Origin of the sequence: Acinetobacter sp. ANC 3781 (genome assembly GCF_004331285.1) — a bacterium.
GTDB lineage: Bacteria > Pseudomonadota > Gammaproteobacteria > Pseudomonadales > Moraxellaceae > Acinetobacter.
Genome location: NZ_SJOH01000023.1, coordinates 1 through 48,756, shown reverse-complemented (window position 1 = coordinate 48,756; position 48,756 = coordinate 1). Strand labels below are relative to the sequence as shown.

Here is a 48,756-nt window from a genome sequence, read left to right as displayed (position 1 = left end):
GGCCCAGTTCCAGCGCCACCAGAATTTCTTCTTCCATGGTGATGCCGAGACCGCCATATTCCTCGGGAATGGTCAGGCCAAACAGACCCAGCGCTTTCATCTGGCTGACGATATGTTCAGGAATGGCGTTGCTTTCCTCCACCTCGTGTTCTAAAGGCAGCAGTTCATTTTTGACAAAATTTCGGATGGTGTCTAAAAGCTGTTCCAGCATTTCCGGATCACGGATCATGGTTTACTCCCTTTGTTCATTTTTACGGTAAATTCCTTTACCTTTTTTAATTTCGCAATACGAAATAAATAACCACAAAAGAATAAAAACAGCAAGAGGAAATACAAAATAAATATTTTTGTATAAAAGATATTGAGTTTAGGTAGGAATAGGATTAGTTTAAATGAAAATAAAATTTCGTATTACGAAATCAACGGAGTGATAATGAAAAAATCTGTGACATTGGAGTATATCGAAGATCATATTGCGATCGTTCAAATTAACCGTCCTGAAGCGAAAAATGCACTCAATACTGAAGTTCGCAGGCATCTAGCAGAAACTTTCTCTGAACTGGCTTTAAATGATGATATTCGTGTCTTGATACTTACTGGTGGCGATTCGGTATTTGCAGCAGGTGCAGATTTAAAAGAATTGGCTTCAGCACAAACCACAGAAATGTATTTGCGTCATACAGAACGTTATTGGCAAGCCATTGCACATTATCCAAAACCGGTAATTGCCGCGGTAAATGGCTATGCACTTGGTGGCGGCTGTGAGCTGGCGATGCATGCCGACATTATTATTGCCGGAGAATCTGCGCAGTTTGGTCAACCAGAAGTAAAAGTTGGCGTGATGCCCGGTGCTGGCGGTACACAACGCTTATTCCGTGCAGTTGGAAAATTTCACGCCATGCGTATGATTCTGACGGGTTGTCTGGTTTCTGCACAGGAAGCATATCAAATTGGTTTGGCGTCACAGGTTGTACCAGATAGTGAAACGATCAGTACTGCCATCAAAATGGCAAAAACCATTGCACGTCTACCGCCTATTGCCCTTGAGCAAATTAAGGAAGTGGCGTTAATGTCTGAAGATGTACCGTTGAATGCCGGTTTAAGCTTGGAACGAAAATCCTTCCAGTTGCTGTTCGATACCCAAGATCAAAAAGAAGGTATGCAAGCCTTTATTGAAAAACGTCATCCGCAATATCAAGGCAAATAAATTATTTAGGGAAAGCTTTTATGTCCATTCAAATTGCCACGATTGGCATTATCGGTTCCGGCATCATGGGTACAGGAATTACCCAAATTGTCCTGCAGTCCAATCATCACGTGTATTTATATGATGCCAAAGCAGGTGCTGCCCAAACAGCAGCTGAAAAGCTACAGGAAACTTTAAATAAACTGGTGGAAAAAAATAAAATTACTGCGGAATCTGCTCAGCAAGCACTGGCCAATTTAGTGATCGCACAAAGTTTAGATGAACTTAAAAATTGTGATCTTGTTATTGAAGCAATTGTTGAAAATCTTTCAGTTAAGCAAGAACTGATCAAGCAGCTAGAAGCATTGGTCCCGGAAAATACCATTATTGCTTCGAACACTTCGTCACTTTCCATTACTGCAATTGCATCGCAAAGCCAACATCCTGAACGTATCGCAGGTTATCACTTCTTTAATCCAGTACCTCTCATGAAAGTAGTGGAAGTGATTCCCGGCATCCGTACTCAACCCGAGATTGTCAGTACCTTAGTCGATTTGTCTTATAAAATGGGACATCGACCTGTGGTTGCAAAAGATACACCCGGATTTATTATCAATCATGCCGGTCGTGCTTACGGCACCGAATCTTTAAAAATTCTTAATGAAAATGTCGCCAGCATTCACGAAATTGATCGAATTTTAAAACAAAATCTTGGCTTTAAAATGGGACCTTTCGAGCTGCTCGATTTAACCGGTTTGGATGTATCTCATCCAGTGATGGAATCGGTTTATGAGCAATATTATCAAGAACCGCGCTACCGTCCCAATGTACTCACTAAACAAATGCTGATTGCCAATCAACTGGGGCGTAAAACGGGTCAAGGTTTTTACCGTTATCCAGCGGGACAAAAACTAGATGAACAGCCGGCAATTCGAGTTGAAAAATTGGCTGAATACCCTGCCGTCTGGATTGCGGCAGATTTTGAAGCAGACCGTCAGGCATTAACCGACTATCTAAATACGCATCAAATTAAAATGGATACGCAAGATTATCCGGCAGCGGACAGTCTGATTTTAGTGGCAAGTTATGGTGAAGATACCAGCTCAAGCATCCAGCGCCTAAACCTCGATCCTACACGTACTGTCGCTATCGACTTAATTAACGGTTTAAATGCTCATCGTACCTTAATGCCAAGTCTGATTACCCAACAAAAATTGAGCCAGACAGCACATTCCATTTTCAATCTGGATGGTAATAGCGTCACCGTAATTCAGGAAAGTGTCGGTTTTGTTGCACAGCGCGTGATTGCGATGGTGATTAATTTAGCCTGTGATATTGCCCAGCAAGGGGTTGCCACAGTCGATGACATTAATGCTGCGGTACGCTTAGGGCTAGGCTATCCACATGGTCCAATTAGCTGGGGAGATGTGCTCGGCCCTGCAAAAATTCTGCTTATTTTGGAGCGCATGACTCAAATTACCGCAGACCCGCGTTATCGCCCAAGTCCTTGGTTGCAACGTCGTGTCAAGCTTAACCAATCTTTAACTTTTACCGCTTAAAACTTTAATATCAAAATTCTTCAAGGAAAAAAAAATGTTAAACGCTTATATTTATGATGGATTACGTACTCCTTTTGGTCGTCATGCAGGTAGCTTAGCTACAATTCGCCCGGATGATTTAGCCGGTTTAGTGATTCGCCGTCTGGTTGAAAAAACAGGCATTCCAGGTGCAGATGTAGAAGATGTGATTTTTGGCAGCACCAATCAGGCCGGTGAAGACAGCCGTAATGTGGCACGTCATGCAGCTCTTTTGGCAGGATTACCGGTCACTGTTCCGGGTCAAACCGTTAACCGCTTATGTGCTTCAGGCTTGGGCGCTATCATTGATTCTGCTCGCGCCATTACTTGTGGTGAAGGTGATTTGTATATTGCCGGTGGTGTCGAGTCAATGACACGCGCGCCTTTCGTGATGGCAAAAGCTGAATCTGCTTATAGCCGCGAAGCAAAAATTTATGACACCACCATTGGTTCACGCTTCCCTAACCCACAGATTGTCAAGCAATTTGGCGGTCATAGCATGCCGGAAACAGGTGATAATGTTGCGGTAGAGTTTGGTATCAGCCGTGAACAGGCAGATGCATTTGCTGCAGCGTCACAAGCCAAATATGAAGCTGCGAAACAGGGCGGTTTTTTTGAAGATGAAATTACCGCAGTGGAAGTTTCTCAAGGACGTAAATTACCGCCAAAATCAGTAGTTGAAGATGAGCACCCTCGTCCAAGTTCAAATTTCGAAGCATTGCAAAAACTGAAACCACTTTTTGAAGGTGGTGTGGTTACTGCAGGAAATGCTTCCGGCATTAATGATGGTGCAGCTGCAGTACTGATTGGTAGCGAAGCGGTACAGCAAAAATATGGCCTAAAGCCAATGGCTAGAATTTTGTCTGCAGCAGCAGCAGGTATTGAACCGCGTATTATGGGCGCAGGTCCAATTGAAGCCATTAAAAAAGCGGTTGCACGTGCCGGTTTGACTTTAGATGATTTGGATATCATTGAAATTAATGAAGCTTTCGCATCTCAAGTGCTGTCTTGTTTAAAAGGCTTAGGGATTGAGTCGGATGATCCACGTGTCAATCCAAATGGGGGTGCCATTGCACTCGGCCATCCATTAGGTGCTTCAGGTGCACGTCTTGCATTAACCACTGCACGCCAATTACAGCGTATAGGAAAAAAATATGCTGTAGTCAGCTTATGCATTGGCGTTGGCCAAGGCTTGGCCATGGTGATTGAAAACGTAGGCTGAGTATTCTTTTCAGTAAGCCTTGAACTCTTGTTAAGCGGCTGTGGTTATTCAGCCGCTTAATTTTATGTAACATTCATTTCATAAAAGATATTAAAAAATGGATGGTCATTCATCTTAATAAAACTAGATAATTAGACATTTATTTTGTATCGTGAAATTTAGTTGTTATTATATTTTATAGTTATCTATTTGATTGTACCTCAACATGACATTAAAAAATAAATCAGGTGAAAGTTCCAACTTTGATGAAATACGTTTAGACCCCATTTCTCATATTCATCGCGAAAACAATCCACAATTTATTGCTTCAATTGCACGTGGGCTAGAAATCCTACGTTGTTTTTCATCAACCAATCAATTGCTAGGCAATCAGGAAATTGCACATCTGACCAATCTTCCTAAACCGACCGTGGCACGTATTACCAGTACCTTGGTTTCTTTGGGCTATTTAAAGCAATTACCCAATACCACCAAATATTTACTCGATGTTGGTGTATTGGCATTAGGCTATTCAGCACTGTCCAATATCTCTGCACGCACTCAGGCACAACCTTTTATGGAGGAAATGTCTAAATATGCACAGGCACCAGTAGCGATGGCGACACGCGACCGATTAAACATGATCTATCTGAATGTAGTGCATACAGATTCTACACTCACCATGCGTCGTCCGATTGGCTCAACTTTACCTATTCATAGTAGTGCGATGGGCCGGGCATGTTTGGCTGCTATGGTTGAGAAAGAGCGCCATTATTTATTTGATGCGATTAAAAAAAGAAATGAAGACAGTTGGCCGAGTATTAAGCGTAATTTAGAACGTGCAGTTCGCGATTATCAAGATTATGGTTATTGTCTGTCTATTGGTGACTGGGCCAAAGATGTCAATTCGGTGGCGGTACCGCTGATTCATCCGCAACATGGCATTTTGGTGTTTAACTGTGGCGCGCCAAGTTATTTGCTGGATCAGGAAAAGCTGGAAAATGAGATCGGGCCACGCTTAATTCATATGGTCAATAATATTTCCAGTACCTTAAATAACAACTAAAAAATTTCAGATAAATAAGAAGCGCCTAAATGGCGCTTCTTTTATGCAATTTGATTAATTTATTAATCAAATTTAAATGCTTCAGGGTCTAATCTGAACACGACCTCACCGCCTTCTAAAATATTAGCGGCATGCGTTTTAGTGCGGTTTAACAATTTACTGTAATAAAATTGCGCAGTCGCCAGTTTTGCTTGATAAAACTCATCTGTTGAGCCTGCTGTAATTTGACTTTGTGCAACCTGTGCCGCTTTAGCCCATACATAAGCCAGTGTCACATAGCCAGAGAAATACAGATAATCGACAGAGGCTGCACCTGTTTCGTCAGGGTTGGTTTTGGCTTTTTTCGCAATAAAATCAGTCAGATTTTTCCATTCTGTCAATAATTCAGACAACTTGTTTAACAAGGATTGAATACCCGTCTGGTTTTGATGTTTCGCGATAAAATGTTCAATCATATCGGTGAAATTATTTAAAAGAACACCCTCTGATTTCAAGATTTTACGACCGAGCAAGTCAATCGCCTGAATTTCGGTAGTGCCCTCATATAGACAGGCAATACGCATATCACGCGCCAACTGTTCCATCCCATGTTCAGAAATATAACCATGACCGCCAAACACTTGCATACCATGTTTAGAACATTCCACGCCCATTTCCGTTAAGAAAGCTTTGGCAATTGGAGTTAATAAAGCGAGCAGATCTTCAATTTTTTTCTTTTCAGCCGCATCCTGAGTTACCCCTGCTACATCGACCCAATGTGCAATTAAATACGTTAATATACGGCCTCCTTCGGCAAAGGCTTTTTGGGTCAGCAACATACTGCGTACTGCAGGATGGACAATAATCGGATCGGCTGCTTTTTCAGGGAATTTTGCACCACCAAGCGCACGTAAAGCCAGGCGATCTTTGGCATAAGACAAAGCACCTTGATAACTTGCTTCAGAAATGGCTAAACCTTGGGTTGCGGTACTTAAACGCGCTGCGTTCATAAAAGTAAACATACACAGTAAACCTTTATGCTCCGGACCAATCAAATAGCCACGTGCAGCATCAAAATTTAGAACACAGGTCGCGTTACCATGAATGCCCATTTTATGTTCAAGCGAACTGCATACCACATTATTACGATCAGCTTTATTACCCTCTGCATCCACATTAAATTTTGGAACAATAAATAGAGAAATACCGCGTGTACCCTCAGGTGCATTTGGCAAGCGAGCCAGTACAATATGCACAATATTTTCTGCCAAATCATGATCGCCTGCAGAAATAAAGATTTTTTCACCGCTAATCGCATAGCTGCCATCTTCATTTGGTACAGCCTTGGTACGAACTTGCCCCAAGTCTGAACCTGCTTGTGCTTCTGTTAAGCACATGGTTCCTGTCCATTGCCCGCTAATTAATTTCGGCAGATAAATTTGTTTTTGTTGTTCTGTCCCATGGTGATTAATCGTGCGCATAGCACCATGCGATAAACTTGGGTACATGCCCCATGCCCAGTTACACGCCGTAGTCATTTCCTGAATTGCGGTACGAAGTAAGTTTGGTAAACCTTGACCACCAAATTCTTCACGTGCAGTTAAGGATGGGAAACCTAATTCAACATATTTATTATAAGCTGCTTTAAAACCGTCTGGTGTAGTCACAATCCCATCTTTTAAAGTACAACCTTGACGGTCGCCTACTGCATTTAAGGGCAGAATTTCATTTTGGCAAAAATCTGCTGCGACATCTAAATATTGATTAAATAATTCAGCCGACACTTTGTCTTGGTAATATTCAAAACCAGAATAAGTTTCTTCAATGTTGAGCACTTCATTTAAGACAAAGTTCATATCTCGACGCGGTGCAATATAATCTGGCATTGTTTAATCCTTCCTTTTATATTCCCTGCTAAAATTTTTAAATATTTGGCAGAGTAGTTCCAATGTTCTTGTGATCTTTAAAATGAATATTTCACATTTATAACGGCGTGATTTTTTCACATCATAGAAATAATTTCGCATAACGAAATAATATTCCATATATTTACTATTTACTACAAAAAGCACATCAATCCGTTTTTTTTGATTAAATTTTATACATTTCTATCTAAACAGAGTCATTTAATCTTTGAGAATCTGCCATATTTTCTCGTTTAATTAATGATGAATAAAAATATCTGAATAAAATCATTTTTATCTTTCTCATTTTTCTATAAAAAACAGCGAAAAACTCATATAAGAATTAAATATTTTGCAATACAAAATTTTATTTTATAAATTTCCAGATTATGTTATTTTTCAATAAATCGAAAAAGACAGGACAAGGAATAAAGGAATGCTGACTGACCAATATTCAGGAATTGAAGCACTTAATGCACTTAAAAATGGTGAAATTCCACATGCACCGATGGCCAAGACCATTCCTATGAAACTAGTGGATGTGCAAGAAGGATATGTTGTGTATGAAGTTACACCGGGTGAAGAACATATTAATTTACAAGGTGGCGTGCATGGTGGATTCTGTGCCACTGTTCTAGACAGCGTAACGGGCGGTGTTGCCCACTCCATTATGGAAAAAGGCAATCGCTTTGCGACTGTAGACTTGAATATTAAAATGATTCGCCCCATGCAAGTCGGAAAAACCTATCGAGGCATTGGGCACTTGATTAATGCTGGACGGACAATTGTCAGTACTGAAGGCAAAATTATTGATGAAAATGATAAAATTTATGCGCATGCTACCGCAACCCTAATGATTATTCGAAAATAAACAAAAAGAGCGGTATCTTTTGAATAGATACTGCTCTTTATGTGATTATTTAAGTAATAGGTATAGCGTCTTAATATCCACTAGCCAAAATCTGTACGAATATTATTTACCATATGTACTAAACGCGGAGCGATTTCATCTTCCAGCTTTTCACGGCTTAAAATAAAGCTTGGCCCACCACAGTTAAATACCAGTAATCCATGTTGATCGTGATAATAAGGTACAGCCACTGAATTCACATCTTTATGCCAGTCACCGACCGAGAAGCAATATCCAAAATCTTGATAATCTTTAAAAGCCTTATCTAACTCACGATTTATTTTTATCCAGTCTTCTTTGTGTTTGGCACGAATGGCATTGAGTAAAAATTCACGCTCATCTTCTGGCATAGCTGCCAAACATGCACGACCAACAGAACTTAAATGAATGGGTAAATAGGTACCGACTTGGCGTCGCATAGTAACACTACCCTTGCCTTGCACGACATCTAAGTAAATCATGTTTAAGCGGTCACGAGTTGCCATTGCAACTGCTGCACCTGCATAATCTGCTAATTCTTTCATGTATGGATGAGCAATCGAACGGATTGAAAGATTCGACAACATCGAATAACCAAATGAGAGCACGCCAACAGACAGTTGAAATTTACTTGAGTTTGATACTTGTTTTAAATAACCCAAACGTGACAGTGTATGAGTTAAACGGGTAATGGTCGGTTTCGGCAAACCTGTCATTTGAGAGAGTTCTTGATTACCTAAATGTTGATGTTTTGGGGTAAAACAACGTAACAGTTCCAAACCACGGGCGAGAGCGGTAATATATTGACGATCATTTTCATCCTGCATATCCTCAATAGGATCCAGGAGTTCATGTCGTAAAGGAGCTAATAGCTTCTCCGCTTGTTCCGATTCTGTCACTTCAGTCATTTAAATGGCCTAATTTCTTTAATTCTGTTTCGCATTGCGAAAATTATAATATAAATATCCTATTAATAGCAAAGAAGCGACTTGTAAAAGTTGCTTCTTTATTCATTTTAATAAAGCTTTTAAGATGGATTAACCAATAATACCTTTGCTTCGCAGTTCTGCTAATTTTTCAACATCCGCTACCCGCGCCAAAATTTCATTAGTATGTTCACCCAGCATTGGCGGTGCCTTCTTGTATTCCACTGGAGTACGAGAAAGTTTGATTGGGGAACCAATTACTTTCAGCTTATCTTTTAAAGGATGCTGCATTTCAACCAGCATATCTCGGGCTTTCACTTGCGGTTCTTCAAAAGCTTGTTCAAGGTTATTAATCAATCCAACCGGTACTTTCACCGCATGAATCACTTCAACCCAATGTTTTGCATTATCGCCAAGGAAATGCGCAGATAATAACTCGCCAATTTCACTGCGGTGTTTAATCCGTAGTGCGTTAGTGGTAAAGCGTGAATCGTTAGGTAAATCAGGCAAACCAATCGCATTGCTTAATGCCACAAATTGTTTGTCATTGCCGCAAGCAATAATAAAGTCTTGGTCTGCTGCTTTAAACACTTGGTAAGGCACAATATTGGCATGCGCATTACCATAGCGCCCTGGCACTTTGCCTGACGCTAAATAGTTCATGCCTTGATTGGCAAGCGTTGCCACTTGTACATCAAGCAATGCCATATCAACGTGTTGACCTAAGCCAGTAATGGTACGATTTAACAACGCTGCTTGAATGGCAATGGTTGAATACAGACCCGTGGTTAGATCAGCAAAGGCCACACCTACTTTTTGTGGACCACCGCCTGGCAAGTCATCTTTTTCACCAGTCACAGACATTAACCCGCCCATACCTTGGATGATAAAGTCATAACCCGGTTCCGGTGCACGTGGTCCGGTTTGACCAAAACCGGTAATTGAGCAATAGACCAGTTTTGGGTTAATGGCACTTAAACTATCGTAATCCAGTCCGTACTTTTTCAGCGAGCCGGCTTTATAATTTTCAATCACTACATCAGAGTCTGCAGCTAAAGCGCGGACTAGTTCCTGACCTTCAGCGGTCGAAATATCAATCGCAACGGAAAGTTTATTTCGGTTCGTAGATTGGTAATAAGCCGCTTCACGTGTGTCCTCACCTTGATTATTCTTCATCCAAGGTGGACCCCATAAACGAGTGTCATCACCCGTTTTTGGACGTTCAACTTTAATCACTTCTGCGCCTAAATCCGCCAAGATTTGACCACACCAAGGACCTGCAAGTACGCGGCTTAAATCCAGTACGCGAATACCCTCTAATGCACCCATGTGTCTTTCCCTTTATACACGTTCAATAACCATTGCGAGACCTTGTCCCACACCAATACATAGACTGATCACAGCATATTTTTTGCCGCTGCGTTGTAGTTCACGTGCCGTTGATAAAGCCAGGCGAGCGCCCGATGCCCCCAATGGATGACCGACTGCAATCGCCCCACCATTTGGATTGACACGTGGATCGTCCAAAGCAACGTCTAAACCTTGAAGACATGCCAACACTTGAGAGGCAAAAGCTTCATTGATCTCGATGATGTCCATATCAGCCAAAGTCAGGTTAGCACGTTTAAGGGCCAGCTTGATGGCATCAACCGGACCTGCACCCATAATACGTGGTTCAATCCCGGCTGCACCCGATGCCAAAATCTTGGCAATCGGCTTAAAGCCCAAGGTTTGCTCAGCCTGCTGTGAACCAATCAACAATACTGCTGCACCATCGTTCACGCCTGAAGCATTCCCGGCAGTAACTACGCCGCCCTCAAACAATGGTTTCAGTTTTTGCAAAGCTTCCATATTAGACGATGGGCGTGGATGCTCATCAATTGCGACTAATTTAGGCGCTAATTCGCGGCCTTGTGGCACTTCGATGCCGACAATTTCACCATCAAAGAAACCGGCCTGTTTGGCTGCTTCATATTTGGTTTGCGATGCTGCCGCGAATGTATCCGCATCTTCACGCGTGATGCCGTATTCAACCGCCACGTTGTCACCAGTTTTTGGCATGGTGTCATCACCAAACTGCTTTTCAATCGCAGGGTTCGGGAAACGCGCACCGATTGCTGAATCAAAGACTTTAAAATCACGACCAAAGGCTTTTTCGGACTTGGCAAAGACAAAAGGTGCGCGTGACATGGATTCAACACCACCGGTGATAAAAATGTCGCCTTCGCCACAACTAATGGCACGTGCTGCATCAATTACAGATGCCAAACCTGATGCACAGAGACGGTTTACGGTTTGCGCCGGGGTTTTGACATCCAAACCTGCAAGCAATGCAGCATGACGCGCGATGTTACGGCTGTCTTCACCAGCCTGATTGGTGTTGCCCAAAATCACATCATCATAAATATTGTTGGGTAAATTATGCTTTTCAAGCAAAGCCTTAATCACATGTGCAGCCAGATTGTCCGGACGAATCGTGGCAAGCTGACCGGCATGACGACCAAATGCAGTACGTACGCCATCATAAATATAGGCATTTAACATAGGAGATTCCTTTTGACTCGCTTAAACAGCTGCGCTATGAAGTAAAGATGAATTCAATTGTGCACGACGTTTCAGCCATGGGCTTGGACGGTAGCGCTGATCACCAGTATTGGCATAGATTCGCTCTAGAATCAGAAGGATGCGATCGCTACCCAATACATCGCCCCATGAAATTGGACCATGGGGATAACCCAGACCCAGTTTCACTGCTTTATCGATATCAGAAGCCGTGGCAATTTGCTGCTGTGCAATATCACACGCCAGGTTCACTACCATTGCCAAGACACGCTGTGCAACGAAGCCGACACTTTCTGCAATCACGGTCACGCTCTGTCCATCTTTAGCAAATATCGCATGCGCCTGATCGATGTAATTTTTCGCAGTCACAATGGATGGCATGAGCGTGCGGTGCTTGTCAAAATCAGTCAGCAGATCAATCGACACCACACGCACTGCATCTACGCCCAAACGTAAAGCAGCCGTAGTGCTGTCTTCACCATAAGTAGCAAGTATAATGAGGCTGTCTGCCGCAGGTTGTTCTGCACTGTCCAACACCAAGCCTTGCGCGCGGATGTAATCACGTAAAACGCTGACATCTTGTTCACGATCTGCCGCAATCCACACCGCATTAAAGTGGTTGACTGCCGGAACAACTTGTAACGGTGCTTCGTTGGTTTTCTTGCCATCAATATATTTATAGAAACCTTCACCGACTTTACGACCGACTTTTTTACCGGCCAACATTTGACGGGTTAAAGGGTGGGGACGATAACGGTCTTCTTGATAGTACTGGTTAAAGATCGATTCCATTACCGGATGCGATACATCAAGCGCAGTTAAGTCAAATAACTCAAGCGGCCCCATACGGAAACCCATACCGTCACGTAAAATACGGTCGATGTCTGAAACTGATGCAACCCCTTCACCGAGTGCTTTTAGTGCTTCTGTACCGTATGCACGACCGGCATGGTTGACGATGAATCCCGGTGTGTCTTTGGTGCGTACACCGAAATGGCCCATACGCTGTGCCAGTTCAAGCAATTCGGCAATCACCTGTTCATCGGTGGCCAAGCCGGCAATCACTTCGACAATTTTCATCAAAGGCACAGGATTAAAAAAGTGGAAACCCGCCATACGCCCTTGATGCTCAAGATTTGATGCAATCGCGGTTACAGACAGTGAAGATGTATTGGTGGCTAAAATCGTGCTAGGCGCAACAATGGCTTCAATCTGTTTAAACAAGCTTTGCTTGATCTCAATGTTTTCAATGATGGCTTCAACCACCATGTCCACACCTGCAATTTGTTCAATGCTGTCTAAAATTTTAAAACGTGCCAAGGTTTCATTCAGCACTTGTTCAGTGAATTTGCCTTTGGCCTGAAGTTTTTCCAATGTGCCTTGGAGTTTGGCTAAACCCGCCTCGGCAGCACCGGCTTTGGCATCAAATAAACGAACTTCCACGCCGGCTTGTGCAGCTATTTGCGCAATGCCCATACCCATTACACCAGTACCGATCAACGCCATAGATTGAATGGTCATGTCTTATTCTCCCGTGTACTGTGCAGGACGTTTTTCAAAAAATGCATTCACGCCTTCTTTTTGATCTTTGGTGTCAAATAGAATCTGGAAGGCTTTACGTTCTAAAGTCAGCGCGCCTTGCAAAGACAAGTCCTGACCCAAATTGGTCACTTCTTTAATTTGCTGAACTGCAATTGGAGAGAAACCTGCGATGGTTTTTGCAATCTCAAGTGCATGAGAAATCGTGTTTTCATCTTCCACCACTTCAGATACCAAGCCCATTTGACTAGCTTCTTCAGCACTTATAAATTTACCCGACAACACCAGCAGCATGGTTTTAAATTTACCAATGGCACGCAGCAGACGTTGCGTACCGCCCGCGCCCGGCATCAGGCCGAGTTTCACTTCAGGCTGACCGAATTTGGCCGACTGGCCGGCAATGATGATATCGGCATGCATCGCCAATTCACAGCCGCCCCCCAAGGCATAGCCATTCACCGCCGCAATAATCGGTTTGGTGCAATCAACCAAGCTTTGCCAGTACTGTTCGGTATGGCGTAAATACATTTGCGCTGTGGTTGCAGTGGTGAAGTCTTTAATGTCAGCGCCGGCCGCGAAGACCTTTTCACCGCCAGTAATCACAATAACGCGTACTGCAGGATTGTGGTTCAGTATTTGAAAAGTTTCTGAAAGTGCCTGACGTAGTTCCAGATTCAGTGCATTCCTTGCTTCAGGTCGATGTATTTCTACAAGCGCTACGCCATCTTCTGGAAGGGTAAGTTTTAATATTTGGGTGCTTTCCATAATCTTTAAATTTCGCACAGCGGTATATTAACTACAATATACATAACTTTAACCCAATTTTAAATTAAATTTTTTCATATGAAAAATAATTAATAATAATGATAAATGCATATTTTTTATAAAAAACAAATATTTAAATCTTAAATATTAATAAATAATAAATACCGCTATGCGAAATATACTTTCGTATATATTGTGCATACGATATTTTTTGATTAGTATCCGGATAAATTTAGCTTAGTGACTACATCTTGTTCGATTTTATTAATTAAAAAAACAAGCTGTTAATCCTAAAAACGGAGTTAGGACATGATTCGCGATCAGGAAACCTTAGACCAATTAGTCGATATGATTCGTCAATTTGTTGAAGGTGTATTAATCCCAAATGAAGAACTCGTTGCTGAAACAGACGAAATCCCTACAGAAATCGTTCAGCAAATGAAAGAGTTAGGATTGTTTGGTTTAACAATTCCTGAAGAATATGAAGGCCTTGGCCTAACTATGGAAGAAGAGGTTTATATTGCCTTTGAATTAGGCCGTACCTCTCCTGCTTTCCGTTCGCTTATTGGTACCAACAATGGTATCGGTGCTTCAGGTCTGATCATTGATGGTACAGAAGAACAAAAACAATATTTCCTGCCTCGCTTAGCCAGTGGTGAAATTATTGGTTCATTCTGCTTAACCGAACCGGATTCTGGTTCTGATGCTGCATCTTTAAAAACAACTGCAGTAAAAGATGGCAATGAATACATCTTGAATGGTACCAAACGCTTTATTACTAATGCCCCACATGCAGGTGCTTTCACGGTAATGGCACGTACCAATCTTGAGTTGAAGGGTTCAGCTGCTATTTCTGCATTTATTGTCGACAGCAAAACGCCTGGTATTTCTCTTGGTAAACGTGACAAGAAAATGGGCCAAAAAGGCGCACATACCTGTGACGTGATTTTTGAAAACTGCCGTATTCCAGCATCTGCTTTAATTGGTGGTGTGGAAGGCGTTGGTTTTAAAACTGCAATGAAAGTGCTTGATAAAGGCCGTATTCATATCGCAGCACTGAGCGTTGGCGCAGCAACACGCATGCTAGATGATTCGCTTCAATATGCGGTTGAACGTAAGCAATTTGGTCAAGCAATTGCTAATTTCCAGTTGATTCAGGGCATGTTGGCCGATTCAAAAGCTGAAATTTATGCAGCTAAATGCATGGTGCTTGATGCGGCGCGTCTACGTGATGCAGGCAAAAATGTCAGCACTGAAGCGTCATGCGCAAAAATGTTTGCTACAGAAATGTGTGGCCGTGTGGCAGATCGTGGTGTGCAGATCCATGGTGGCGCAGGTTACATCAGCGAATATGCGATTGAACGTTTCTACCGTGATGTCCGTTTATTCCGTTTGTACGAAGGTACCACTCAAATTCAACAAGTAATTATTGCGCGTAACATGATTAAAGAAGCTACGCGTTAACAGTTTGGCTGGGTCACTCTCCTTGCGACTCAGCCTTTTTTATAAGGTAATGGATTATGGCTGTTAATACTTTATCCAAAATTAATCCAAATACATGGAAAATTGCATTTGTATTTGCGTTCTTGGCCTTATTGGTTGATGGCGCTGACTTAATGCTTTTATCTTATAGCTTAAGCAGTATTAAAGCTGAGTTCGGATTAACATCGGTCGAAGCTGGGATGCTTGGAAGCTTTACCCTGGCAGGTATGGCGATTGGCGGTATTTTTGGTGGATGGGCATGTGACAAATTCGGACGCGTCCGTACTGTTGTTATTTCTATTTTATTATTTTCTGTGTTGACTTGCGGTCTTGGTTTTACGCAATCATTTGTCGAATTTGGTACTTTGCGTTTCTTCGCTTCATTAGGTTTGGGCTCTTTATATATTGCCTCTAATACCCTCATGGCCGAGTATGTTCCGACAAAATACCGTACAACAGTATTGGGTACACTCCAAGCAGGCTGGACGGTCGGTTATATTGTCGCAACTTTACTTGCAGGCTGGTTAATTCCAGACCATGGCTGGCGCATGTTGTTTTATGTGGCTGCAATCCCGGTTGGTTTGGCGATTCTGATGCATTTTATGGTACCAGAACCTGCTGCATGGCAAGAGAATCGTTTCAAGAAGGTTGAATTAACAGACAAACCTGCCGAATCGACTTGGAAAATGATTTTTCAAGACAAGAAAAATCGTAACATGTTCATTCTTTGGGCGTTAACAGCTGGTTTCCTACAATTTGGTTACTATGGTGTAAACAACTGGATGCCGACATACCTCGAAAGCGAATTGGGTATGAAGTTTAAAGAAATGACGGCTTATATGGTAGGTACCTATACCGCAATGATCTTGGGTAAAGTCCTTGCTGGATATATGGCAGACAAAGTTGGGCGACGTTTCACTTATGCATTCGGTGCTGTAGGTACAGCCATCTTCCTACCTTTAATCGTGTTTTATAATTCGCCAGAAAATATTCTTTATCTATTGGTTATCTTCGGTTTCTTATACGGTATTCCATACGGTGTAAATGCAACTTACATGACTGAAAGTTTCCCGACAGCCGTACGCGGTACAGCCATTGGCGGTGCTTACAATGTGGGTCGCTTAGGTGCCGCAATTGCACCAGCAATTATTGGTTACCTTGCAAGTGGTGGGTCTATTGGCCTTGGCTTCCTGGTGATGGGTGCTGCATACTTTATTTGTGGTGTAATTCCTGCGCTGTTCATCAAAGAAAAGCAATACGACCCTCAAAAATCTTAATGCTTTAAATATCTGAAAAAGCCTCTTATGAGGCTTTTTTATACAGATTTAAAAGCCGGATGAGCTTTTAAAATGAACCACTATTTGCTAAAATACCGCTAAGCGAAATAGGATTTTATATAATGGAAGATATTATCAGAGAATCGATGGGGTTTGACGTCGTTATCGTAGGCGCAGGCCCTGCGGGTCTTTCTGCAGCGATCAAAATTCGCCAACTTGCAATTGAAAACAATCTAAACGATCTGTCCGTTTGTGTCGTGGAAAAGGGCTCTGAAGTCGGTGCACATATTCTGTCGGGTGCAGTACTTGAACCGCGCGCCATGAATGAGTTGTTCCCTGACTGGAAAGAACAAGGCGCACCGCTTAATGTGCCTGTAACAGAAGACAAAACTTTCTTCCTGCTGTCAGATGAAAAATCACAGGAAGCACCGCACTGGATGGTGCCAAAAACCATGCACAATGATGGCAACTATGTCATCTCGCTCGGTAACGTGGTGCGCTGGTTAGGCACCAAAGCCGAAGAGCTGGAAGTGTCCATTTTCCCGGGCTTTGCTGCGTCTGAAATTCTGTACCATGCGGATGGAACGGTAAAAGGCATTCAAACTGGTGACATGGGCATTGGCAAAGATGGCGAACCGACGCATAACTTTACTCCGGGTTATGAACTGCATGCCAAATACACCCTTTTTGCTGAAGGCTGCCGGGGTCATTTAGGTAAACGCCTGATTGCAAAATATAACCTGGATAAAGATGCCGATCCACAGCACTACGGGATCGGGATTAAAGAGCTTTGGGAAATTGATCCGGCCAAACACAAACCGGGTCTGGTGATGCACGGTGCAGGCTGGCCTCTTGCTGAAACCGGTTCTTCAGGCGGCTGGTGGTTATACCACGCTGAAAATAATCAGGTGACTTTGGGCATGATCGTGGATCTGTCCTACACCAACCCGCACATGTATCCATTCATGGAAATGCAGCGCTGGAAAACCCATCCTTTAATCAAGCAGTATCTAGAGGGTGGCAAGCGGATTTCTTATGGCGCACGTGCCGTAACCAAAGGCGGCTTTAACTCGCTACCGAAGTTTACTTTCCCGGGCGGCTCTTTAATTGGTGATGATGCAGGCTTCCTGAACTTTGCCAAGATCAAGGGTTCACATACCGCGATGAAATCCGGCATGTTATGTGGTGAAGCGGTGTTTGAAGCGATTGCGGCTGGCGTAGAAAAAGGCGGTGATCTCGCTGTTGCACGTGTGAGCGAGGGTGAAGACTTCTTTGCCAAAGAACTTACTGCGTATACAGACAAGTTTAACAACAGCTGGCTGAAAGAAGAGCTGTATAACTCGCGCAACTTTGGCCCGGCGATGCACAAGTTTGGCCAATGGATGGGGGGTGCATTTAACTTTATCGATCAGAACGTGTTTAAAGTGCCATTTACCTTGCATGATCTGGTACAGGATTTCGGTGCATTGAAAACCGTCGATGCGGCGAACTTTAAGCCGAATTATCCAAAACCGGATGGCAAGCTGACCTTTGACCGTCTGTCTTCGGTGTTTGTATCAAACACGGTACATGAAGAAAACCAGCCGGCGCATTTGAAGCTAACCGATGCTTCAATTCCAGTCAACGTCAACCTGCCGAAATGGGATGAGCCTGCTCAGCGCTATTGCCCGGCGGGGGTTTATGAAATCATGGAAAACAATGACGGCTCGAAACGTTTTCAGATCAATGCAGCCAACTGTGTACACTGCAAGACCTGTGACATCAAGGATCCCTCTCAGAACATCACCTGGGTAACGCCGGAAGGCGGTGGTGGACCAAACTATCCGAATATGTAATTTGGGGATGGTTGGAAAAACAATGTTTGGCATCCTATAAAAATGCATGAATATTGTTTTACTCACAATGTAGACGTTCGAATAACGCCTTCATTTATTTTTTTAGGTAATCTGAGCCTTCTAGGAGGCTCAGATTAAAAATAGCTTTCCAGTGTTTTTGGATAATTTAGAAATAAAAATTTACGAGCTCTATAAAACTTTTTAATTAAACCTGACAAAAAACTTTGAACCTACACTATTTTTCGATGTTTATTACCAAACTTCTTTCTAGGTAATGCTATTCAATTTGAATCTATAATCTATTCTATAAAATTGATATAAAATAAATTTTTATTCAATATGAAAGTGAATCGATGATTGAGAATTTAACACTCTATTCATTTGGTGATCAGTTTTAAATTGAAAATAAGAAAAACACAAATATATGAAAAATCCATAATAAATACTATTTTATTTATCATAATGCTGACAGAACATAGTACTTCAATACATGTTTTCCGAATAGAAGCTCTGTATGTATAATCTATAACTTCTATTAGTTTTAAAGAAAAACTTACTCAAATCAGTTGAGGTCTAATGATGATAAAAACAACTCTAAGCGTATTAGGACTATCTCTAGTCTCTAGCCTAGCTCTAGCTTCCGATCCCTTACATGGTACCAAATGGAAAACCATTGATGATGTGACTAAAAAGCCATTATCGGTTGTGCAATTTACTGAAACGTCTAACGGTGTGCTCTCTGCAAAAATTGTGGATGTACTGGAAGCGAGTGAAAGTGAAAAATGTACAAAATGTGCGGGTAAATTCCATAACAAACCCCTTAAAGGTATACAGATTGTCTCAGGTCTAAAAAATACTGCAAACAATATGTATGATGGGGGAAAAATTACCGACCCGAAGAATGGTAAAACATATAGCTTTAATGCCAAGCTATCTCAAGATGGTAAAACTTTAGCGGGTCGTGGGTATATTGGGATTTCTGCTTTAGGACGTAACCAAACCTGGGTTCGCGTAAATTAATTCTGACTGACATATTTAAAAAAGCGACTTTATTAAGTCGCTTTTTTATTGATGCGTTAACCGTTAATCATCAGCTGCAATGACAATGACTAGCTGTGTCATATAAACCTAAATCATTTTTTTAATATTTTGATCCCATTAGATGTCTGCTCCTCCTGTTATTTATCAGGATATCGGGAGGTATGCAGACAATGGCTAGCCAATCTTGAATCAATATTATGCGATATCTTCCAGTTGCAACTCTTGGCGCATCAATTCCTGCAATTTAAATTTTTGCGCCTTGCCTGAAGCAGTCATTGGAAATTCGGTAAAGAAGCGCACATATCGCGGTATTTTATTGTGCGAGATATGCTCTGCACAATACTGCCGAATTGCTTCTTCATTTACCTGATGATGCTCATGCAGGATAATACAGGCACACAGTTCTTCGCCATATCTTGGATCTGGCAGCCCAATGACTTGTACATCTGAAACATCGGGATGCGTATATAAAAAGTCTTCGATCTCTTTCGGAAATAAATTTTCACCACCGCGAATCACCACATCTTTAATTCGGCCTTTAATTTTTACAAAGCCATCTTCGTCCATTTCGGCAATATCACCAGTGTGCATCCACTTGGCAACATCTATCACTTCCTGAGTTTTGTCGTTGTCTTCCCAATAACCCAGCATGACCGAATAGCCGCGTACGCACAGTTCCCCCAGCTTTCCACGCGGTACCACTTTGCCATTTTCATCGACAATCTTGATTTCCAAATGTGGATGGACACGGCCGACAGTTCCGACACGGCGTTCAACCGAATCTGAAGTCGAACTTTGAGCACTGACCGGTGCAGTTTCGGTCATGCCATAACAAATCGTAATTTCGGCCATATGCATACGGTCAATCACACGCTGCATAATTTCACGTGGACATGGACTGCCCGCCATGATTCCGGTACGTAAGCTGCTCAGGTCAAACTCATCGAATTGTTCATGTTCAAGCATGGCAATAAACATGGTAGGCACACCATAGGCTGCGGTGCATTTTTCTTGTTGAATCGTTTTAAGAGTATCTAGCGGGTTAAACACAGCAGATGGATAGACCATAGTTGAACCATGGGTAATACAGGCCAAATTGCCCATTACCATGCCGAAACAATGAAATAGCGGTACCGAAATACAGACCCGATCTTGGGGGGTTAAATGAATCGCTTCACCGACAAAATAACCATTATTTATAATATTATTATGCGTGAGCATAGTGCCTTTCGGATTACCTGTCGTACCCGAGGTAAATTGAATATTAATGGTTTCATCAAACTGTAAATCAGCGGCAATCGCTTGCAATTGATTTAACTGAACAGCCGTCGGTTCTGGCAGTAAATCAGCAAAACGGTGAATACCAATATGCTGTTCGTGATCAATTTTAATCACGTGCTGTAAATGCGGCAGGCGTTTTGCAGAAAGTCTTTTATCTAGCGATTGGGTGATTTCTGGGGCAATTTTGGTCAAAATTTCCTGATAATTACTGGTTTTAAATTGCGCTGCAATCACCAATGCCTTGCAGGACACTTTATTCAGTACATATTCAAGTTCACTGCTTTTATAGGCAGGATTCAAATTGACCAGAATCATGCCGGCTTTAAAGGCTGCAAACTGGGTGATGGTCCATTCCACACAATTGGGCGACCAAATCGCAATCCGGTCGCCCTTTTCCAAGCCTAATTGAAGCAGGCTACATGCAAATGCATTGACCTGATCCTGCAGCTGTTTATAGCTTAAGCGTACATTTTGATGCACACTGACCACAGCATCCTGTTCAGCATATTGCTGACATGCCTGATCAAACTTTTCACCAATGGTCATCCCAAGTAAAGGCTGACTGCTTGTTCCATAGGCATAACTTAACCGTACTTGTGTCATTGAATCACTCTCCTTGATTCTTTGTAATTATGATTCTTTCACTTTAATTGTTTTGACTCAGACAACTTTCTCAAACAGCCTTATTTTTTGTGTTTAACCGATCACTCTCCCTCCTTTAAGCAAACTCCACTTACACAAAAATCGGCAATTTGTTTGACAAAATAGTCTTTATAGGCCTGATCAAACCTGACATTTTTAGAAGGATTTAACGGTTCAATTACCACAAAAGTCATTGCTCCAACGACGCACAACGCTGCGGTATTTAAATCTTCAAATCCAAACTCACCATTGATTTTACCTTCGGCAAGTATTTCATTAATGCTTTGTTTAATCAGTTGCTTACTACGAAAACGCTCATGTTCTATCGAAGGATCGACAGGCTCAAACATCAGCGAATACGCAAGTTGGGGGCTATTCAATGCACGTTTAACAAAAGTGGTCACCGCCTTGTGTAATTTTTCAGATGCAGAAAGATCACTTGCAGCAATGTTGTTCAAAATTTGAACTTCATACTGAATCGCTTCTGACAATACTTCAATCAACACCTGACTTTTGTTATCGAAATAACGATAAACCAGCCCACTGGATACGCCTGCACGATCAGCAATCGCCTGAATTTGCGCATCTTTAAAGCCCCCTTGAGCAATCAGTTCACGCGCAGACTGCAAAATCGTTTGACGATTTTGCTCCATTCTTTCCTGCATCAATGATGATCTTTTATAACTCATAATCTTATTCTCAACCAGATAAAATGAATTGTAAATCATTTTGTGAATATATATTCACTTTTTCGAAAAATAGTTGTATTGTAAAAATCAAGCACAAAAAAAATGCTTTTTGGAACAACAAATATAACCATCAGGATGAATGAAGAAATGAATCTACAAAGTTTAAATTTCGGTTTGGATGAAACGCTAATTGCCCTTAAAGATTCAATCGCAGCATTCTGTGCAAAGGAGATTGCACCGATTGCTCAGCAAGTTGACCAAGACAATGTATTCCCTGCTCACCTTTGGAAAAAATTTGGTGATATGGGGCTACTTGGCCTGACTGTAAGCGAAGAATACGGTGGAACTAACCTTGGTTATTTGGCGCATATTATTGCCATGCAAGAAATTTCACGCGCATCAGCATCGATTGGCTTGTCCTACGGTGCACATTCTAACTTATGTGTAAACCAGATTAAGCGAAATGGTAACGAAGAACAAAAACAAAAGTATTTACCTAAACTGGTTTCCGGTGATTTTGTCGGTGCCCTGGCAATGTCAGAGCCTAATGCGGGCTCAGATGTCGTCAGCATGAAGCTAAAGGCTGAAGATAAAGGCGATCATTATCTGCTCAATGGTTCAAAAATGTGGATCACCAACGGCGGCGATGCTGACGTACTGGTGGTGTATGCCAAAACTGATCTGAAAGCCGGCTCTAAAGGCATGACGGCTTTTCTGGTGGAAAAAGGCATGCCGGGTTTTAGCCATGGTACTCATCTGGATAAATTGGGGATGCGCGGTTCAAACACCTACCCGCTTTTCTTCGACAATGTTGAAGTGCCGAAAGAAAATGTGTTGGGTGGTGTGGGCAATGGCACCAAAGTTTTAATGAGTGGTTTGGATTATGAACGTGCAGTGTTAAGTGCAGGTCCGCTGGGCATTATGGATGCCTGCCTTGACACGGTACTTCCTTATATTCATGACCGTAAACAGTTTGGTCAGGCACTCGGTGAATTCCAGTTGATGCAAGGCAAAATTGCCGATATGTACTCCACCTGGCTGGCATGTAAAGCACTGGTTTATGCCGTGGGCGCGGAATGTGACAAGGCGGAACATAGTCGTAGCTTACGTAAAGATGCAGCAAGTGCGATTTTATATGCTGCTGAAAAAGCCACCTGGATGGCAGGTGAAACCATTCAAACCTTAGGCGGTAATGGTTATATCAATGAATTTGCCGCAGGTCGTTTATGGCGCGATGCCAAACTTTATGAAATTGGTGCGGGAACTTCTGAAATCCGCCGCATGCTGATTGGTCGTGAACTGTTTAATGAAACAGCTTAAATCGCGGTCCGTGAGTACACTGAATAACAAGGAAGTTCGAAGATGAATACATTACAAAGCAAAATTAATATTCGAAGTGAAGATTTTAAAACCAACCAGACTGCCATGCAGATTTTGGTCGATGATTTAAAACAAAAAGCCCAACAAATTGCTTTAGGCGGCGGTGAAAAAGCCCGTGAAAAACATTTGGCACGCGGCAAACTGTTACCGCGCGAACGCGTCGATCATCTGATTGATGCCGGAACTGCCTTTTTAGAAATTGGGCAATTGGCAGCTTATCAAGTCTATCCCGATGATGTGCCTGCTGCGGGTGTGATTGCAGGAATTGGTCAGGTGAATGGCGTCACCTGCATGATTGTGGCCAATGATGCGACAGTCAAAGGCGGCACTTATTATCCCCTAACGGTGAAGAAACATTTACGTGCCCAAGAGATTGCTGAACAAAACCATTTGCCATGTATTTATCTGGTCGATTCAGGTGGTGCGTACTTGCCCATGCAGGATGAAGTGTTCCCGGATCGTGATCACTTTGGACGTATTTTCTATAACCAGGCGCGTATGTCGAGCCAAGGCATTGCCCAGATTGCCGTGGTAATGGGAAGCTGTACCGCAGGTGGTGCTTATGTGCCTGCGATGTCGGATGAAACCATTATCGTGCGTAATCAAGGTACGATTTTCCTCGGTGGCCCACCTTTGGTTAAGGCTGCAACTGGTGAAGTGGTCAGTTCTGAGGACTTGGGTGGCGGTGATGTGCATACCCGTCTATCCGGCGTGGCCGATCATCTGGCTGAAAGCGATGAACATGCGATTGCCATTGCCCGTAATATTGTGGCGAATTTAAATAAAAAACCCAATAAAACGGCTGATGAGATTGAAGCGCCCTTATTTGATGCGCAGGAGCTGTATGGCATTGTACCCAGTGATGCGCGTAAGCCCTTTGATGTGCGTGAAGTGATTGCCCGTATTGTCGATGGTTCACGTTTTGACGAATTCAAAGCCCGTTTTGGTACAACTTTAATCACAGGCTTTGCCGAACTTTTTGGTATGAAAGTCGGCCTCATTGCCAATAACGGCATTCTGTTTTCGGAATCTGCACAAAAAGGCGCGCATTTCATCGAGCTGTGTACCCAGCGCAATATTCCCCTGCTCTTTATTCAAAACATTACCGGTTTTATGGTCGGTCGCCAGTATGAAAATGAAGGCATTGCCAAAAATGGCGCCAAACTGGTAATGGCTGTTGCCAATGCCAATGTACCGAAATTGACCTTGGTGATTGGCGGTTCATTTGGTGCCGGCAACTATGGCATGTGTGGTCGTGCCTATTCTCCACGTTTCCTTTGGACTTGGCCAAACTCGCGTATTTCGGTGATGGGCGGTGAACAGGCATCAAGCGTGCTTTCTACTTTAAAGCGCGATCAAATTGAACAAAAAGGTGAAAGCTGGTCAGCAGAACAGGAAGATCAATTTAAACAACCGATTCGTGATCAATACGAGCGCCAAGGTCATCCTTATTATGCTTCAGCGCGTCTTTGGGATGACGGTGTGATCGATCCTGCACAGACACGTCAGGTCTTGGGCTTAAGTCTGGCAGCGGCGCTGAATGCACCAATTTTACCAACCAAATTTGGCGTATTCCGCATGTAAGGGGTGAAAAAATGACTTATCAATTTTTACAGCTCGAACAGCAGAATCAGGTGACTACGGTCTGGATTAACCGTGCTGAACTCCACAATGCCTTTAATACACAGGTGATTGAAGAATTGCATGCCTGCTTTCAAGCTTTAAATAGCCGTGAAGATGTGCGTGTCGTGGTTTTGGCGGGTCGAGGCAAAAGCTTTTCAGCCGGTGCCGATCTGAACTGGATGAAACAGGCCGGACAAGCTTCGCAAGCGGAAAATGAAGCTGATGCGCTAAAACTGGCGAAAATGTTGCAAAGTTTGGCGACTTTAAAACAGCCGACTATTGCCCGTGTGCATGGGATTGCTTTTGGTGGTGGTATGGGACTGGCGTCTGCTTGTGATATCTGTATTGCCAGCTCTGATGCCAAGTTTGCTACCTCTGAAGTTCGTTTAGGTCTGGCACCATCGACCATTAGCCCCTATGTGATTCGTGCCATCGGTGCGCGTCAGGCTTCTCGCTATTTCTTAACCGCAGAACGCATTACTGCCGAGCAAGCACAAAAAATCGGTCTGGTGCATGAAGTCACGGCGATTGAAGAACTGGATAGCAAGATTGATGAAATTGTTCAAGCCTTGCTCTTGGGTGGCCCTGAAGCACAGGCATCATCCAAACAACTGATTCAACTGGTCGACCAGCAGGTGTTAACTGAAGAATTACTGCTGCAAACCGCACAACATATTGCCCATGTACGCCAAGGATCAGAGGCTAAAAATGGCTTGAGTGCTTTTTTAGATAAGCAAAGTCCTTCCTGGATTATCTCTACAGCAGAACAATAATAAGGATCATACAATGTTTGAAAAAATCTTAATTGCAAACCGTGGTGAAATCGCCTGCCGTGTGATTCGTAGCGCAAAAAAACTTGGAATCGCAACGGTGGCGGTCTATTCCGATGCCGATGCACAATCACAGCATGTCAAACTGGCCGATGAAGCGATTCATATCGGTGAATCTCCGGCTGCGCAAAGTTATTTACAGATTGATCGCATTATTCAGGCGGCTATAGACACCGGTGCTCAAGCGATTCATCCGGGCTATGGTTTCTTGTCAGAAAATGACCAGTTTGCCGAAGCGTGCCAAGCCAATAACATTACCTTTATTGGTCCACCAGTCGCAGCCATTTTGGCCATGGGCTTAAAAGCGACTTCAAAAGCGCTGATGGAAAAAGCCGGTGTTCCGCTTACGCCGGGCTATCATGGCAGCAATCAGGATGCCGAATTTTTAAAGCAACAGGCTGATGGCATCGGCTATCCGGTGCTGATTAAAGCCAGTGCCGGTGGCGGTGGTAAAGGCATGCGTCTGGTTGAACGCAGTGAAGATTTCCTGGGTTCATTGGCCTCTTGTAAAAGCGAAGCCAAATCCAGCTTTGGCAATGATGAAGTCTTGATTGAACGTTATGTGATTAATCCGCGTCATATTGAAGTACAAGTCTTCGGTGACTCACATGGCAACTATGTGCATTTATTTGAACGGGATTGTTCGGTACAGCGCCGTCATCAAAAAGTCCTTGAAGAAGCGCCCGCCCCACTGGTTTCACAAGACAAGCTCGATGCCATGCGCCAAGCTGCCATTGATGCCGCGCGTGCGGTCGATTATGTCGGTGCAGGCACGGTTGAATTTATTGTCGAGCAAGATGGTACCGCGTATTTCATGGAAATGAACACTCGTCTACAGGTTGAACATCCAGTCACTGAAATGATCACCGGCGTTGATCTAGTTGAATGGCAGTTGCGTGTTGCCTTTGGCGAGCCATTACCAAAACAGCAAGATCAGTTGAAAATTCATGGGCATGCCATTGAAGCCCGCGTGTATGCAGAAGAGCCTGAAAAAGGCTTTATTCCTGCAATTGGTCAAATTAGCTATTTGCACTACCCTGAACAAAATCAGCATGTTCGTGTCGACAGCGGTATTGTTCAAGGCGATGAAATCAGCACTTATTACGATCCGATGATTGCCAAACTGATTGTCTGGGGCGAAAACCGTGAAGCCGCTTTATTACAAATGCATCATGCCTTAGGACAGTTCCATGTCGATGGCTTGGGCAATAATATTGCTTTCCTGGACCGCATTATTCGTTGTAATTCTTTTAAAAATGCCAAGCTAGATACCAACCTGATCCAGCGTGAAGATGAATTCCTGTTTAAAAATATTCAATCACTGCAACCTGAATTAGTTGTGGCGACAGCATTGACCGAATTATTGCTGCGTTTCAGTAAAAATAAACCGGCAAGCAATCCAGTTTGGCAAAGTGAAACACTATGGCGCGTGAATATCAGCCCAAGCTATGCGATTAAATTGAAGCTCGATGAAGCCCTTGTTCAAGTCAATTTAAGCGCTGAACAAGAAGGTTTTGTTGCCGAATATCAAGGTGAAAAATTCCATATTTCCGGCCAGCTTTTAAATGCCCATACCGCACATTTCAATATTAATGGTAAACAGGCCAAAATTGCATTTAGCCAAAATGCGCAAGGTCTGACTATTTTCAAAAATGGTCAAAGCCACAAGTTTGGTTATCTGAATCAGAAATTCAGTTCTGAAGATACACAAAGCACTGAAGGCAACTTGAAAGCGCCAATGCCAGGTGTGATTACTCAAGTTCTGGTTGCCGCTAACGATCAGGTGAAAAAAGACGATGTACTGATGACGCTTGAAGCCATGAAGATGGAATATTCAATTCGTGCACCGCATGATGGCATTGTCGCAGCTTCCTATTTCCAGGCTGGTGATCAGGTCAAAGCCGGTGATGAACTGGTGGAATTTCAAGCCTTGACGGAGGAAGTTGCATGACTGGTTTCGTCAAAATTGTAGAGGTCGGACCGCGCGATGGTCTGCAAAATGAAAAAACGCCCCTCACCCTAGATGACCGTAAAAACCTGATTCTGGATTTAATGAAAACCGGTTTACAGGCAATTGAAGTCGGTTCCTGTGTTTCGGCCAAATGGGTGCCGCAAATGGCAGACAGTGATGTGCTATTTTCCCAATTGCCGCAAGATCCCAATATTCAGTTCAGCTTGCTGACCCCTAATTTAAAAGGTTTTGAGTCTGCACTGGCAGTTGGCTGTAAAGAGGTTGCGGTGTTTACCGCAGCTTCTGAAAGTTTTACCCGCAAAAACATCAACTGTTCCATTGATGAAAGCTTTGAAAAGTTTGCCGATGTCATGACAGCAGCCAAAGCCAATGATATTAAAGTTCGTGGTTATGTCTCTTGTATGGTGGATTGTCCTTATGAAGGCGCAATAGATCCGCAACAAGTCGCCAAAGTCAGCAAACGCTTACTGGATATGGGTTGCTATGAAGTGTCCTTGGGGGAAACCATTGGCACCGCGACTCCAGATCGGGTTAAAAAGGTCTGGGAAGTTTGTTTGGCAGAAATGGACAGCCAGGTTTTAGCCGGTCATTTCCATAATACTTACGGCATGGCAATTGCCAATATTTACCAGTCGCTTAATCAGGGTATTCGGATATTTGATTCTTCGATTGCCGGTTTAGGCGGTTGTCCATATGCCAAAGGTGCTTCGGGCAATGTGGCAACGGAAGACTTGTACTATTTATTGTCCAAGATGGGTTTTGAAACCGGCATCAACCTGGATGCTTTAATGCATGCCAGCCGAAACATCAGTCAGGTATTAAACCGTAATAATCCATCTAATTATGCCAATGCTTATTGGCAAACACAGTGTGCTTAAAACAAAACTGCATGATTTTCTCATGGCTAAAAAGTCATGCAGGAAATTTATAAAAAGTTGTAATTCAGTCATACAAAGGACTGACCATGGATAAAAAGAGGGATTAAATGCCAAATAAAGTTTATGAAAGTGCACAAGCAGCCTTACAGGATATCGTTAAAGACGGTCAAACCTTAGCAGTCGGTGGTTTCGGTTTATGTGGTATTCCGGAAGCATTAATTGCGGCACTGAAAGAAACCGGTGCCAAACAACTGACCTGCATTTCAAATAATGCCGGCGTCGATGGTTTTGGTTTGGGTCTCTTGTTAGAGACCAAACAGATTAAAAAAATGATTTCATCCTATGTGGGTGAAAACAAAGAATTCGAACGTCAGTATTTAAACGGCGAACTGGAAGTTGAACTGACGCCACAAGGCACATTGGCTGAAAAACTTCGTGCCGGTGGTGCCGGTATTCCGGCATTTTTTACCCAGACCGGTGTGGGAACGCTGATTGCCGACGGGAAAGAAGTCCGTGAATTTGATGGCAAGGAATATATTCTGGAAAATTCCTTAACTGCCGATATTGCCCTAGTCAAAGCCTATAAAGCCGATAAGTCCGGCAATTTGATTTTCCGTAAAACCGCACAAAACTTTAATCCGGTCTGTGCTATGGCTGGCAAAATCAGCATTGCTGAAGTCGAAGAAATTGTGGAAATTGGCGATTTGGATCCAGATGAAATTCATCTTCCCGGCATTTATATCAACCGGATTATTTTAAATCGCAATCCTGAAAAACGCATCGAACAAATGACATTAAAAGCGGAGGCGCTATAAATGGCTTGGACTCGTAATGAAATGGCACAGCGTGCCGCTTTAGAACTGGAAGATGGTTTCTATGTCAATTTAGGTATTGGCTTACCGACATTGGTGGCGAACTATATTCCTGAAAATATGGATGTCTGGCTACAGTCAGAAAACGGCCTGCTCGGGATTGGTGAATTTCCAACTCGGGAAACGGTAGATGCCGACCTGATCAATGCAGGCAAGCAAACCGTCACCGCCCGTAAAGGCGCAGCTTTTTTCTCAAGCGCTGACTCTTTTGCCATGATTCGTGGCGGTCATGTCAATATTGCCATTTTAGGCGCAATGGAGGTTTCCCAAACCGGCGATTTGGCCAACTGGATGATTCCGGGTAAAAAAGTCAAAGGCATGGGCGGTGCCATGGACCTGGTCGCAGGCGTACAAAAAGTGGTGGTATTGATGGAACACTGCGCCAAAGATGGCACGCCAAAAATTGTAGAGCAATGTGCCTTGCCACTGACCGGTAAAGGTGTAGTCCACCGGATTATCAGCGATTTGGGGGTACTCGATATTACCGCTGACGGGGTCAAACTGGTGGAACTGGCGAAAGACGTCAGCTTTGAAGAGATTCAAAAAGTTACTGGTGTCAAACTGCTTCAATAATGCTGTGTTGATGTGATCTTCTATTTTCCTGCTCCCCTTAAAGCTGACTAAAGTTTTAAGGGGAAATCGTTTCTGGCATAGATTTGTCTGCTTTAAAAAAAAGAGTTTCAAGTATAAAAAGGAAATTAAAAGTATGGATAACTCGCAAAATATCTTGCAAAGGTTCGCTCTAAAAGTCAGTGACTGGTCAGAAAAATGGTTCCCCGATTCCTATATCGTTGCACTTTTAGGTGTGGTCATTGTCGCGATTGCAGCCATCGGTATAGGTGCACCTGTGCAAGATGTAGCCATTTCATTCGGTAACGGGTTCTGGAGCCTGATTCCGTTCACCATGCAAATGTGTATGTTGATTGTGGTCGGTTATGTGGTTTCCGTATCCAAACCAGTAGAACTGCTGATTCAAAAAATGGCGCAGATTCCGACTTCCGGCCGAAATGCCATTGTGATGGTCGCCACCGTCAGTTTATGTATTTCTTTAATTAACTGGGCCATGAGTACAGTGTTAACCGCGCTTCTAGTGATTGCCCTGGCAAAGCGCAAAGAACTGAATATGGATTATCGCGCTGCCGCAGCAGCTGCCATTATTGGTATGGGCGCCACCTGGGCACTGGGTATCAGTTCATCCGCTGCGCAATTACAAGCCAATAAAGCCAGTTTACCTGAACCGATTTACAACTTAACTGGCGTAATTCCATTCACTGAAACCATCTTTTTGCCGCAGTCGATGATTATGACGGGTGTACTGATTATTGTCTCGATCGCGATTGCCTTCTGGTCGGCACCGAAAGGCAATAGCATTAAAACTCTGGAGAACTTTCCTATTCAGTTTGAAGAGGAAAACAAAGAGGTTCAGACAAGCAAACGACCGGGTGACTGGCTGGAAAATTCTCCCATTTTAAGTATTCTAATCGTCGCATTGGGTCTGATCTGGATGTTCAACGAATTTACCAAAAGCAATCCCATTATTGCGATCTCCAGCCTGAACACCTATAACTTTATCTTCTTAATGCTCGGAATTGCCTTGCATGGTACACCCCGAAATTTCTTAAATGCCGTATCCAAAGCCGTACCTGCGGTATCGGGCGTACTGATTCAATTTCCACTTTATGGCAGTATTGCTTTCATTATGACCAGTGCAATGAATGCACAGGATCTATCTCTGTCGCACTATATTGCGGAATTTTTCATCTCGATTGCGTCTAAAGAAACCTTTGCCATTGTGATGGGTATCTATTCTGCAATTTTAGGTTTCTTCATTCCCTCTGGTGGCGGGAAATGGATTATTGAAGCGCCGTATGTGATGCAGGCAGCGCATGATTTAAAAGTTCACTTGGGCTGGTCGGTGCAAATTTATAATGCAGCTGAGGCACTTCCAAACCTGATCAATCCGTTCTTTATGTTACCGATGCTCGGTATCTTAAAACTCAAAGCCAAAGATGTGATTGGCTTTACCGTGACGCAGCTGATTTTCCATGTTCCTTTAGTGTTGTTCTTATTGTGGATCTTGGGTCGAACTTTAACTTATATGCCGCCTACTTTTTAACAAAAAGCTAAATATTAGATCTCTTTCATAAATCAAAAAATGTTCAATATTAGATTTTTTAAATCAGCACGGCCTCATTTGATTAATTTAATTTTTTTATCTTTTTGTAGGCATTTTGTATACTTTTGAAAGGTCAAAATGAGGACTTAAAATATATTTTGAGTCCGCAAGAAAAACCTTTTGTTTCCCATATACGACATTCTTGTCGTGATGGGAAACGTGTAGCATCCATGCCACGCTCATGACTCTAATATTTGCTAAAAATCTATTTTCAATTTTGGTTTTAAGAACAATTTTTAGTTTCTAAAATGATTTATGGAAGAAGTTTGTTTAAGGGCATGTTTACATGCCCTTAAATGTTTAACTCACTTTGATCAAGCAATAAAGTTTAGTAAACATCCCTTCGATAACGTCCTTCGACTCTCAGCTGCTCTAATTGTTCAGCACCTAGAAGACTAAGCAAGGTTTGCTCCACTTCTTGCGCCATACCTTTTAAACTGCCACAGACATAAATGGCGGCACCCGCTTCAATCCAGCTTAAAAGCTGTTCAGATTTTTGCTGCAAGATATGCTGAACATAGATTTTTTCAGCCTGATCACGGGAAAATGCGTAATCCACTTCGGGCAGAAAACCTTGCGCTTGCCACAGTTGAATCTGGTCTTTGTAAAGATGGTCGAACTGCTGTTGTCGTTCACCAAAAATTAGCCAGTTTTGCGGCTCATTCCATTGCTGTCTTTGTGCAAGATGAGCGACCAAACCTGCAATACCGGTACCATTGCCAATTAAAATGAAAGGCTTCTGGGTGGGTTTTAAATGAAAGGTGGCATGAGAACGAATTCTGGCCACAATGTTTTGTCCCAACACAGCATATTCAGTCAGCCAACCCGAGCCTAAACCTAGACCAGCCGCGGTGATTTCCTGTCTAACCACCAATTCAATTCTTCCTCCTTGTTCAGAAATACTGGCGATTGAATATTCTCGAATAGCCAAATCATCAAAGCGTTGAATCCACTCCTCAAAAGACTCATTCAACCCTCGGTCTGGAACTCGTCTTAAATTCTTAAATTGCAATGTAACTAATAAATCTCCATCAACTATTTGTTGCTGAGCTTGTGAAAATGCCTGTATATCTTCAAGTCGATTACCACATTGAACTTCTAGAATGTCTCCAGATGACCAAGTTGTGCTTTCAGCATACGACAGTTGGATTTGATAAATCGGCTTGCCTTGGCTACCTGTATTTAAGCACACCCGATTTTTTAAGATAAAGGTATGCCAGTTTTGCTCTGGCTGATCCGAAGTGAATTGTTGTTGAGTGAGCTGTTCTAAACGTTGTGTCCAGCAATTCAAGTCTGCTTGTTTTAAATGATCGACACAGACCATTTTAAATAAAGCTTTCGCCTGATGCTGCTGTAAATGTTGATCTAAGACTTGTCCAAAACGACAAAAATGCGTATAGCGTTTATCCCCCAAAGCTAAAATGGCATACGACTGATGGGAAAGGTTTAAAGATGAATCGCTAAAAATATTTTTTATCGTTAGCCGTGCCGTATCAGGCGCATCGCCTTCCCCATAGGTACTCACGAACCACAAGACTTTATGGGCTGCTCGCAATTGTTCAACAGTCAAATATTGAATATCAACGACGCTCATCGTTTGGCCGACGCGTTCTAACTGTTGCGCCGTCTGCCGGGCATAATATTCTGCCTGACCGGACTGACTTGCAAAAACAATCAGATCATCATTTTGGATCAATACCGGCCTTGGTTTTTGCTGATGATTGGTCAGGATCAGACAAGCGATCCATATTGCATAAAGCAACAGTAAAATGGCAAATGCAATTAAAACTATAGCAACAGAATATGTCATGAAATGATCTTTCCTATACCGCAGACCAGATCAGTAAAATAATCATCGCCAAGCTGACTGCTGTCAGCACAAGATGTGTGACCAAACGGGTTTTAATGCTTAAAAACAAAATATAGCCTGCTAATGACAACACAATATAAATAATCGCACTGATATCAATCAGCCAGCTCCACGCCAGTCCAGAATTTTTACCCCGGTGCAAATCATTCAGCAGCGATACTGTAGAAGCGGGCTTTTGAGTAATTTCGGTTTCACCGGTATCGGTCGTCACAAAAATATCAGTTGCTCCGGCTGGGCTTTCCAGGCGAATCATCACTTCATTATCCATCACTTCACTACTTTGGTAACGCCCTACCAGATTGTGCTGTTGACGGACAAAATTTAAAATCGTATCGCTAGGGTTCTCGGTTTGCTTAATCGACTTTAAAAGCGACTCAGGTAAAATTAGCTTAGTGGTTTCTTCTGTTGTAGTCGGTTTAAACCATTCAGGATGATTCAGCAACAAGCCCGTCACAGAAAAAAATAGCAAAGTGATAAATGCAAAAGCTGAAAGCCAGCCATGCACATAACGTGCATGGCGGTAAAAATCACGACGTTGATACACGTATTTAGCCTTAGTTCACTTTTTGGAAATTAAGTTTAACTGCGCCAATTTCTTTTTGTGCAGCTAAGGTCTGGTTTGAAGCTGTGGCTTTTACATCCAGATCAAAGGTTTGATAAGAATGCTCCCCATGCTCACGCGAGGTTTCAATATGAATCAGATATTTACCTGCTGCTACTGCTTTACCTGTTTCATCCTTACCATCCCAGGACAATTTATACTGTCCAGGTTGGCGTGAAGGTTTTGCTACTGCGTCCAGATTTGGCATTTGGCGTCCATAACGGCGATACCAGACATAATTCGAGTTAATCCATTTCTCATCTTTACCCCAAACCGCCAAGGTACGGACAATCTTTTTATTGGCATCTGTCACCCAAACAGACACATAAGGAGCACGGTAGTTTTCAACGGCAATTTTAGGAATGATCAGGTCAATAATGGCTTGATAACCTACTGGCCACTTTGCAGAGGACTGACTCGCTGCGACAGTTCGCATTTCTGCATGTTGAGGCGTTTGAACCAGGCTGTTCCAACCTGAACTTTGATAAACCTGACCATCCGTCAAAGTAACTTTAACTTCATATCCACTCAGGGCTTCAATCAGTTCCAAACCTTCTGCTGGTGTCATTGCAGCTAAGGCAGTCGCCAAGGCATCAGCATCTGCTGCACAGGTTCCGACTACAACGCATTGTTCTACTTGCTGTAGCGGCATGCCTGTTTTTGGATCCAGTAAATGGGTTTGTCCTGCAAGGCTGCGGTAACCTTTCCCACTAAAGGCAATAGCCTGATCGTTTAAGTTAAGTACTTGTTGAGGCACACTGTTATCCGTATGGTTAAAGGCATCTTGTACCCCAATTTTCCAGCCCTCTTTTTGTGGTGCATTACCCCAAACACGGATGTCACCGCCAATATCTACCAACAGACCTTGAATACCTGGAACAGCTTGACGCGCTGCAACCAATGCGCGGTCAATAATGTAGCCCTTGGCATAGGCATCAGGGGAAAATTTCACAGCTGAATCCATCGCAATGCTTTGTTGTTCCCTATCTAGTTTTACGCTGTCTGCTTTTAACTGATTTAAAACTTGGGTACGGGTGGCTTCATTTATACCCTGCGATTGTTCCCATAGCGTCACCAGTTGACCCAAGCGCGCATCGAAAGCCCCACAGGTTTTATCACGCCAGTTTTCACAGGCAGCAATCACTTCAAAAAGCTCAGCTGAAACATTGCCCTGTTTATTATTATTTAAAGCAGAGATTTCACTGTCATCACGCCACGTCGATAACACCTGATCTAACTGGCTAATTTCTTGTTGAATGGCATCTACAGCGCGTTTAGCCTCTTGTTTAGAAGCCCCTTGAACCACCACATCTAAGGATGTACCTAAAATATGGTCACGATGGAAATGATGGGTTTGGGTGGCGATTTGTTCTGATCGTTCGATTTTTTCACTCTGCTCAGCAGCATTTGCATGAAAAGGAGAAATCAGTGCCAGCGCCATAACCAAGGGCGAAAGACGAAATGCCTTATGAGTTGGGTAAAAATTTCTTACAGCAAATGACATACTGATTCTCCAGAATATTTTTAATGAATATTATTGATAATGATAGTAGTTATCAAGTAGATTACGTGCATTATATTAAATAAATATTTTCTGGAGTTCCTCACAATGAATAACTGGCTCAAAATTGCATTACTGACGTCGCTACCTATTATTTCTCATGCACATAGCATGAGTCCTTTTCTGCTTCCTGAAGTATTCGATACCAAAGCCGCACAAAGCATCAGTTTCCAAAGTGCAATTACAGTCGAGAAGTTTTTTGTTGCGGGAAATAACTTTAAAACCAGCTATGTCATTACCGAACCTGACGGTCAACAAAAAAAGATAAATGCGGCAGCAGCATTAAAACGCTTTAATATTGCAGAATTTGATTTACCAAAAGAAGGCACTTATCGCATTCGCACTCAAGATGCAGTGGGTAATCCCGGAAAATATGCCTTGGTGGATGGTCGCTGGTTACGTGTGCGTCCAGTGCGCGCCGGCATGCAAAATCCTGTACCGGCCAAACCTGCTGAAACAGTCACGACTCAAAAGGCACCTGCGCCGACTCAGCCACCGCGTATGATTGCAGCAGACCAAGTGCCGACAAATGCAAAAACCTTAGAAGTCACCAATCACCTGATTGCTGAAAGTTATGTCACCAAAGGCAAACCGTCTGCAATTCCAGCACCAAGCAAGAAAGGTTTTGAGTTCAAGTTACTGACTCATCCCAATGAGCTGTACGCAGGTGAATCACTCAAAGCTCAGGTATTGATGAATGGGAAAGCGGTGCCGAATCTTGAAATTGATATCTTTAAAGGTGCAGGTAGTTATGAGCCAAATGCAAAACGTGAACAGCCACATGTAAAAACCAATGCGAAAGGCGAAGTAGAAATTAAATTTGATCAGGCCGGTATTTATTTAATTACTGCGTCTTATCCAGAAGCCAATCCGGATGCCACTAAAAAACCGGCAACAGATAACTTTACTTATGGCTTAACGGTTGAAGTCACAGAATAATGTTTATCGTTAGATAAAATCTAAAAATTATTCATATCAAAAAGCCCCTATTTTTAAATAGAGGCTTTTTGAATTTGTCGTTATAGCAGATTAAAAGTTATAGATCGCTACAGCATTCAGGCGGTTGTCTTCACCCGTCTTGCTGCCATTTGGTGCAGCACCAAATGCTTCGCGTTCACCATAAACATATTCAAGACCAAAACTTAAAGGTTTGGTCGGGCTATAAAAAACATTTGCCCAAGCTTGCCAAAGTTCTTTATTGGCTGCAGTTTTATTGGTTAACGCATTGATATAATTTTGATCTTCATCAAAAATCATATAACCATAGCCCACAGTACCGCGTAGTTTTTCATTAAACTGTTGGGTCAAACCTACAGTAATCGAATCAAACTCGCTCTGCACAAGGCTACCATCCGCTTGTTTCACCACACCGCTATTGGTAAAGGAAACAAAACTGCTATCGCCTTTGACATGGTAATAATCGGCTTTTAAGGTTGTTCCTGGCACCACATCATACTTGGCGCCCAAACCCACACCCCAAGCCATTTCTTCATCTGAATTCACACGTTTTTCATGCCCCATAGCACGTGCGCTGACGTTCAAATTGTCGGCAAACTGGTGGTTTAAACGTGCAGTCAAAGCCGGTAAACGTTGCGTAATTGAAGCATCTTTTGGGTCTTCAAGTGCCATCACCAGATTGGTTTGTGGATTGAATTTGGTGGTATGACGCACCTGTGGCGTACGTTTTACAGCTCCCCCCACATATGCCAAGGCATCAATCGTTTCAGGCATATAATCTGGAACCGCAAAGTTTGACCAGGTTTGCCCCATCAACCAGTTACCGTAACTTAAATAAGCATGACGAATACGCAAATTATCAAAGTTTGATCCACCCAGGAAATCAACTTCAATTTTACCTTTTACATCTTGTTCATAGACTTGAGTTTTAAAATCCAAGCCTAAACGTGTTGCCGCTAAAGTCGATCTTAAACGGTCACTGTTTTCACTATTTCCCTCTAATGCAACAGCATTAATATGGTTATAGGGCAAATCTCTGCTTGTGCCTTCAACTTGATAGGACGCATCAGCGCGGACATTACCATACAGATTAAACTCGGCACCTTTGGCAGTTTTCAGTACAGGATTTGCTGTAGCCACAGGCGCTGGGCGTTGAACCGCTGCAATAGCAGTAGCAGTCTGCGCAGTCTGTACTTTTTGCTGTTCAACCATGTTGCGTAAAGCTTGAACTTCCTGTCTGAGCTGTTCAATTTCTTTTTGCTGTTGAGTTTGGGCTTGGGCCGCTACGCTGACTCCTCCCATACTTAGGGCAATCATGCTCAGCATAAGCGTGCGCTTCATTGCTGGTTGAACTTTTTTTGACTGAAATTCAGTTGCTTGGGTTAATAGTGTCGTGTTCATCCTAAACTCGCTTGTTATTGTCCGATTAAATTCTAGCAATAGATCGCCATCGCGACGATGGCGATCTATATCATTGATGACATTATGTTTATTAAGAATAATAGAGTTATTGAATCGCTTTTTTAGTCAAAGGCGTATCGCTAGTGCCAGACTGTGTAAGGGCTTTTGCATCAACAGAGACTTTTAAATTCACCAGATAGATAGCAATCGCTGCAATAATTCCTGGAATCGCGATGGCCAAGAAGTTCATTTGATGCGGTAATTCAAAGGTGAGTAAAGTACCAGTCAAGACTGGTCCAACAATGGCACCAATTCGTCCAATTCCTGATGCCCAGCCCATCCCTGTTGAGCGAACTGCAGTTGGATAAAACTGTGCAACGAAGGTATAAAGCAGAATTTGTGAGCCAATGGTCGCTGCACCTGCAATGGCAATCAGAACATACAGCACTGCTTGCGGGCTGTTAAAACCAAGCAGAATTAAAGCAATTGCACCCACGGTAAACATAGTGGTCAGTACCGGTTTTAAATGGAATTTGTCTGCTAGAACTCCGCCACCAATTGCACCGATCATGCCGCCGATATTTAAGGCAAACAGGAACATAAGACTTGCACCCAATGAGTAGCCAGCCTGAATCATCAATTTCGGTAACCAGCTGCCTAATGCATAAACCATGAGTAAGCACATAAAGAAGGCTGCCCAAAACATTAAGGTACTGAACATACGGCCTTGCTGAAATAACGCACGTAATGGAGCTTCATCGCCAACAGTTGGTTCATTCAGAATAAAAGTCGTTTGTGAGTCAATCTGCTGTTCCGGTGCAATTTTTTTCACAATTGCACGGGTTTTTTCTGTTTCACCCTTTTTAGTCAAAAACATCAGGGACTCTGGAAGATATTTCCAAATAAACGGCAAAGTAAATAACGGAATACTGGCGATATAGAACATGATTTTCCAGCCATAATCCGCCACTAGCCATGCACCCAACAAGGCAGACGCCATACCACCAATAGCATAACCACTAAACATAATGGCAACCAAGGTGCTGCGAATACGTTTAGGGGCATATTCCGTCATTAGTGCAACCACGTTTGGCATTACCCCACCAATTCCCAGGCCCGCCAAGAATCGTAGAATTCCAAATTCGGTCGGTGTCGTTGCGAATGCACCCAGAAATGTAAAGCCACTGAAAATGGCGATACAGATCATGATGGTCTTTTTACGCCCCAACTTGTCTGAGAGTGTTCCGAAACTCATGGCACCAAACATCATGCCGAATAATGCAGTACTGGCAAGCAAACCTGCCTGCACAGTGGTAAGTGCCCATTCTTGCATTAAAATAGGTAAAACGACGCCATAAATGACTAAATCATAACCGTCAAAAATAATAATCATTAAACACCAAATCAGGACTCCCCAATGAAAAGGAGTAAATTTGGCTTCATCCACTAAAGTGTTTATGTTCAGTTTATTGGTATTCACTTTGCGCTCCTGCATATGAATCTTTAGATTTGTAGTCACAATGCAGCAAAGTGATTTTATTGTCCAAAACCGATTACATATATATTCATACCTTAAAAGTAAGACAAGCGGTATTAAAAACCAAAACGATACTTTATAGATATCCAGAAATCCTATAAGGTTGGTTGGGATATTTTATTTTCTATTTCAAGCTTTGTTTTTCTGAAAAAAATGCCGGCTGATCAAATATAAAATACTGATCGGCAGGCATATTATTAAAAATAATCAAGTAATTTGTGGGATAAGAATACCAATAATTATAGGAAAATTAGTTCTAGTCTGTTAAATCACGGCACGGTCGTAACCAATCGCTTCTAGATCATAGACCTGATAAATACAGTCAAATAATGAACGGATATCCTCACTTTCATCCATACTGCGAATCGCCAGAAATATCGGGCTAATGGCAGCATCATCCAGTATCGGGATATAGTGCAAATGCGGTAACTGTATGGTTCTAGCGCTTTCCGGAACCACGCAAATCCCTTCACCTGCTGCAACCAGCCCTAAAGCCAGCTGAATTTCGCGAACCTCTTTTAAGCTTTTAGGATCAAGACTGTACTCCGAAAAAAGTGATCTCACTTGCGTGGAAAAATTAGGTTTTGGGTGACTGGGGTATAGAAACAGATTCTCATCCACTATATCGGTCAGAAAGACGCCTTTCTTCTGCATAGCCAGTGGATGGCTAGAATGTACCGCCACCATTAGGGGTTCTTCGCGCAAAAGGATTCGTCTCACCGCAGGATCAGAAATACGTAGTCGACCAAAGCCTACATCTATCCGTCCCTCTTTAAGTGCTTGAATTTGATTTTTGGTGCTCATTTCAATCAGTTCAATTTTCAAATGCGGTTGTTGCTGACGAAATAAATAGACGATTTTTGGTAGTAAACCATACAGCAGTGAACCGACGAAACCCATGGTGACTGTTTTTTCGACCATTCCCACCCGCTGGGTCATTGCCTTAATTTCTTCGGCATTAGACAAAAGTTTAACAGCATGCTGATAAAAGAATTGTCCTGCTTCAGTTGTCATTAAAGGTCGACTTCCACGCTCAAAAAGCTGAATGCCGAGCTCTGCTTCTAGGTTTTGTATCTGACGGCTTAAAGGAGGCTGGGCAATAAACAGTTTTTCAGCCGCTTTCGTAAAGCTTTGTTCCTCAACTACGGCAACAAAGTATCGTAAATGTCTTAATTCCATAATTACCCATACCTTTAAAGCATATTAAAATGCAAATTTGATCTTAGACAGCATATCTTTATTCTTTTAAGGTATACCACATGAGATAGACAAAGCAAGATGCTTGGGAAGCTTAAAGATGTACAAATCCATAGAAACGTTGCTTGTTGAAATTCCAACCATCCGTCCGCACAAGATGGCTGTGGCAACCATGCAAACCCAAACATTAGTGTTGGTGAAAGTCACGACTGAAGACGGTTTTACCGGTTGGGGCGAAGCGACCACGATTGGTGGATTGGGATATGGGGATGAAAGTCCGGAAAGCGTAAAAACCAATATTGAAACATATTTTGCCCCGTTACTGAAATCACTTTCAGGTCTGAATGTCGCTCAAACGATTAAAACGCTCAAACGTAATATTAACGGTAACCGTTTTGCCAAATGTGCCATTCAAACCGCACTACTGGATATTCAGGCACAACGCTTAGGTTTGCCGCTCAGTGAAATTTTAGGCGGCCGTCTACGCGATAGCGTTCCAGTACTTTGGGTGCTTGCTTCAGGTGATACAGAGAAAGACATTGCCGAAGCGAAAAAGATGATTGAGCTGAAACGTCATAACGTATTCAAACTCAAAATCGGTTCACGTCCTGTAGAAGACGATGTTGCCCATGTTTTAGCGATTAAGAAAGCTTTGGGTTCAGACATCTCGATTCGTGTCGATGTCAATCGTGCCTGGTCAGAACTTGAAGCGGTTAAAGGTATTCAGTTGTTACAAGATGGCGGTGTCGACCTGATTGAACAACCATGTGCGATTGAGAATCTGGATGCCATGAAGCGTTTAACCCGTCGTTTTGATATTGCCATTATGGCGGATGAATCATTATACGGTCCGCAGAGTGCTTATCAGATTGCGCGTAACAACGGTGCCTCAGTATTTGCAGTAAAAATTGCCCAGTCAGGTGGCCTGATTGAAGGTTGTGAAGTTGGGAAAATTGCCAAACTTGCAGGCATTGACCTGTACGGTGGTACCATGCTTGAAGGACCAGTCGGTACGATTGCTTCAGCACATGTATTTTCAACTTTTGAAAGTCTTGCATACGGCACAGAATTATTCGGTCCACTGCTACTGACTGAAGAAATTTTAAAAACACCGCTTCAATATCAAAACTATGAGTTGGTTTTACCGACTGCAGCTGGTTTAGGTATCGAACTGGATTTAGACAAAATTGACAACTTACGTCGTCAGTAACTGAAGGAATTAGACATGCTTTTCCACGTACGTATGGATGTAAATATTCCACTAGATATGCCAAGCGATCAAGCCAACGAAATTAAAGCAGTTGAAAAAGCTTATTCGCATGATTTACAGCGTCAAGGTAAATGGCGTCATATCTGGCGCATTACCGGTCAGTACTCAAACATCAGTATTTTTGATGTTGAGAGCAATGAAGAACTACACAATATTTTACAAGGTCTTCCGCTATATCCGTATATGAATATTGAAGTGATGCCATTAAATCGCCATCCTTCTTCTATTCATGAAGACGATCGCTAATTTTAATAATATGCAACATGGTGAATTCATTTACCGGCTGCAAAAAAAGCACCCTTAAAGGGTAATGACAAGGATTGTGGCCAGCCAGCTTTAGCCAGCCAATATAAACGCTAAACAGCCTGCCACTCAAAAATGTATACATACTTCAGGAGCAATAGTATGAATCGCCAACAAATTGATGCACTTGTAAAAGAAATGAATGTCGACACAGCGACAGGCCCTGTTGATGAACGTGTACAACAGGTTGTTGTGCGTTTATTGGGTGATCTTTTCCAAGCGATCGAAGACCTTGATATCTCACAAACTGAATTGTGGAAAGGTCTGGAATATTTGACTGATGCAGGTCAGGCCAATGAATTGGGTCTTTTGGCTGCAGGTTTAGGTCTAGAACACTATTTAGATTTACGTGCAGATGAAGCAGATGCTAAAGCAGGTATTACTGGTGGTACACCACGTACTATTGAAGGTCCGTTATATGTAGCTGGCGCACCGGAATCGGTAAGCTTTGCTCGCATGGATGATGGTTCTGAGTCAGATAAAGTCGATACCTTGATCATTGAAGGTACAGTAACAGATACCCAAGGCAATATCATTGAAGGTGCTAAAGTTGAAATTTGGCATGCCAACAGCCTAGGCAACTACTCGTTCTTTGATAAATCACAATCTGATTTTAACTTGCGTCGCAGCATTATTACAGGTGCCGATGGTCAATACACAGCATTAACCACTATGCCAGTGGGTTATGGCTGCCCTCCTGAAGGCACGACTCAATTTGTTCTAGACAAACTTGGTCGTCACGGTAATCGCCCTTCTCATGTGCATTACTTTGTATCTGCACCAGGTTACCGCAAATTAACCACGCAATTTAACATCGAAGGCGACAAGTACCTTTGGGATGACTTTGCATTTGCAACCCGTGATGGTTTAGTCGCGACTGCTGTTGATGTAACCGACGAAGCTGAAATTGCGAAGCGTGGCCTGAATAAAGCATTCAAACACATTCAGTTCAATGTTGAACTTGTGAAAGATGCTCAAACTGCGCCATCAACTGAAGTTGAACGTCGTCGCGCAAGCGCTTAATGATCTTATGATAAGGAACCGAGATGTCAATTTAATGACATTTCGGGGACTTGCCTAAATTTGGAAAGTCGGAGAACGGACATGCCTCGTATCCCTGTAATTAACACCAGCCATCTCGACCGCATTGATGAATTACTTGTTGAAAACTATGAAACAGGTGAATTTAAGCTTCATCGTTCAGTATTCACAGATCAGGCCTTATTCGATTTAGAGATGAAATATATCTTTGAAGGCAATTGGGTTTACTTGGCACATGAGAGCCAAATTCCGAATAATAATGATTTTTACACGACTTATATGGGTCGCCAACCGATCATCATTGCGCGCAACCGTCAAGGTGAACTCAATGCAATGATCAATGCCTGTTCACACCGTGGCGCACAACTTTGTCGTCATAAGAAAGGCAATAAAGCAACTTATACTTGCCCTTTCCACGGTTGGACATTTAACAACTCGGGCAAATTGTTAAAAGTTAAAGACCCTTCTGATGCAGGCTATTCAGATTGCTTTAACAAAGACGGTTCTCACGATCTTAAGAAAGTGGCCCGTTTTGAAAGCTATAAAGGCTTCCTGTTTGGCAGCTTAAACCCGGATGTTCCACCGTTAGAAGAATATCTTGGTGAAGCAACCAAAATTATGGACATGATTGTTGATCAGTCTGATCAAGGTCTTGAAGTTTTACGTGGTGCGTCTACTTACACTTATGAAGGTAACTGGAAGTTAACTGCTGAAAACGGTGCCGATGGTTACCATGTTTCTGCCGTTCACTGGAACTATGCAGCCACAACTCAACAGCGTAAAGAAAAAGAAGCTGGTGATAATGTCCGCGCAATGAGTGCAGGATCTTGGGGCAAACAAGGTGGTGGTTCTTACGGCTTTGACAATGGTCACATGCTGCTTTGGACTCAATGGGGCAATCCTGAAGACCGTCCAAACTTCCCGAAAGCCGCGGAATATACCGAGAAATTCGGTGCTGCAATGGCGAAATGGATGATCGAGCGCTCTCGTAACCTGTGTATTTATCCAAATGTCTATTTTATGGATCAGTTCGGTTCACAAATTCGTGTACTTCGTCCTTTATCTCCCTCTAAGACTGAAGTCACCATTTACTGTATCGCACCTGTGGGTGAAGACAAAGAAGCACGTACACGCCGTATTCGCCAGTATGAAGACTTCTTTAATGCTTCAGGCATGGCAACTCCAGATGACCTGGAAGAATTCCGTGCATGTCAAGCTGGTTATGCCGGTATTGCGCTTGAATGGAATGATATGAGCCGTGGTTCCAAGCATTGGATTCAAGGTCCGGATGATGCAGCCAATGAAATTGGTTTAAAACCAAAACTTTCAGGCATCAAAACTGAAGACGAAGGTCTATATCTGGCTCAGCATGAACACTGGTTACAGCTGATGAAAGAAGCGATTACTTCTGAAAAAGAACTTGCTGCAACTGAAGGAGAAAACGCATGAGCGCGATTACTTTAGAAAACATTGCTCAATTCCTCTACAAAGAAGCGCGCTTTCTGGATGATGAACAATGGGATGACTGGTTACAGTGTTATGCTCCATCAGCAGAATTCTGGATGCCAGCTTGGGATGATGATGACAAACTGACGACAGACCCAGAGTCTGAAATCTCTTTGATTTATTACCCTGACCGTCAAGGTTTAGAAGATCGTGTATTCCGTATCAAGACTGAACGCTCTTCTGCGACCATGCCCGATACCCGCACCAGTCACAACATTTGCAATATTGAAATTGTTGAACAAAACGGTGATCAAGTAACGGTTCGTTTTAACTGGAATACTTTGAGTTTCCGTTATAAAACTAATTACAGCTACTTTGGCACGTCACGTTATGTGATTGACTGTTCAAGCGATCAGTTCAAAATTCTAAACAAATACGTGGTGCTGAAAAACGATTACATTAATCAGGTAATCGACGTTTATCACCTCTAAAACTGTTATACCGCCAGATAAAACCTTTCAGTCAGATGGAAAATTGGCTGAAAGGTCCAGTTACAAAGATTTATATAGGATATTCAGCCATGTCAAGTCACAATATTGCACTTCAATTTGAAGATGGCGTTACACGTTTTATTTCTGTTTCAAACGGTGAAACCCTGTCGGATGCGGCTTACCGTCAAAAGATCAATATTCCTTTGGACTGTCGAGATGGTGCTTGTGGTACGTGTCGTGCATTTTGTGAATCAGGTTCGTATGACATGCCTGAAGAAACTTATATTGAAGACGCATTAACCCCTGAAGAAGCAGCTGAAGGCTACATTTTGGCCTGTCAGTGTAAACCGACTTCGGACGCGGTATTCCAGATTCAAGCGTCATCAGAAGTATGTAAAACTGAAATTCACGCCTTCCAAGGTACGCTTGAGCGTGTTGAAAAATTGTCCGATTCAACCATCACTTTTGATATCCAGTTGGACGAAGGTCAACCTGACATTCACTTCCTCGCAGGTCAATATGTCAATGTGGGTATTCCGGGTACCACAGAAACCCGTTCGTATTCTTTCAGCTCTAAACCGGGTAACCGTTTAACCAGTTTCGTGGTACGTAACGTGCCAAACGGTCAAATGAGCGAATTCTTAAGTAGCAATGCCAAAACAGGCGACAAAATGACTTTTGCCGGTCCTTTTGGTAGCTTTTACCTGCGTCCTGTGACCCGCCCGGTGTTAATGTTGGCAGGTGGTACAGGTATTGCACCATTTATGTCAATGCTGCAAGTTTTAGAAGAAAAAGGTTCAGAACATCCGGTACGTTTAGTGTTTGGTGTGACTAATGACTTTGACTTGGTAGCGATTGAAAAACTGAATGAACTTCAAGAAAAATTCCCTTGGTTTGAATATCGTACTGTCATCGCCAACCCAGAATCTGCGCATGAACGTAAAGGTTATGTGACCGGTCATATTGAAAATGAATGGTTAAATGCAGGTGATGTTGATATCTATCTGTGTGGTCCTGTATTGATGGTAGAAGCTGTACGTGGCTGGTTAGATGCTGAAGGCGTTAAACCTGCAAGCTTCCTGTTTGAAAAATTCTCTGCAAACTAATTCGGGAATCAATCAAATGTCTAATCGTCAAAGATTTGAAAACAAAGTCGTGATTGTCACCGGTGCCGCACAAGGCATTGGTCGCGGTGTGGCTTTACAAGTGGCAAGCGAAGGTGCACAGGTGGTCATGGCCGACCTTTCTCCTTACGTGCAAGAAGTGTTAGCGGAAATTGAAAAGCTGGGTGGCAATGCTGTCACCATCAATGCCGACCTGGAAACTTTTGCAGGCGCACAGTCCGTTGTTGAAAAAGCAATAGCGACTTATGGTCGTGTTGATGTCCTAATCAACAACGTAGGTGGCGCAATCTGGATGAAACCTTTCCAGGAATTTTCTGAACAGGAAATTCTCAAGGAAGTAAATCGTTCATTGTTCCCAACGCTATGGTGCTGCCGCGCAGTTTTACCTGAAATGATTAAAAATCAGAAAGGGACGATTGTAAACGTATCATCTATTGCCACTCGTGGGATTAACCGCGTGCCTTACTCTGCTTCTAAAGGTGGTGTAAATGGTTTAACCGCTGCCCTCGCCTTTGAACATGCCAAAGATGGTATTCGTGTCAATGCAGTGGCTACAGGTGGAACTGAAGCGCCCCCTCGTAAAGTACCGCGCAATGCCAATCCATTAACCGAATCTGAACAAGCCTGGATGCAGGAAGTGGTTGACCAAACCATTGATCGTACTTTCCTGGGCCGCTACGGCACCATTCAAGAGCAAGTCAATGCCATCGTATTTTTGGCTTCAGATGAATCTTCATATATGACAGGAACTGTGGTCCCTGTAGGTGGTGGCGATCAGGGTTAAACCTGATCTCATCAAAATTCAACAGGATCATTGAAATCTACGCATGGAGGCAATAGCCCAATGGCATCCCTGTTTAAAACTTTAAAAGATGATTGGTCACTTTCAGCAACAGTCGCAGGATTTTTGGCTGTGCTGATTTCCTATTCAGGTCCACTCATCATCTTCTTTCAGGCTGCACAAAAAGCCAATGTTTCCTCCGAGATGATGATCTCGTGGATCTGGGGCATTTCCATCGGTGCTGCAGTTGCCGGTATTTTTTTATCGATTAAATACAAAGTACCCGTAATTACCGCGTGGTCTGCGCCCGGTACCGCCTTGTTGGTAACCCTCTTTCCCGGTTTAAGTTTGAATGAAGCGATAGCAGCCTACATTACGGCTGCTTTAGTGATTTTATTTATTGGCTTAAGTGGCTACTTCGACAAATTACTACACTGGATTCCGCAATCTATTGCTGCCGCGATGATGGCGGGAATCTTGTTTCAGTTTGGCTTGGGACTCTTTACAGCCACAGACAGTATGCCCTGGATTGTATTTAGCATGCTGCTGGTGTTTTTAGTGTCTAAACGGATTTCACCGCGTTATAGCATGCTTTGGGTCTTGATCACAGGTGTGATCTTAAGTCTGGTACTGGGCAAAATGAATCCGGTTGAAATGAGCTTTAGCTTGGCCATTCCACAATTTATTGCGCCCGAATGGACCCTGAACGGCATGCTGAATTTTGCTATTCCCCTAATTCTGGTCAGCCTATCCGGGCAGTTTTTACCGGGCATGGCCATCATGAAGCTTAGCGGTTATGACACTCCGGCTAAGCCGATTATCACGGCAACCAGCATTGCGTCCTTAGCAGTGGCCTGCATTGGAGGAATCACCATTGTATTGGCTTCCATTACCGCAGCCTTGTGTATGGGTAAAGATGCGCATGAACTGAAAGAAAAACGTTATATCGCCGGAATTGCCAACGGTATTTTTTACATTCTAGGGGGTTTATTTGCCGGCAGTATTGTCATGTTGTTCAGCTTGCTGCCTAAAGAACTGGTCGCCGCATTGGCCGGCTTGGCTTTATTAGGTGCAATTGGCATCAATATTACAACGGCAATGAAAGATGAACATCAGCGAGATGCCGCACTGATTACATTTTTAGCCACGGCCTCTGGCATGCACTTCTTAGGTCTCAGTTCCGTATTTTGGGGAATTTGTATTGGCTTAATTGCCCATCTCATGCTGAGTAAAAAAGCAGACACCCCGCCTCCTCATTCAATGTCTAATCAAGAAACGCCATTATTGCGTCAGGAAAAACTATGATTGATAAAAGTACAGCGTCTCTCACCGAAGCGCTCTCCCAGATTAAAGATGGTGTCACCATCATGATTGGTGGTTTTGGTACAGCGGGACAACCGGCTGAACTGATTGACGGTTTAATCGAACTGGGTGTAAAAGACCTGGTCATTGTGAACAACAATGCCGGCAATGGCGATTACGGTTTGGCCAAGCTGCTTAAAACCGGTGCAGTGCGCAAGATTATCTGTTCTTTCCCGCGCCAGTCTGACTCTTATGTATTCGATGAAATCTATCGTGCCGGAAAAATTGAACTGGAACTGGTA

42 protein-coding genes are annotated in these 48,756 nt (G+C 42.9%); 27 read left to right on the top strand and 15 right to left on the bottom strand.

Annotated elements, in window-relative coordinates; translation table 11 throughout:
• The coding region (locus E0H89_RS14755; protein ID WP_131218042.1) for an acyl-CoA dehydrogenase family protein at nt 1–229 on the bottom strand (229 nt) is incomplete at its 3' end.
• Nucleotides 230–433: 204 nt separating this feature from the next.
• Here E0H89_RS14755 and E0H89_RS14750 point away from each other — a divergent pair.
• The 4 genes from E0H89_RS14750 to E0H89_RS14735 all read left to right on the top strand — a co-directional run bounded on the left by E0H89_RS14750 (nt 434) and on the right by E0H89_RS14735 (nt 5,030).
• Nucleotides 434–1,207: an enoyl-CoA hydratase gene (locus E0H89_RS14750; RefSeq protein WP_131218040.1), complete on the top strand. Its 774-nt coding sequence runs from the start codon at nt 434–436 to the stop codon at nt 1,205–1,207.
• A gap of 20 nt (nt 1,208–1,227) precedes the next feature.
• The gene (locus E0H89_RS14745) at nt 1,228–2,745 is read left to right on the top strand and encodes a 3-hydroxyacyl-CoA dehydrogenase (RefSeq protein ID WP_131218038.1); all 1,518 of its coding nucleotides are present in this window, start codon (nt 1,228–1,230) and stop codon (nt 2,743–2,745) included.
• 34 nt (nt 2,746–2,779) lie between these two features.
• On the top strand, nt 2,780–3,985 hold the full coding sequence (locus tag E0H89_RS14740) for a 3-oxoadipyl-CoA thiolase (RefSeq protein ID WP_131218036.1): 1,206 nt from the start codon (nt 2,780–2,782) through the stop codon (nt 3,983–3,985).
• Between the two features lie 205 nt (nt 3,986–4,190).
• A complete protein-coding gene (locus E0H89_RS14735; protein ID WP_131218034.1) occupies nt 4,191–5,030 on the top strand; it encodes an IclR family transcriptional regulator in 840 nt (279 codons plus the stop codon).
• 62 nt (nt 5,031–5,092) lie between these two features.
• Here the strand turns inward: E0H89_RS14735 and E0H89_RS14730 are convergent, their stop codons facing one another.
• On the bottom strand, nt 5,093–6,895 hold the full coding sequence (locus E0H89_RS14730) for an acyl-CoA dehydrogenase C-terminal domain-containing protein (RefSeq protein WP_131218032.1): 1,803 nt from the start codon (nt 6,893–6,895) through the stop codon (nt 5,093–5,095).
• Between the two features lie 454 nt (nt 6,896–7,349).
• Here E0H89_RS14730 and E0H89_RS14725 point away from each other — a divergent pair, with 454 nt between their 5' ends.
• Entirely contained in the window at nt 7,350–7,784 is a 435-nt protein-coding gene (locus tag E0H89_RS14725; RefSeq protein WP_131218030.1) for a PaaI family thioesterase, read from the top strand.
• Between the two features lie 80 nt (nt 7,785–7,864).
• Here E0H89_RS14725 and E0H89_RS14720 read toward each other — a convergent pair whose 3' ends face one another.
• The 5 genes from E0H89_RS14720 to E0H89_RS14700 all read right to left on the bottom strand — a co-directional run bounded on the left by E0H89_RS14720 (nt 7,865) and on the right by E0H89_RS14700 (nt 13,594).
• Nucleotides 7,865–8,710, bottom strand: coding sequence for an IclR family transcriptional regulator (locus E0H89_RS14720; RefSeq protein ID WP_131218029.1), 846 nt, complete (start codon nt 8,708–8,710; stop codon nt 7,865–7,867).
• A gap of 129 nt (nt 8,711–8,839) precedes the next feature.
• Nucleotides 8,840–10,057: a CaiB/BaiF CoA transferase family protein gene (locus E0H89_RS14715; RefSeq protein WP_131218027.1), complete on the bottom strand. Its 1,218-nt coding sequence runs from the start codon at nt 10,055–10,057 to the stop codon at nt 8,840–8,842.
• 12 nt (nt 10,058–10,069) lie between these two features.
• The gene (locus E0H89_RS14710; protein WP_131218025.1) at nt 10,070–11,272 is read right to left on the bottom strand and encodes a 3-oxoadipyl-CoA thiolase; all 1,203 of its coding nucleotides are present in this window, start codon (nt 11,270–11,272) and stop codon (nt 10,070–10,072) included.
• Between the two features lie 21 nt (nt 11,273–11,293).
• Nucleotides 11,294–12,811, bottom strand: coding sequence for a 3-hydroxyacyl-CoA dehydrogenase (locus E0H89_RS14705; protein WP_131218023.1), 1,518 nt, complete (start codon nt 12,809–12,811; stop codon nt 11,294–11,296).
• A 3-nt stretch (nt 12,812–12,814) separates the two neighbouring features.
• Entirely contained in the window at nt 12,815–13,594 is a 780-nt protein-coding gene (locus E0H89_RS14700) for an enoyl-CoA hydratase (protein ID WP_131218021.1), read from the bottom strand.
• A gap of 309 nt (nt 13,595–13,903) precedes the next feature.
• Here E0H89_RS14700 and E0H89_RS14695 point away from each other — a divergent pair, with 309 nt between their 5' ends.
• The 4 genes from E0H89_RS14695 (at nt 13,904) to E0H89_RS14680 (ending at nt 19,208) form a co-directional block, all read left to right on the top strand.
• On the top strand, nt 13,904–15,058 hold the full coding sequence (locus tag E0H89_RS14695; RefSeq protein WP_131218019.1) for an acyl-CoA dehydrogenase family protein: 1,155 nt from the start codon (nt 13,904–13,906) through the stop codon (nt 15,056–15,058).
• Nucleotides 15,059–15,114: 56 nt separating this feature from the next.
• A complete protein-coding gene (locus E0H89_RS14690; protein WP_131218017.1) occupies nt 15,115–16,353 on the top strand; it encodes an MFS transporter in 1,239 nt (412 codons plus the stop codon).
• A 122-nt stretch (nt 16,354–16,475) separates the two neighbouring features.
• Nucleotides 16,476–18,188: an electron transfer flavoprotein-ubiquinone oxidoreductase gene (locus tag E0H89_RS14685; protein ID WP_131218015.1), complete on the top strand. Its 1,713-nt coding sequence runs from the start codon at nt 16,476–16,478 to the stop codon at nt 18,186–18,188.
• Nucleotides 18,189–18,770: 582 nt separating this feature from the next.
• Entirely contained in the window at nt 18,771–19,208 is a 438-nt protein-coding gene (locus tag E0H89_RS14680; protein WP_447054313.1) for a DUF2147 domain-containing protein, read from the top strand.
• A gap of 216 nt (nt 19,209–19,424) precedes the next feature.
• On the opposite strand, the gene E0H89_RS14675 is transcribed toward E0H89_RS14680, so the two are convergent.
• Together E0H89_RS14675 and E0H89_RS14670 are read right to left on the bottom strand one after the other, a co-directional pair.
• Complete coding sequence (locus E0H89_RS14675) at nt 19,425–21,113, bottom strand: AMP-binding protein (protein WP_131218013.1); 1,689 nt, start codon at nt 21,111–21,113, stop codon at nt 19,425–19,427.
• A gap of 101 nt (nt 21,114–21,214) precedes the next feature.
• Nucleotides 21,215–21,841, bottom strand: a complete 627-nt coding sequence (locus tag E0H89_RS14670) for a TetR/AcrR family transcriptional regulator (RefSeq protein WP_131218011.1) — start codon at nt 21,839–21,841, stop codon at nt 21,215–21,217.
• 147 nt (nt 21,842–21,988) lie between these two features.
• Here E0H89_RS14670 and E0H89_RS14665 point away from each other — a divergent pair, with 147 nt between their 5' ends.
• From E0H89_RS14665 to E0H89_RS14630, 8 genes are all read left to right on the top strand, one after another.
• On the top strand, nt 21,989–23,161 hold the full coding sequence (locus tag E0H89_RS14665; RefSeq protein WP_131218009.1) for an isovaleryl-CoA dehydrogenase: 1,173 nt from the start codon (nt 21,989–21,991) through the stop codon (nt 23,159–23,161).
• 42 nt (nt 23,162–23,203) lie between these two features.
• Complete coding sequence (locus tag E0H89_RS14660; protein ID WP_131218007.1) at nt 23,204–24,805, top strand: carboxyl transferase domain-containing protein; 1,602 nt, start codon at nt 23,204–23,206, stop codon at nt 24,803–24,805.
• Between the two features lie 11 nt (nt 24,806–24,816).
• Nucleotides 24,817–25,617, top strand: a complete 801-nt coding sequence (locus E0H89_RS14655) for an enoyl-CoA hydratase/isomerase family protein (protein ID WP_131218005.1) — start codon at nt 24,817–24,819, stop codon at nt 25,615–25,617.
• A gap of 13 nt (nt 25,618–25,630) precedes the next feature.
• Nucleotides 25,631–27,625, top strand: a complete 1,995-nt coding sequence (locus E0H89_RS14650; protein WP_131218003.1) for an acetyl/propionyl/methylcrotonyl-CoA carboxylase subunit alpha — start codon at nt 25,631–25,633, stop codon at nt 27,623–27,625.
• Entirely contained in the window at nt 27,622–28,524 is a 903-nt protein-coding gene (locus E0H89_RS14645; RefSeq protein WP_131218001.1) for a hydroxymethylglutaryl-CoA lyase, read from the top strand. The genes E0H89_RS14650 and E0H89_RS14645 overlap by 4 nt, the downstream gene beginning before the upstream one ends.
• Nucleotides 28,525–28,631: 107 nt before the next feature.
• On the top strand, nt 28,632–29,339 hold the full coding sequence (locus E0H89_RS14640; RefSeq protein ID WP_131218000.1) for a CoA transferase subunit A: 708 nt from the start codon (nt 28,632–28,634) through the stop codon (nt 29,337–29,339).
• Nucleotides 29,340–29,969 (top strand): CoA transferase subunit B, encoded by a 630-nt coding sequence (locus tag E0H89_RS14635; RefSeq protein WP_131217998.1) that lies wholly within the window; start codon nt 29,340–29,342, stop codon nt 29,967–29,969. It abuts the gene before it with no gap.
• A gap of 133 nt (nt 29,970–30,102) precedes the next feature.
• A complete protein-coding gene (locus tag E0H89_RS14630; protein WP_131217996.1) occupies nt 30,103–31,512 on the top strand; it encodes a short-chain fatty acid transporter in 1,410 nt (469 codons plus the stop codon).
• A 388-nt stretch (nt 31,513–31,900) separates the two neighbouring features.
• On the opposite strand, the gene E0H89_RS14625 is transcribed toward E0H89_RS14630, so the two are convergent.
• The 3 genes from E0H89_RS14625 to E0H89_RS14615 are packed head-to-tail and all read right to left on the bottom strand — an operon-like array spanning nt 31,901 to nt 35,547.
• Complete coding sequence (locus E0H89_RS14625; protein ID WP_131217994.1) at nt 31,901–33,382, bottom strand: sulfite reductase subunit alpha; 1,482 nt, start codon at nt 33,380–33,382, stop codon at nt 31,901–31,903.
• 13 nt (nt 33,383–33,395) lie between these two features.
• Nucleotides 33,396–33,986 (bottom strand): PepSY-associated TM helix domain-containing protein, encoded by a 591-nt coding sequence (locus E0H89_RS14620; protein WP_131217993.1) that lies wholly within the window; start codon nt 33,984–33,986, stop codon nt 33,396–33,398.
• 10 nt (nt 33,987–33,996) lie between these two features.
• Complete coding sequence (locus E0H89_RS14615) at nt 33,997–35,547, bottom strand: DUF2271 domain-containing protein (protein WP_131217992.1); 1,551 nt, start codon at nt 35,545–35,547, stop codon at nt 33,997–33,999.
• Nucleotides 35,548–35,652: 105 nt separating this feature from the next.
• Between E0H89_RS14615 and E0H89_RS14610 the strand changes: the two genes are divergently transcribed.
• Complete coding sequence (locus tag E0H89_RS14610) at nt 35,653–36,543, top strand: DUF4198 domain-containing protein (RefSeq protein WP_131217991.1); 891 nt, start codon at nt 35,653–35,655, stop codon at nt 36,541–36,543.
• A 90-nt stretch (nt 36,544–36,633) separates the two neighbouring features.
• On the opposite strand, the gene E0H89_RS14605 is transcribed toward E0H89_RS14610, so the two are convergent.
• The 3 genes from E0H89_RS14605 to E0H89_RS14595 all read right to left on the bottom strand — a co-directional run bounded on the left by E0H89_RS14605 (nt 36,634) and on the right by E0H89_RS14595 (nt 40,678).
• The gene (locus E0H89_RS14605) at nt 36,634–37,962 is read right to left on the bottom strand and encodes a DcaP family trimeric outer membrane transporter (protein WP_502698415.1); all 1,329 of its coding nucleotides are present in this window, start codon (nt 37,960–37,962) and stop codon (nt 36,634–36,636) included.
• 106 nt (nt 37,963–38,068) lie between these two features.
• On the bottom strand, nt 38,069–39,442 hold the full coding sequence (locus E0H89_RS14600; RefSeq protein ID WP_131217990.1) for an MFS transporter: 1,374 nt from the start codon (nt 39,440–39,442) through the stop codon (nt 38,069–38,071).
• 321 nt (nt 39,443–39,763) lie between these two features.
• Nucleotides 39,764–40,678: a LysR family transcriptional regulator gene (locus E0H89_RS14595; protein ID WP_131217989.1), complete on the bottom strand. Its 915-nt coding sequence runs from the start codon at nt 40,676–40,678 to the stop codon at nt 39,764–39,766.
• Between the two features lie 118 nt (nt 40,679–40,796).
• On the opposite strand from E0H89_RS14595, the gene E0H89_RS14590 reads away from it, so the two are divergent.
• The 9 genes from E0H89_RS14590 to E0H89_RS14550 form a co-directional block, all read left to right on the top strand.
• The gene (locus E0H89_RS14590; protein WP_131217988.1) at nt 40,797–41,906 is read left to right on the top strand and encodes a muconate/chloromuconate family cycloisomerase; all 1,110 of its coding nucleotides are present in this window, start codon (nt 40,797–40,799) and stop codon (nt 41,904–41,906) included.
• Nucleotides 41,907–41,921: 15 nt separating this feature from the next.
• The gene (gene catC, locus E0H89_RS14585) at nt 41,922–42,212 is read left to right on the top strand and encodes a muconolactone Delta-isomerase (RefSeq protein ID WP_131217987.1); all 291 of its coding nucleotides are present in this window, start codon (nt 41,922–41,924) and stop codon (nt 42,210–42,212) included.
• 159 nt (nt 42,213–42,371) lie between these two features.
• Entirely contained in the window at nt 42,372–43,292 is a 921-nt protein-coding gene (gene catA / locus E0H89_RS14580) for a catechol 1,2-dioxygenase (protein WP_131217986.1), read from the top strand.
• An 81-nt stretch (nt 43,293–43,373) separates the two neighbouring features.
• Complete coding sequence (benA, locus tag E0H89_RS14575; protein ID WP_131217985.1) at nt 43,374–44,759, top strand: benzoate 1,2-dioxygenase large subunit; 1,386 nt, start codon at nt 43,374–43,376, stop codon at nt 44,757–44,759.
• The gene (gene benB / locus E0H89_RS14570) at nt 44,756–45,247 is read left to right on the top strand and encodes a benzoate 1,2-dioxygenase small subunit (protein ID WP_131217984.1); all 492 of its coding nucleotides are present in this window, start codon (nt 44,756–44,758) and stop codon (nt 45,245–45,247) included. The genes benA and benB overlap by 4 nt, the downstream gene beginning before the upstream one ends.
• Before the next feature lie 89 nt (nt 45,248–45,336).
• Nucleotides 45,337–46,353, top strand: a complete 1,017-nt coding sequence (gene benC, locus E0H89_RS14565; protein ID WP_131217983.1) for a benzoate 1,2-dioxygenase electron transfer component BenC — start codon at nt 45,337–45,339, stop codon at nt 46,351–46,353.
• Nucleotides 46,354–46,369: 16 nt separating this feature from the next.
• Nucleotides 46,370–47,155, top strand: a complete 786-nt coding sequence (locus tag E0H89_RS14560; RefSeq protein WP_131217982.1) for a 1,6-dihydroxycyclohexa-2,4-diene-1-carboxylate dehydrogenase — start codon at nt 46,370–46,372, stop codon at nt 47,153–47,155.
• 60 nt (nt 47,156–47,215) lie between these two features.
• Nucleotides 47,216–48,457, top strand: coding sequence for a benzoate/H(+) symporter BenE (gene benE / locus E0H89_RS14555; RefSeq protein WP_131217981.1), 1,242 nt, complete (start codon nt 47,216–47,218; stop codon nt 48,455–48,457).
• A partial coding sequence (locus E0H89_RS14550) for a 3-oxoacid CoA-transferase subunit A (protein ID WP_131217980.1) occupies nt 48,454–48,756 on the top strand: 303 nt, incomplete at its 3' end. The genes benE and E0H89_RS14550, both read left to right, overlap by 4 nt.

What these genes read in the sequence shown, in the direction of transcription:
- E0H89_RS14750 (WP_131218040.1), top strand. Translation starts at nt 434, where the DNA reads ATGAAAAAATCTGTGACATTGGAGTATATCGAAGATCATATTGCGATC.
- E0H89_RS14745 (WP_131218038.1), top strand. Translation starts at nt 1,228, where the DNA reads ATGTCCATTCAAATTGCCACGATTGGCATTATCGGTTCCGGCATCATG.
- E0H89_RS14740 (WP_131218036.1), top strand. Translation starts at nt 2,780, where the DNA reads ATGTTAAACGCTTATATTTATGATGGATTACGTACTCCTTTTGGTCGT.
- E0H89_RS14735 (WP_131218034.1), top strand. Translation starts at nt 4,191, where the DNA reads ATGACATTAAAAAATAAATCAGGTGAAAGTTCCAACTTTGATGAAATA.
- E0H89_RS14730 (WP_131218032.1), bottom strand. Translation starts at nt 6,895, where the DNA reads ATGCCAGATTATATTGCACCGCGTCGAGATATGAACTTTGTCTTAAAT.
- E0H89_RS14725 (WP_131218030.1), top strand. Translation starts at nt 7,350, where the DNA reads ATGCTGACTGACCAATATTCAGGAATTGAAGCACTTAATGCACTTAAA.
- E0H89_RS14720 (WP_131218029.1), bottom strand. Translation starts at nt 8,710, where the DNA reads ATGACTGAAGTGACAGAATCGGAACAAGCGGAGAAGCTATTAGCTCCT.
- E0H89_RS14715 (WP_131218027.1), bottom strand. Translation starts at nt 10,057, where the DNA reads ATGGGTGCATTAGAGGGTATTCGCGTACTGGATTTAAGCCGCGTACTT.
- E0H89_RS14710 (WP_131218025.1), bottom strand. Translation starts at nt 11,272, where the DNA reads ATGTTAAATGCCTATATTTATGATGGCGTACGTACTGCATTTGGTCGT.
- E0H89_RS14705 (WP_131218023.1), bottom strand. Translation starts at nt 12,811, where the DNA reads ATGACCATTCAATCTATGGCGTTGATCGGTACTGGTGTAATGGGTATG.
- E0H89_RS14700 (WP_131218021.1), bottom strand. Translation starts at nt 13,594, where the DNA reads ATGGAAAGCACCCAAATATTAAAACTTACCCTTCCAGAAGATGGCGTA.
- E0H89_RS14695 (WP_131218019.1), top strand. Translation starts at nt 13,904, where the DNA reads ATGATTCGCGATCAGGAAACCTTAGACCAATTAGTCGATATGATTCGT.
- E0H89_RS14690 (WP_131218017.1), top strand. Translation starts at nt 15,115, where the DNA reads ATGGCTGTTAATACTTTATCCAAAATTAATCCAAATACATGGAAAATT.
- E0H89_RS14685 (WP_131218015.1), top strand. Translation starts at nt 16,476, where the DNA reads ATGGAAGATATTATCAGAGAATCGATGGGGTTTGACGTCGTTATCGTA.
- E0H89_RS14675 (WP_131218013.1), bottom strand. Translation starts at nt 21,113, where the DNA reads ATGACACAAGTACGGTTAAGTTATGCCTATGGAACAAGCAGTCAGCCT.
- E0H89_RS14670 (WP_131218011.1), bottom strand. Translation starts at nt 21,841, where the DNA reads ATGAGTTATAAAAGATCATCATTGATGCAGGAAAGAATGGAGCAAAAT.
- E0H89_RS14665 (WP_131218009.1), top strand. Translation starts at nt 21,989, where the DNA reads ATGAATCTACAAAGTTTAAATTTCGGTTTGGATGAAACGCTAATTGCC.
- E0H89_RS14660 (WP_131218007.1), top strand. Translation starts at nt 23,204, where the DNA reads ATGAATACATTACAAAGCAAAATTAATATTCGAAGTGAAGATTTTAAA.
- E0H89_RS14655 (WP_131218005.1), top strand. Translation starts at nt 24,817, where the DNA reads ATGACTTATCAATTTTTACAGCTCGAACAGCAGAATCAGGTGACTACG.
- E0H89_RS14650 (WP_131218003.1), top strand. Translation starts at nt 25,631, where the DNA reads ATGTTTGAAAAAATCTTAATTGCAAACCGTGGTGAAATCGCCTGCCGT.
- E0H89_RS14645 (WP_131218001.1), top strand. Translation starts at nt 27,622, where the DNA reads ATGACTGGTTTCGTCAAAATTGTAGAGGTCGGACCGCGCGATGGTCTG.
- E0H89_RS14640 (WP_131218000.1), top strand. Translation starts at nt 28,632, where the DNA reads ATGCCAAATAAAGTTTATGAAAGTGCACAAGCAGCCTTACAGGATATC.
- E0H89_RS14635 (WP_131217998.1), top strand. Translation starts at nt 29,340, where the DNA reads ATGGCTTGGACTCGTAATGAAATGGCACAGCGTGCCGCTTTAGAACTG.
- E0H89_RS14630 (WP_131217996.1), top strand. Translation starts at nt 30,103, where the DNA reads ATGGATAACTCGCAAAATATCTTGCAAAGGTTCGCTCTAAAAGTCAGT.
- E0H89_RS14625 (WP_131217994.1), bottom strand. Translation starts at nt 33,382, where the DNA reads ATGACATATTCTGTTGCTATAGTTTTAATTGCATTTGCCATTTTACTG.
- E0H89_RS14615 (WP_131217992.1), bottom strand. Translation starts at nt 35,547, where the DNA reads ATGTCATTTGCTGTAAGAAATTTTTACCCAACTCATAAGGCATTTCGT.
- E0H89_RS14610 (WP_131217991.1), top strand. Translation starts at nt 35,653, where the DNA reads ATGAATAACTGGCTCAAAATTGCATTACTGACGTCGCTACCTATTATT.
- E0H89_RS14605 (WP_502698415.1), bottom strand. Translation starts at nt 37,962, where the DNA reads ATGAACACGACACTATTAACCCAAGCAACTGAATTTCAGTCAAAAAAA.
- E0H89_RS14595 (WP_131217989.1), bottom strand. Translation starts at nt 40,678, where the DNA reads ATGGAATTAAGACATTTACGATACTTTGTTGCCGTAGTTGAGGAACAA.
- E0H89_RS14590 (WP_131217988.1), top strand. Translation starts at nt 40,797, where the DNA reads ATGTACAAATCCATAGAAACGTTGCTTGTTGAAATTCCAACCATCCGT.
- catC (WP_131217987.1), top strand. Translation starts at nt 41,922, where the DNA reads ATGCTTTTCCACGTACGTATGGATGTAAATATTCCACTAGATATGCCA.
- catA (WP_131217986.1), top strand. Translation starts at nt 42,372, where the DNA reads ATGAATCGCCAACAAATTGATGCACTTGTAAAAGAAATGAATGTCGAC.
- benA (WP_131217985.1), top strand. Translation starts at nt 43,374, where the DNA reads ATGCCTCGTATCCCTGTAATTAACACCAGCCATCTCGACCGCATTGAT.
- benB (WP_131217984.1), top strand. Translation starts at nt 44,756, where the DNA reads ATGAGCGCGATTACTTTAGAAAACATTGCTCAATTCCTCTACAAAGAA.
- benC (WP_131217983.1), top strand. Translation starts at nt 45,337, where the DNA reads ATGTCAAGTCACAATATTGCACTTCAATTTGAAGATGGCGTTACACGT.
- E0H89_RS14560 (WP_131217982.1), top strand. Translation starts at nt 46,370, where the DNA reads ATGTCTAATCGTCAAAGATTTGAAAACAAAGTCGTGATTGTCACCGGT.
- benE (WP_131217981.1), top strand. Translation starts at nt 47,216, where the DNA reads ATGGCATCCCTGTTTAAAACTTTAAAAGATGATTGGTCACTTTCAGCA.